General features: G+C 63.5%; 48 protein-coding genes (1 of these 48 running past the window's edge). 19 read left to right on the forward strand and 29 right to left on the reverse strand.

All coding sequences use genetic code 11. The features are described 5' to 3' along the window. Window positions 1-240 precede the first annotated feature (240 nt). Both rhtA and IAE33_RS17520 read left to right on the forward strand, forming a co-directional pair. Window positions 241-1,128, forward strand: a complete 888-nt coding sequence (gene rhtA / locus IAE33_RS17515; RefSeq protein ID WP_201164442.1) for a threonine/homoserine exporter RhtA — start codon at window positions 241-243, stop codon at window positions 1,126-1,128. 189 nt (window positions 1,129-1,317) lie between these two features. Then, entirely contained in the window at window positions 1,318-1,599 is a 282-nt protein-coding gene (locus IAE33_RS17520) for a hypothetical protein (protein ID WP_028632588.1), read from the forward strand. A 44-nt stretch (window positions 1,600-1,643) separates the two neighbouring features. On the opposite strand, the gene IAE33_RS17525 is transcribed toward IAE33_RS17520, so the two are convergent. The 3 genes from IAE33_RS17525 to IAE33_RS17535 all read right to left on the reverse strand — a co-directional run bounded on the left by IAE33_RS17525 (window position 1,644) and on the right by IAE33_RS17535 (window position 4,636). Then, window positions 1,644-3,452 (reverse strand): aminopeptidase P family protein, encoded by a 1,809-nt coding sequence (locus IAE33_RS17525; protein WP_201164443.1) that lies wholly within the window; start codon window positions 3,450-3,452, stop codon window positions 1,644-1,646. Between the two features lie 144 nt (window positions 3,453-3,596). After that, window positions 3,597-3,974 (reverse strand): antibiotic biosynthesis monooxygenase, encoded by a 378-nt coding sequence (locus IAE33_RS17530; RefSeq protein WP_201164444.1) that lies wholly within the window; start codon window positions 3,972-3,974, stop codon window positions 3,597-3,599. Window positions 3,975-4,072: 98 nt separating this feature from the next. Beyond that, window positions 4,073-4,636 carry a helix-turn-helix domain-containing protein gene (locus tag IAE33_RS17535; RefSeq protein WP_201164445.1) on the reverse strand — a complete coding sequence of 188 codons (564 nt, stop codon included), beginning with the start codon at window positions 4,634-4,636 and terminating at the stop codon, window positions 4,073-4,075. An 83-nt stretch (window positions 4,637-4,719) separates the two neighbouring features. Between IAE33_RS17535 and IAE33_RS17540 the strand changes: the two genes are divergently transcribed. The 7 genes from IAE33_RS17540 to IAE33_RS17570 all read left to right on the forward strand — a co-directional run bounded on the left by IAE33_RS17540 (window position 4,720) and on the right by IAE33_RS17570 (window position 11,856). Then, a complete protein-coding gene (locus tag IAE33_RS17540) occupies window positions 4,720-5,649 on the forward strand; it encodes a DMT family transporter (RefSeq protein WP_201164446.1) in 930 nt (309 codons plus the stop codon). Window positions 5,650-5,792: 143 nt separating this feature from the next. Further along, complete coding sequence (locus tag IAE33_RS17545; protein WP_201164447.1) at window positions 5,793-8,708, forward strand: monovalent cation/H+ antiporter subunit A; 2,916 nt, start codon at window positions 5,793-5,795, stop codon at window positions 8,706-8,708. Next, window positions 8,708-9,052, forward strand: a complete 345-nt coding sequence (locus tag IAE33_RS17550) for a Na+/H+ antiporter subunit C (protein WP_186661221.1) — start codon at window positions 8,708-8,710, stop codon at window positions 9,050-9,052. The genes IAE33_RS17545 and IAE33_RS17550 overlap by 1 nt, the downstream gene beginning before the upstream one ends. Then, window positions 9,049-10,734, forward strand: coding sequence for a monovalent cation/H+ antiporter subunit D (locus tag IAE33_RS17555; RefSeq protein ID WP_201164448.1), 1,686 nt, complete (start codon window positions 9,049-9,051; stop codon window positions 10,732-10,734). Before IAE33_RS17550 ends, IAE33_RS17555 begins: the two co-directional genes overlap by 4 nt. Then, the gene (locus tag IAE33_RS17560; RefSeq protein WP_201164449.1) at window positions 10,731-11,219 is read left to right on the forward strand and encodes a Na+/H+ antiporter subunit E; all 489 of its coding nucleotides are present in this window, start codon (window positions 10,731-10,733) and stop codon (window positions 11,217-11,219) included. The genes IAE33_RS17555 and IAE33_RS17560 overlap by 4 nt, the downstream gene beginning before the upstream one ends. Beyond that, window positions 11,216-11,494, forward strand: a complete 279-nt coding sequence (locus tag IAE33_RS17565; RefSeq protein WP_028632579.1) for a K+/H+ antiporter subunit F — start codon at window positions 11,216-11,218, stop codon at window positions 11,492-11,494. The genes IAE33_RS17560 and IAE33_RS17565 overlap by 4 nt, the downstream gene beginning before the upstream one ends. Next, window positions 11,491-11,856, forward strand: coding sequence for a Na+/H+ antiporter subunit G (locus IAE33_RS17570; RefSeq protein WP_060483500.1), 366 nt, complete (start codon window positions 11,491-11,493; stop codon window positions 11,854-11,856). Before IAE33_RS17565 ends, IAE33_RS17570 begins: the two co-directional genes overlap by 4 nt. 12 nt (window positions 11,857-11,868) lie before the next feature. Here IAE33_RS17570 and IAE33_RS17575 read toward each other — a convergent pair whose 3' ends face one another. The 12 genes from IAE33_RS17575 to IAE33_RS17630 all read right to left on the reverse strand — a co-directional run bounded on the left by IAE33_RS17575 (window position 11,869) and on the right by IAE33_RS17630 (window position 30,481). Next, on the reverse strand, window positions 11,869-12,075 hold the full coding sequence (locus tag IAE33_RS17575; RefSeq protein WP_201164450.1) for a hypothetical protein: 207 nt from the start codon (window positions 12,073-12,075) through the stop codon (window positions 11,869-11,871). Then, window positions 12,072-12,542, reverse strand: a complete 471-nt coding sequence (locus tag IAE33_RS17580; RefSeq protein WP_201164451.1) for a hypothetical protein — start codon at window positions 12,540-12,542, stop codon at window positions 12,072-12,074. Before IAE33_RS17580 ends, IAE33_RS17575 begins: the two co-directional genes overlap by 4 nt. A gap of 466 nt (window positions 12,543-13,008) precedes the next feature. After that, on the reverse strand, window positions 13,009-13,413 hold the full coding sequence (locus IAE33_RS17585) for a TraR/DksA family transcriptional regulator (protein ID WP_028632575.1): 405 nt from the start codon (window positions 13,411-13,413) through the stop codon (window positions 13,009-13,011). Window positions 13,414-13,685: 272 nt separating this feature from the next. Next, window positions 13,686-14,459, reverse strand: a complete 774-nt coding sequence (locus IAE33_RS17590; RefSeq protein WP_201164452.1) for an enoyl-CoA hydratase — start codon at window positions 14,457-14,459, stop codon at window positions 13,686-13,688. Window positions 14,460-14,472: 13 nt separating this feature from the next. Beyond that, on the reverse strand, window positions 14,473-15,600 hold the full coding sequence (locus tag IAE33_RS17595) for an acyl-CoA dehydrogenase (RefSeq protein WP_201164453.1): 1,128 nt from the start codon (window positions 15,598-15,600) through the stop codon (window positions 14,473-14,475). Window positions 15,601-15,608: 8 nt separating this feature from the next. Beyond that, window positions 15,609-16,802 (reverse strand): acetyl-CoA C-acyltransferase, encoded by a 1,194-nt coding sequence (locus IAE33_RS17600; protein WP_201164454.1) that lies wholly within the window; start codon window positions 16,800-16,802, stop codon window positions 15,609-15,611. Window positions 16,803-16,813: 11 nt separating this feature from the next. Further along, the gene (locus tag IAE33_RS17605; RefSeq protein WP_201164455.1) at window positions 16,814-17,581 is read right to left on the reverse strand and encodes an SDR family NAD(P)-dependent oxidoreductase; all 768 of its coding nucleotides are present in this window, start codon (window positions 17,579-17,581) and stop codon (window positions 16,814-16,816) included. Between the two features lie 13 nt (window positions 17,582-17,594). Continuing rightward, window positions 17,595-19,241 carry an AMP-binding protein gene (locus tag IAE33_RS17610; protein WP_201164456.1) on the reverse strand — a complete coding sequence of 549 codons (1,647 nt, stop codon included), beginning with the start codon at window positions 19,239-19,241 and terminating at the stop codon, window positions 17,595-17,597. 115 nt (window positions 19,242-19,356) lie between these two features. Then, window positions 19,357-23,838 carry an NEL-type E3 ubiquitin ligase domain-containing protein gene (locus IAE33_RS17615; protein ID WP_201164457.1) on the reverse strand — a complete coding sequence of 1,494 codons (4,482 nt, stop codon included), beginning with the start codon at window positions 23,836-23,838 and terminating at the stop codon, window positions 19,357-19,359. A gap of 49 nt (window positions 23,839-23,887) precedes the next feature. After that, the gene (locus IAE33_RS17620; protein ID WP_201164458.1) at window positions 23,888-24,937 is read right to left on the reverse strand and encodes an AraC family transcriptional regulator; all 1,050 of its coding nucleotides are present in this window, start codon (window positions 24,935-24,937) and stop codon (window positions 23,888-23,890) included. A 126-nt stretch (window positions 24,938-25,063) separates the two neighbouring features. Continuing rightward, window positions 25,064-29,536 carry an NEL-type E3 ubiquitin ligase domain-containing protein gene (locus tag IAE33_RS17625; RefSeq protein ID WP_201164459.1) on the reverse strand — a complete coding sequence of 1,491 codons (4,473 nt, stop codon included), beginning with the start codon at window positions 29,534-29,536 and terminating at the stop codon, window positions 25,064-25,066. Between the two features lie 72 nt (window positions 29,537-29,608). Next, window positions 29,609-30,481 (reverse strand): LysR substrate-binding domain-containing protein, encoded by an 873-nt coding sequence (locus IAE33_RS17630; RefSeq protein WP_201164460.1) that lies wholly within the window; start codon window positions 30,479-30,481, stop codon window positions 29,609-29,611. A 108-nt stretch (window positions 30,482-30,589) separates the two neighbouring features. Between IAE33_RS17630 and IAE33_RS17635 the strand changes: the two genes are divergently transcribed. Together IAE33_RS17635 and phnX are read left to right on the forward strand one after the other, a co-directional pair. Further along, on the forward strand, window positions 30,590-31,696 hold the full coding sequence (locus tag IAE33_RS17635) for a 2-aminoethylphosphonate--pyruvate transaminase (RefSeq protein WP_201164461.1): 1,107 nt from the start codon (window positions 30,590-30,592) through the stop codon (window positions 31,694-31,696). A 32-nt stretch (window positions 31,697-31,728) separates the two neighbouring features. Next, window positions 31,729-32,586, forward strand: coding sequence for a phosphonoacetaldehyde hydrolase (gene phnX / locus IAE33_RS17640; RefSeq protein WP_201164462.1), 858 nt, complete (start codon window positions 31,729-31,731; stop codon window positions 32,584-32,586). 3 nt (window positions 32,587-32,589) lie between these two features. Here phnX and IAE33_RS17645 read toward each other — a convergent pair whose 3' ends face one another. Then, complete coding sequence (locus tag IAE33_RS17645) at window positions 32,590-33,654, reverse strand: AI-2E family transporter (protein WP_028632564.1); 1,065 nt, start codon at window positions 33,652-33,654, stop codon at window positions 32,590-32,592. A 132-nt stretch (window positions 33,655-33,786) separates the two neighbouring features. Here IAE33_RS17645 and trhP point away from each other — a divergent pair, with 132 nt between their 5' ends. The 4 genes from trhP (at window position 33,787) to IAE33_RS17665 (ending at window position 37,200) form a co-directional block, all read left to right on the forward strand. Continuing rightward, on the forward strand, window positions 33,787-35,121 hold the full coding sequence (gene trhP, locus IAE33_RS17650) for a prephenate-dependent tRNA uridine(34) hydroxylase TrhP (RefSeq protein WP_201164463.1): 1,335 nt from the start codon (window positions 33,787-33,789) through the stop codon (window positions 35,119-35,121). 140 nt (window positions 35,122-35,261) lie between these two features. Beyond that, entirely contained in the window at window positions 35,262-35,690 is a 429-nt protein-coding gene (locus IAE33_RS17655) for a DUF411 domain-containing protein (protein WP_028632562.1), read from the forward strand. Further along, window positions 35,690-36,127 carry a YqaA family protein gene (locus IAE33_RS17660; protein ID WP_028632561.1) on the forward strand — a complete coding sequence of 146 codons (438 nt, stop codon included), beginning with the start codon at window positions 35,690-35,692 and terminating at the stop codon, window positions 36,125-36,127. The genes IAE33_RS17655 and IAE33_RS17660 overlap by 1 nt, the downstream gene beginning before the upstream one ends. 74 nt (window positions 36,128-36,201) lie before the next feature. Next, a complete protein-coding gene (locus tag IAE33_RS17665; protein WP_201164464.1) occupies window positions 36,202-37,200 on the forward strand; it encodes an alpha/beta fold hydrolase in 999 nt (332 codons plus the stop codon). Window positions 37,201-37,218: 18 nt separating this feature from the next. Here the strand turns inward: IAE33_RS17665 and zapE are convergent, their stop codons facing one another. From zapE to IAE33_RS17690, 5 genes are all read right to left on the reverse strand, one after another. Continuing rightward, complete coding sequence (gene zapE, locus IAE33_RS17670) at window positions 37,219-38,325, reverse strand: cell division protein ZapE (protein ID WP_201164465.1); 1,107 nt, start codon at window positions 38,323-38,325, stop codon at window positions 37,219-37,221. Window positions 38,326-38,373: 48 nt separating this feature from the next. Further along, on the reverse strand, window positions 38,374-39,525 hold the full coding sequence (locus IAE33_RS17675; protein ID WP_028632558.1) for a PQQ-dependent sugar dehydrogenase: 1,152 nt from the start codon (window positions 39,523-39,525) through the stop codon (window positions 38,374-38,376). A 35-nt stretch (window positions 39,526-39,560) separates the two neighbouring features. Further along, window positions 39,561-39,878, reverse strand: a complete 318-nt coding sequence (locus IAE33_RS17680; protein WP_028632557.1) for a hypothetical protein — start codon at window positions 39,876-39,878, stop codon at window positions 39,561-39,563. Between the two features lie 234 nt (window positions 39,879-40,112). Beyond that, window positions 40,113-42,533, reverse strand: a complete 2,421-nt coding sequence (locus tag IAE33_RS17685) for a TonB-dependent siderophore receptor (protein WP_201164481.1) — start codon at window positions 42,531-42,533, stop codon at window positions 40,113-40,115. Between the two features lie 139 nt (window positions 42,534-42,672). Beyond that, entirely contained in the window at window positions 42,673-43,797 is a 1,125-nt protein-coding gene (locus IAE33_RS17690; protein ID WP_060483481.1) for a sigma-70 family RNA polymerase sigma factor, read from the reverse strand. Window positions 43,798-43,931: 134 nt separating this feature from the next. Here IAE33_RS17690 and IAE33_RS17695 point away from each other — a divergent pair, with 134 nt between their 5' ends. Continuing rightward, the gene (locus IAE33_RS17695; protein WP_201164466.1) at window positions 43,932-44,414 is read left to right on the forward strand and encodes an LEA type 2 family protein; all 483 of its coding nucleotides are present in this window, start codon (window positions 43,932-43,934) and stop codon (window positions 44,412-44,414) included. Between the two features lie 16 nt (window positions 44,415-44,430). On the opposite strand, the gene IAE33_RS17700 is transcribed toward IAE33_RS17695, so the two are convergent. Continuing rightward, complete coding sequence (locus IAE33_RS17700) at window positions 44,431-44,694, reverse strand: hypothetical protein (protein ID WP_028632553.1); 264 nt, start codon at window positions 44,692-44,694, stop codon at window positions 44,431-44,433. A gap of 121 nt (window positions 44,695-44,815) precedes the next feature. On the opposite strand from IAE33_RS17700, the gene IAE33_RS17705 reads away from it, so the two are divergent. Beyond that, on the forward strand, window positions 44,816-45,136 hold the full coding sequence (locus IAE33_RS17705; RefSeq protein WP_028632552.1) for a DUF883 family protein: 321 nt from the start codon (window positions 44,816-44,818) through the stop codon (window positions 45,134-45,136). 22 nt (window positions 45,137-45,158) lie between these two features. Here the strand turns inward: IAE33_RS17705 and IAE33_RS17710 are convergent, their stop codons facing one another. Then, complete coding sequence (locus tag IAE33_RS17710; RefSeq protein ID WP_028632551.1) at window positions 45,159-45,776, reverse strand: tRNA-(ms[2]io[6]A)-hydroxylase; 618 nt, start codon at window positions 45,774-45,776, stop codon at window positions 45,159-45,161. Between the two features lie 154 nt (window positions 45,777-45,930). Here IAE33_RS17710 and IAE33_RS17715 point away from each other — a divergent pair, with 154 nt between their 5' ends. Next, window positions 45,931-46,797 (forward strand): universal stress protein, encoded by an 867-nt coding sequence (locus IAE33_RS17715; RefSeq protein WP_201164467.1) that lies wholly within the window; start codon window positions 45,931-45,933, stop codon window positions 46,795-46,797. Window positions 46,798-46,851: 54 nt separating this feature from the next. Here IAE33_RS17715 and IAE33_RS17720 read toward each other — a convergent pair whose 3' ends face one another. Genes IAE33_RS17720 through IAE33_RS17735 form a run of 4 tightly spaced genes read right to left on the reverse strand, consistent with a single transcriptional unit; the run spans window position 46,852 to window position 51,954 of the window. Continuing rightward, the gene (locus IAE33_RS17720) at window positions 46,852-47,055 is read right to left on the reverse strand and encodes a formate dehydrogenase subunit delta (protein WP_028632549.1); all 204 of its coding nucleotides are present in this window, start codon (window positions 47,053-47,055) and stop codon (window positions 46,852-46,854) included. Further along, window positions 47,052-49,922, reverse strand: a complete 2,871-nt coding sequence (gene fdhF / locus IAE33_RS17725; protein ID WP_201164468.1) for a formate dehydrogenase subunit alpha — start codon at window positions 49,920-49,922, stop codon at window positions 47,052-47,054. Before fdhF ends, IAE33_RS17720 begins: the two co-directional genes overlap by 4 nt. After that, window positions 49,919-51,478: a formate dehydrogenase beta subunit gene (locus tag IAE33_RS17730; protein WP_201164469.1), complete on the reverse strand. Its 1,560-nt coding sequence runs from the start codon at window positions 51,476-51,478 to the stop codon at window positions 49,919-49,921. Before IAE33_RS17730 ends, fdhF begins: the two co-directional genes overlap by 4 nt. After that, entirely contained in the window at window positions 51,472-51,954 is a 483-nt protein-coding gene (locus IAE33_RS17735; RefSeq protein ID WP_201164470.1) for a formate dehydrogenase subunit gamma, read from the reverse strand. Before IAE33_RS17735 ends, IAE33_RS17730 begins: the two co-directional genes overlap by 7 nt. A gap of 526 nt (window positions 51,955-52,480) precedes the next feature. Between IAE33_RS17735 and IAE33_RS17740 the strand changes: the two genes are divergently transcribed. Then, window positions 52,481-52,810 (forward strand): hypothetical protein, encoded by a 330-nt coding sequence (locus tag IAE33_RS17740; protein ID WP_201164471.1) that lies wholly within the window; start codon window positions 52,481-52,483, stop codon window positions 52,808-52,810. A gap of 81 nt (window positions 52,811-52,891) precedes the next feature. Here IAE33_RS17740 and IAE33_RS17745 read toward each other — a convergent pair whose 3' ends face one another. Both IAE33_RS17745 and IAE33_RS17750 read right to left on the reverse strand, forming a co-directional pair. Further along, window positions 52,892-54,532 carry a methyl-accepting chemotaxis protein gene (locus IAE33_RS17745; RefSeq protein ID WP_201164472.1) on the reverse strand — a complete coding sequence of 547 codons (1,641 nt, stop codon included), beginning with the start codon at window positions 54,530-54,532 and terminating at the stop codon, window positions 52,892-52,894. Between the two features lie 298 nt (window positions 54,533-54,830). Then, window positions 54,831-57,098 carry the 3' portion of a TonB-dependent siderophore receptor gene (locus IAE33_RS17750; RefSeq protein WP_201164473.1) on the reverse strand. 246 nt of this gene lie beyond the right edge of the window, so the window shows 2,268 of its 2,514 coding nt (coding positions 247-2,514); its start codon lies beyond the right edge, outside the window; its stop codon occupies window positions 54,831-54,833.

Below are 57,098 nucleotides of genomic sequence, written 5' to 3' on the forward strand. Positions count from 1 at the left end.
TTATTTTGAAGTTTTTTGCGAGAAACTCGTTTAGCTTCAAACACTTGACTCAACGGCTCAGCTTGCTTCGCTTTGCTGCATCGTTGGAGTGGTGCGCATTATAGGCTGTTATCTCAGGCGGTCAACCTTTAATTTCAACTTTTGAAAGGCCACCTTAATGCAAGGCACGCCTTGTCGAGCGCGCAGCAATTGCGCACTATACTGCGCAACCGCCCCTTCCTTATGGAACACCCCCTCGCTATGAACACCCCGCCCCGCAGCCTGGCCGCTACGCTGTTCCCCATCGGCCTGCTGTTGATCGCCATGGCATCTATCCAGTCCGGCGCCTCATTGGCCAAGAGCATGTTCCCCATCATTGGCGCCCAAGGCACCACCACCCTGCGCCTGGTGTTCGCCAGCGTCATCATGTTGCTGATATTGAGACCCTGGCGGGCCCGCCTCAATAGCCGAACCCTGCGCAACGTAGTCATCTACGGCCTGGCCCTGGGCGGTATGAACTTCCTCTTCTATATGGCATTGCAGACAGTGCCCATTGGGATCGCCGTGGCGCTCGAGTTCACCGGCCCGCTGGCGGTTGCAATTTTTTCCTCGCGCCGCGCCATCGACTTTCTATGGATTGCCCTGGCCCTGTTTGGCTTGCTGCTGCTTCTCCCCGCAGGCCACGACGGCCAGGCACTTGACCCGACAGGTGCCGCGTACGCCTTGGGCGCTGGCGTCTGCTGGGCGCTCTATATTCTGTTCGGCCAACGCGCCGGAGCCGAGCATGGCGTGCAAAGTGCAGCCCTGGGCGTGGTGGTCGCAGCCTTGTTCATTGCGCCCATCGGTATCGCCCACGCCGGCGCCACCCTGCTCACCCCAGCCGTGATCCCCATGGCGCTGGGTGTCGCGATACTGTCAACCGCCCTTCCCTACAGCCTGGAAATGGTCGCACTGACGCGCATTCCTGCACGCACCTTCGGCACGCTGATGAGCATCGAACCTGCCTTCGGCGCGCTGTCCGGCCTGCTGTTTCTCGGGGAAGTCCTGTCCATGACCCAATGGCTGGCCATCCTTGCGATCATCACTGCCTCGGTGGGCACCACGCTTTCCATGCGCAAAGCGCCCAGCCCAGCGATCGCCGCTGACTGATATGAGAAATCTTTTCATTTGAGACAACGATAGTGATTGTGGCGACCGGCATCGCTGATTAAGCTGTCAAAGCACCATCATCTTCATGCTATCTAATGCATCGAACAGGGACGCTGGGAAATTTCAGGAAGAATCGTAGCGATAACGACGGAACCAGCTTGCTGATCCGTCCTGCATTTAAGGACAGGAATGAAACGTACCTTGCTCATCCTGGCCATCTTGGCTATTGCTGGATGTGCCGCCACGGCGAAGACCGAGGTAAAAAGGGGCAAGAAAGGCCTGCATATCAATTGCTCCGGCCTTTCTTCTTCATGGGACAGCTGCTACAGCAAAGCAGCCACCGCCTGCAGCTCACGCGGATACCGCGTCATTGCACGCTCAGGCGACAGCGATGAAGAGGATGGGGATTACCTGTTCGGGATCAACCCTGCGGGCTATACCAGCCGCAGCATGATCGTCATTTGCAAGTAAATGGGGCTGCCGTTGCGCAGCCCCATTCGTATGCAACAACCGCTCTACAGCAAGGCAGTACGAGCGTGAAGCCAGGCCAGCGCTTCACCCTCCAGATACGGTGCGAGCCGTTCACGCACCGTGGTGTGGTAACCGTTCAACCATGCCAGTTCTTCGACAGTGAGCCTCTCAGGCAACAAACAGCGGGTGTCGATAGGGCAGAGTGTCAGGGTTTCAAACGCCAGAAAGTCACCAAAGGCGCTTTTGCCTGCATTGCGGTTAGCCACCAGGTTCTCGATGCGAACCCCCCATTGCCCAGGCCGATAAGTGCCTGGCTCAATCGAGCTGATCATGCCTGCCTGCATCGCTGTTTGCGGTGAGGGCGTCGCCTGGTAGGCAATTACCTGCGGCCCTTCGTGCACATTCATGAAGTAACCGACACCGTGGCCGGTGCCATGACCGTAGTCCACCTGGTCGGCCCACAGCGGTGCACGGGCGATGGCGTCGAGCAACGGCGACAACACCCCCTGGGGGAATGTAGCCCGGGACAGTGCAATCATACCTTTGAGCACGCGCGTGCAATCCTGTTTCTGCAGCTCGCTGGGCTGACCCACCGGCACCATGCGCGTGATATCAGTGGTACCGCCCAGATACTGCCCGCCCGAATCGATCAGCAGCAGACCGTCGCCTTCGATCACTGAATGGGACTGCTCGGTTGCGCGGTAATGGGGCATGGCGCCGTTGGCATTGAAAGCCGCGATAGTGGCGAAACTCAGGGACACGAAACCGGGGCGGCGAGCCCTGGCGGCGCTCAGCTGCTCATCGATCGTCAGCTCGGTGATGACCTCGCTGCCCAGCCGGGCCTCCAGCCAGGCAAAGAACTCGCAGAGTGCTGCGCCATCCTGCTCCATTACCTGGCGAACATGCCTCAGCTCTGGCTCCCCTTTGCACGCCTTGCTCAACGTGGTGGGGTTTGGGCCTTCGAGCAACTGCACCGCATCGCCCAACTGGTCCATAAGCCCACACGTGACACGGGCAGGGTCGACCAACAACCGGCTGCCACCGGGGATATCAGCCAGCGCCGCCCCTGCCTGATCGTAATCGCGTACCTCTACACCGTCTGCCGCCAGAACAGCACGCAGGTTTTCGTCCAGCTTCCCGCTGCCGACAAACAGCAACGCCTGCTGCTGACTGATCAAGGCAAATGCGAGAAAGACAGGGTTGTATGACACATCGGTGCCGCGCAGATTGAACAGCCACGCAATGTCGTCCAGCGTGGCGAGAAAGTGCCAGTGCGCACCCTTCACCTGCATGACCTCGCGCAATGCGGCCAGTTTGTCCAACCTGGACACGGTGGCATAGGGCGGCAGGTGTTGGTAGACCGGATGGCCGGGCAACGCCGCACGCCCCTCCCACACCTGGCCAAGCACGTCTTTGTCAGTGACCAGGCGCACACCGCGATGGCCCAGGCGCTCACGCAATTGGCGCGCCGAGGCCAACGCCAATACCGCGCCATCCACCCCGACGCGACCATTGGCCGGCGCATGCTCGCCAAGCCAATCCAGCACTCCGGGCTGACCAGGCGAGAGCTTCATCAATTCAATGCCAGTGCCCGCGAGCTCATGCTCGGCCTGTTGCCAGTACCGGCTGTCTACCCACAACCCGGCAAACCCGGGCATGACCACCAGCGTACCTACCGACCCATGGAAACCCGACAGCCATCGGCGACCTTGCCAATGCTTGGGCAGATACTCTGAAAGATGCGGGTCGGCCGATGGAACCAGCAAGGCATCCAGGCCTTCGGCGGCCATGGCCTGGCGCACGCGCGCCAAGCGCTCTGGCGTAGGTTGCTCATAGGTAGGCTGCGCGTTCATGGGCTCTCCTGCAGGTGCGTCTGGGTTGATTCGTGGCACCGATAATGAAACAGCTCCCAGAGGGCTGCAATCAACATCGGCTTGTGCATGCCACTAGACCGCGCACATTTCAGCATTTCAGACGGGTGCTACACCGCTCAGGCGTTACCCCCGCTGCGCGTCATGCTCACCCATCTGGCAGTAGAGGGCACCGTGTGGGCCACGCGCCAGGCTGCGAAGCGCCTGGTAAGCAGCGAAGTGGGCCCCGCGCGCCTGGTAGCGCTGCAGCAATTGCACATACGACTCGTCGACAAAGTAGGCAGCAGCACCGACCCACGCCTGCCGGGACTCCCACTGCAGGTACTGCAGCACCCGGCTGCCGTCTTCGCTCGCCTGTATGCTGATCGTCTGCAACCCGTCGCATTGAAGTGCCAGCGCCTCACTGCTGTTCATCAACGCTTGCGCCAGCTCGCGCTGAAACAGGCTGGGTACCTGGTATTCGATCATCTGGGTGAACCAGATGGCAGTAGGGTTTGCCGACATTCACTCTCTCCTGGCCATTGGCGCTTGGTGCGCGATGCCGGAGAGGGTAAAACCTCAACTAAACTCGAGGTCAAGTGCCTGGCCGAGCTATTCGGCTTTCAGATGACGACGTTGCGCACAAAAGTGACTGCTGTCTCGCCGTCGTTCCGGTAGGCATAGCGGCAGTTACTGGGGAACACATGAAACTGCCCTTGCTGCAGCCGGTGTTCGGTGGCTTCGATGATCAATGTGAGCTGCCCCTGCGTCACATACAACTGTTCACTCCAGCCCTCGGCATCGGCCTCGCTGCGATAGCACTCGCCGGGAGCCAGGGTCCATTCCCACAACTCCACCTCGCGCCGCGCCACGCTGCTGCCCAGCAGCACTGCACGGCTTTGCGGGTGTTCACCGGCCCAGGCCAGTTCCTCGATGCGGCCTGGGTCACGCAAGTTGGGCGCCTGGATCAGTGTACTGAAAGCCACACCGAGGCTCTGGGCAATCAAGTCCAGTGTGGTGAGGCTGACATTCTTTTCACCCGCCTCGATGGCCACCAGCATGCGCCGGCTCACACCAGAGCGGTCGGCGAGCGCGGCCTGACTCATGCCTGCCGCGTGGCGCAAGTTGCGTACATTGAGGCTGACGTGCTGCAAAACCGAGGCGCGGTGTGAAGGGTCTTTGTGCACTATATTGCTCACTTACAATTGTTGCGCAGTATACTGCCCAGCGTGTGGCGATTGTGCGCCGCCCCCTACGAGCATGCAAGCCCATGACCACAGCCAGCCAACAGCCCACCCCCAGCGTCACGTTTCGCCTGAGCAAAGCGGAACTGGTGCTGATATTCATCACCATGTTGTGGGGTGGCACCTTCCTGCTGGTGCACAACGTGATGACCGTCAGCGGCCCCATGTTCTTCGTCGGCCTTCGCTTTGCCGCAGCTGCGCTGTTCGTGGGCATGGTTTCTGCGCGGGCGCTGGGCGGGCTCACACTCACCGAGCTCAAGGCTGGGATGCTGATCGGCGTGACCATCATGCTGGGTTACGGTCTGCAAACCATGGGCCTGCAGACCATAAGCAGCAGCCAGTCGGCGTTCATCACCGCACTCTACGTACCCTTCGTGCCACTGCTGCAGTGGGTGGTACTGGGGCGCAGGCCCGGCCTGATGCCGAGCATTGGCATAGGCATCGCGTTCGTTGGGCTCATGCTGCTGGCAGGGCCCGACAGCGGCAGTTTGCACATGAGCGAAGGTGAAGTGGTCACCCTGGTCAGCGCCATCGCCATCGCCGCCGAAATCATCCTGATCAGCCGCTTCGCCGGCCAGGTCGATGTACGACGGGTCACCGTGGTGCAACTGGCAACGGCCTCGGTGCTGGCGTTTCTGATGGTGGTGCCGACGCAGGAACGTATTCCGGACTTCTCCTGGCTGCTGCTGGCCAGTGCAGTGGGCCTGGGGGCCATGAGCGCCGTGATCCAGGTTGCCATGAACTGGGCACAGAAATCCGTATCGCCCACCCGGGCCACCTTGATCTACGCGGGCGAGCCTGTGTGGGCAGGCCTGGTCGGGCGCATGGCGGGGGAGCGCCTGCCCGGTGTGGCCCTGTTGGGCGGGCTGTTGATCGTGATCGCGGTGGTGGTCAGCGAGCTCAAGGTACGCCGCACGCAGCCACAGAATGAACGCGAACCCCAAGCCGACCTCTAACGCTGCGGCTATGCTTTGTAAAAAACTGTTATAAAAAAACAGCTTGTCACAGCGTATTTGTAGGATTCTGCGACAGCTTGCGGGTTGGTGATCGACCCCTCCGGCACGTATGATCCTTGGCAAACCTCTCAGAATAGAACTCTATGTCATTGATAGTGCTATTGCTTCTGCCGTTCGTGGGCAGTTTGCTGGCAGCCGCGCTGCCGCACAACGCACGGAACGCCGAGTCCATTCTTGCTGGGCTCGTGGCCTTGGTCGGTACCGTCCAGGTAGCACTGCTTTACCCTCAGATCGCCCACGGGGGCGTCATTCGCGAAGAGTTCTTGTGGCTGCCAAGCCTGGGGCTGAACCTGGTATTGCGCATGGACGGCTTTGCCTGGCTGTTCTCGCTGCTGGTACTGGGCATCGGCACCCTGGTGTCGCTGTACGCCCGTTACTACATGTCTCCGCAAGACCCGGTTCCACGCTTTTTCGCGTTTTTCCTGGCCTTCATGGGGGCCATGCTCGGCCTGGTCATCTCGGGCAACCTCATACAGCTGGTGTTCTTCTGGGAACTGACCAGCCTGTTCTCGTTCCTGCTCATTGGCTACTGGCACCACCGCGCTGACGCGCGTCGCGGCGCCTACATGGCCTTGATGGTCACCGGTGCAGGGGGCCTATGCCTGCTGGTGGGGGCGCTACTGCTCGGCCATGTGGCAGGCAGCTATGACCTGGACAAGGTCCTGGCTGCAGGTGACACCATCCGCCAGCACGCACTGTACCCCGTGCTGCTGCCACTGATCCTCATCGGCGCACTCAGCAAGAGCGCGCAGTTCCCCTTCCAGTTCTGGCTGCCCCACGCCATGGCGGCCCCCACACCGGTCTCGGCCTATCTGCACTCGGCGACCATGGTCAAGGCCGGGGTCTTCTTGCTGGCGAGGCTGTGGCCAGTATTGTCCGGCAGCGAAGAATGGTTCTGGATCGTCGGCGGTGCCGGCGCCTTGACGTTGTTGCTCGGCGCCTTCGCCGCCATGTTCCAGAACGACCTCAAGGGCCTGCTGGCCTACTCCACCATCAGCCATCTTGGCCTGATCACCCTGCTGCTTGGGTTGAACAGTCCGCTGGCCGCGGTGGCTGCCGTGTTCCACATCCTCAACCACGCCACCTTCAAGGCGTCGCTGTTCATGGCCGCAGGCATCATCGACCATGAAAGCGGCACCCGTGACATACGCCGTCTCAGTGGGTTGATTCGCCTGGTGCCCTACACTGCCACACTGGCCATGGTCGCCAGCGCATCGATGGCCGGGGTACCGCTGATGAACGGTTTCCTGTCCAAAGAGATGTTCTTTGCCGAAACCGTATTCATCACCTCCAGTGCCTGGATCGAAGCCTTGCTGCCGGTCATCGCCACCCTGGCAGGCACCTTCAGCGTGGCATACGCCCTGCGTTTCACCGTGGACGTGTTCTTCGGCCCCACGGCGCAAGACCTGCCGCATACCCCGCACGAGCCACCACGCTGGATGCGTGCGCCGGTCGAGTTGTTGGTCCTGACCTGCCTGGTGGTGGGCATCTTCCCGGCCCAGTCGGTTGGCCCACTGCTGGCGGCCGCAGCCCTGCCCGTGGTCGGCGGCACGCTGCCTGAATACAGCCTGGCGATCTGGCACGGCTGGAATGCCCCGTTGATCATGAGCCTGGTGGCCATGAGCGGCGGCGTAGTGCTGTACCTGATGCTTCGCAAGCAGATGCGCCGCGGGCGCTTCACGTACCCGCCGGTGATCGAACGCTTCAACGGCAAGCGCCTGTTCGAGCATGGGCAGATACAGCTGATGCTACTGGCCCGACACGTGGAGCGCCTGCTCACCAGTCGCCGCCTCCAGGCGCAGCTGTTCATGATCGTGGTGGCAGCGTTCCTCGCCGGCCTTACGCCCATGGTCTACAGTGGCCTCACATGGGGCGACCGGCCGAAGATTCCAGGCTCCGGCGTGTTCGTCGCACTCTGGCTCATCGCGATTGCCTGCGCGATTGGCGCCGCCTACCAGGCCAAGTACCACCGCCTGGCCGCACTGATCATGGTCAGCGTCTGCGGCCTGATGACCTGCATCACCTTCGTCTGGTTCTCCGCACCTGATCTGGCGTTGACCCAGCTGGTGGTGGAAGTGGTGACCACGGTGTTGATCCTGCTGGGCCTGCGCTGGCTGCCAAGGCGTATAGAAGGTGTATCACCACTGCCAGGCAAATTTGACAGGGCCCGCGCCCGACGCCTGCGCGACCTGCTGCTGGCGGTGCTGGTGGGCGGCGGCATGGCAGTGCTGTCCTATGCCATGCTCACGCGGCCAACGCCCAACGACATTTCCTCGTTCTACCTTAGCCGCGCACTGCCCCAGGGTGGTGGGACCAACGTGGTCAATGTGATGCTGGTGGACTTCCGCGGCTTCGACACCCTCGGCGAAATCACCGTGCTGGTCGCCGTGGCGCTTACCGTATTCGCCTTGCTGCGGCGCTTCCGCCCACCCAAGGAGAGCATGCAACTGCCCACACAACAGCGCCAGCTGGCGCCTGATGTGGTGACCGACCTGGTCAACCCACGCCACGCCACAGACACCGCCATGGGCTTCATGATGGTGCCGGCCGTGCTGGTACGCTTGCTGCTGCCCATCGCCCTGCTGGTCTCGATGTACCTGTTCATGCGGGGTCACAACCAGCCTGGCGGTGGCTTCGTGGCAGGTTTGGTCATGTCGGTGGCGTTCATCCTGCAGTACATGGTTGCCGGCACCCAATGGGTCGAGGCGCAGATGAGCCTGCGCCCACTGCGCTGGATGGGTATGGGCCTGCTGTGCGCGACCCTTACCGGTGCCGGGGCCATGCTGCTCGGCTACCCGTTCCTCACCACGCACACTGCCCACCTGCACCTGCCGGTACTGGGTGATGTGCACGTGGCCAGCGCACTGTTCTTCGATGTCGGCGTGTACACGGTAGTGGTCGGGTCGACCCTGTTGATCCTTACCGCACTGGCCCACCAGTCAGTGCGCGCCTACCGCCCGGCCAACCCGGCCAAGAACCGACAGACAGGAGCCGCCTGATGGAAGAAGTTATTGCAGTCGCCATCGGCGTGCTGGCCGCATCCGGGGTGTGGCTGATTCTGCGCCCCCGTACCTACCAGGTGATCATGGGCCTGTGCCTGTTGTCGTACGGGGTCAACCTGTTCATCTTCAGCATGGGGAGCCTGTTCATCGGCAAAGAGCCGATCATCAAGGACGGTGTAACGCAAGACTTGCTGCACTACACCGACCCGTTGCCCCAGGCGCTGGTGCTCACCGCGATCGTCATCAGCTTCGCCATGACCGCGTTGTTCCTGGTGGTGTTGCTGGCCTCCCGCGGGCTGACGGGCACCGACCATGTCGATGGCCGGGAGCGTGAGGAATGAGTGGCATGAGTCAGCTGATCGTCGCCCCTATCCTGCTGCCCCTGATCACCGCAGCTATCATGCTGTTGCTTGGCGAAAAGCACCGGCAAATCAAGGCCCGCCTGAATTTGCTCTCGACCTTCGCAGGCCTGTGTGTGGCTGTCAGCCTGCTGCTATGGGTGCGCACTCAGGGCCAGGCAGAATCGATCGGCGTGTACCTGCCGGGTAACTGGCCAGCACCGTTCGGGATCGTACTGGTACTCGATCACCTTTCTGCGCTGATGCTGACGCTGACCGGCATCATCGGTTTCTGCGCCCTGCTGTTCGCCCGAGCCCGCTGGGATGGGGCCGGCGCCAGCTTCCATGCATTGTTCCAGATCCAGTTGATGGGCCTGTACGGCGCCTTTCTTACCGCCGACCTGTTCAACCTGTTCGTGTTCTTCGAAGTATTGCTGGCTGCCTCGTACGGGCTATTGCTACACGGCTCTGGCCGGGCACGGGTACGGGCGGGGCTGCACTATATCGCTGTAAACCTGTTCGCTTCGTCATTGTTCCTAATTGGCGCGGCGATGTTGTACGGCGTTACCGGCACCCTGAACATGGCAGACCTGGCCCTCAAGATTCCACTGGTGCCCGAGGCCGACCGCGGCCTGCTGCACGCAGGTGCGGCCATCCTCGCCATGGCGTTTCTGGTCAAGGCCGGTATATGGCCGCTGAACTTCTGGCTGGTACCTGCCTACGCATCGGCCAGCGCCCCGGTGGCAGCGCTGTTCGCCATCATGACCAAAGTCGGCTTGTACGCCGTGCTGCGCCTGTGGACCTTGCTGTTCTCCGGCCAGGCCGGAGCCTCGGCCTATTTTGGCGGGGAATGGCTGGTGTATGGTGGCCTGGCAACGTTGGCAGTGGCGGCGGTGTCGATCCTGGCAGCCCAGCGCCTGGAACGCATGGCAGCGCTCAGCATCCTGGTTTCAGCGGGTACCCTGCTTGGCGCTGTCGGCTTTGCCCAACTCGCCCTGACCGGTGCTGCCCTGTTCTACCTGGTCAACTCCACCCTGGCCATGTGTGCGCTGTTCTTGCTGGCCGAACTGGTCGAACGCTCGCGCTCGGCCAATGAATTGCCGCTGGACGAAGAAGAAGACGCCATGCCGTCGCCGCTGGAGTCGCTTCACCCCCCAAAAGGCATCAACCTCGATGACCAGCAAAAAGCGGTGATCGGCCAGATCATCCCCTGGACCATGGCGTTCCTCGGCCTCAGCTTCATCGCCTGCGCCCTGCTGATTATCGGCATGCCGCCGCTCTCAGGCTTTGTGGCCAAGGTGAACCTGATCAGCGCACTGTTCAACCCTAACGGCCTGGGTATGCCGGCCGAGCAGCCGCTAGGCGCGGCCGGGTGGGGCCTGGTGGCGCTGCTGGTGTTGTCGGGCATGGCTTCGCTGATTGCCTTTGGTCGCGTGGGTATCCAGCGTTTCTGGAAGCCAGACGAGCGCCCTTCACCGGTACTGCGCCGCTTCGAATGCCTGGCGGTCGTGCTGCTGCTGGCCTTGTGCATGGCACTCAGTTTCAAGGCCGAGCCATTGCTGCGCTATACCCAGGACACGGCTGCGAGCCTGCAGGCGCCGGATGCCTACATCGACGCGGTGATGGCGGCGCGGCCAATACCTGGCCCGACTTCGTTCGACGTGCAGGCAGAGGTGCAACCATGAGCCGCCTGTTCCCCGCGCCTCTGCTCTCCCTGTCCTTGTTCGGCTTGTGGCTGCTGCTGAACCTTTCGGTGAGTGCCGGCAACCTGCTGCTGGCAGCCGCACTGGGTATCCTCGCACCGCTGCTGATGGCACCCCTGCGCCCGCAGCACGCCCACGTGCGCCGCCCATGGGTGATCGTGAAACTGATCGGTCGCGTAGGCCTGGATGTAATCCTGTCCAACCTGCACGTGGCACGGGGCGTACTGCGTGCCGGCAAACGCCCGCCCCGTTCGGCCTTTGTTCACATACCGCTGGCCTTGCGTGAACCCCACGGCCTGGCGGCGCTGTCGATGATCACCACCGTGGTACCCGGCACTGTCTGGTCTGAACTGGCGCTGGACCGCAGCGTGCTGTTGCTCCATGTGTTCGATCTGGAGGACGAGGCGGCTTTCATCAAGCACTTCAAGGACACCTACGAACGCCCGCTGATGGAGATCTTCCAATGACCGGCCTGCTCGCCAATGCTGTTCTAGCCAGCCTGTTCATCTTCGCACTGGCCATGGGGCTCACGCTGGTACGGCTATTCCGCGGCCCATCGGCCCAGGACAGGGTGCTGGCGCTGGACTACCTGTACATCCTGGCCATGCTGACCATGCTGGTGCTGGGTATCCGCTATGCCAGTGACACCTATTTCGAAGGCGCGCTGCTGATTGCACTCTTCGGTTTCGTCGGGTCGTTTGCCCTGGCCAAATTCCTGCTGCGCGGTGAGGTGATCGAATGACCGAATCTCTGACATTGCCCTTCTGGCTCGAGCTGGTCACAGCCCTGCTGCTGCTGACCGGCAGCCTGTTCGCCCTGGTCGGCGCAATAGGGCTGGTGCGCTTGAAAGACTACTTCCAGCGCATGCACCCCCCGGCACTGGCCTCGACCATCGGCGCCTGGTGCGTGGCGCTCGCGTCGATCATCTACTTCTCCTGGCTCAAGGAAGCTGCCGTACTGCACGCTTGGCTGATCCCGATTCTGCTGTCCATTACAGTGCCGGTCACCACGCTGTTGCTGGCGCGCGCCGGGCTATTTCGCAAGCGCCAGGCCAAAGAGCCGGTACCCGAAGAAGTCAGCAGCGGCCTGGACAGCGGCAACTGAGCGTGGCTGCCGTCACGCTTGGCTAAGGCGCTGCAATTCGCGCCTGACCATGGCGGCATAGGGCGGCGGCCCCAGCTGATAAAGCTCGGCCGCTACCCAACTCAACCAGCGTGCTTGCAGCTCACAACGCCGGGCCAGCAACCGCTCAGCCTCGGCCACCGCCCGCGCATGCTGCTGGCGATGGAACGCTGCACGGCTGCCAGTGCCATCCCCGGTCACTCACTGGCCTTGAAAGTAGTGAGTTCACCTTTACGCCATTTGGCAACCTTGCCCGTCACTGCCTTGAGCAGCTTGCCAAGGCCTTCCTGAACCTGCTGCTGGGCTGCGAACACCAGCATGACACCCTGGCCCTCACGGAACACGATGCCCTCGCCTTCGGGCACTGACACGAATGCGTAATCGCCTACCCCGTACACATTCAACTTGATATCGCGAAAGCGTATTTCCAACTTGCCGCCCTCGCGGCTCGGTAGCACGGCAGCACGAAAGTGGTCGCCGACTTTCAGCTCCAATCGCTGTTTGTCATCCACCACCAACGCGCTTTCGGTATCGATTTCGGCCATGTAAAGGCCATCAGGGTTCTGTTCGGTAACGTAGACAAAACGGCCCTGAAACAAATGAGCCAACTTGCCGCGCAGGTCGCCCAGGGCGAACAACGCATGCGTATCAAGAGTACTGACTGCCAATGAAGTAATCCTCAACCGGTTACTACCCGCGCCCGTCAACGCTCGACGAGGCACGGCCGTTTCTAATCGATAGGCTAAAAGACTAATAAAACACGCTGTGAAATGTCTGCCCCCGCTGGCGCTGCAGCGTGCAGGAATTTTTACTGTGGCTTGCCGGCTTCGCCGTCGTTAAAAGACTTGGGGCATGCTCCCACGGCGATGAGCGTTTAGTCTGACACTCACTGCCTGTAAAAATGCGGTTCAGGAATGGGCCTGCGCGATACGAGCCCTGACATCCACTTGCGCACTGCTGGCGGGGGAATATGCCCGAAAACGGTGAAACCCGTCGAGAGCCAATCCCTATTTAGCAGGCCGCAGGGACTTTGCGCAACTGCCACTGCTGTGCCCGGCGTATGTAGCCGATCAACCCGCCAGAAAAGCAAAAAGCCCCAGGGATCGCTCCGTGGGGCTGTGCATCGCGTGCGGATCAGACCTGGCGCTGGTGGCGGTCCAGCTGCTCGTGGCGCTCCTGGGCTTCGATGCAGTACTTGGTGGTCGGGCTGATAAGCAGACGCTTCAGGCCGATGGGTTCACCGCTGTCGTCGCACCAGCCGAAGCTCTCGTCAGTGATGCGGTCCAACGCCATCTCCAACTGTGGCAGCAGGCGCTGATCACGGTCGATGGCGTTCACCAGCCAGCTGCGCTCTTCTTCAACCGACGCCACATCGGCAGGGTCCGACGGGGTGTCCAGGCCTTCGATGGTGGCGCGGCTCAGCTCGATGCGTTCATGGGTTTCGACTTTCATCGCTTGCAGCAGCTGTGTGAAGAAGGCCAGCTGATCAGCGTTCATGTAGTCATCGGCCGACATGGCCAGCAACTGTTCCTTGGTCATCGAATTCTCTATGAAAATATGTGCATTTGGGCGATTCGGTTGCCGCCGACGCCCAGGCATCGGCAGCGAAATTCTTCAAGCGCCAATCGGCACTCTTTTACAGGGGGCGGAAGTCTAAGGCGCCACGTCGCCTGGAGCAACAGCAATCGCGGGCGAATTTGCGTGAAGGGGGCAGATTCCGCTGGTCGGTGCGCACAAAGCAGGCCGCCACCGGCAAGTGCCCTTGCAGGTGGCGGCAGCATCCAGCAACTCAAGCAGGCACGCGGCAGGGCTCAACGGTCCTTGAACTGCGCCTCGCGCTTGGCGATAAAGGCCGACATGCCTTCTTTCTGGTCTTCAGTGGCGAAGGCTGCGTGGAACACCCGGCGCTCGAAGCGCACCCCCTCGCTCAGCGTCACCTCGAAGGCGCGGTTCACGCTTTCCTTGACCATCATGCTCACCGGCACCGACTTGCTGGCGATGGTCGCTGCCACCTTGAGGGCTTCTTCCAGCAGTTCGGCCTGGGGCACCACACGCGCCACCAGCCCCGCCCGCTCCGCCTCTTCAGCCCCCATCAGGCGCCCGGTGAGGCACAGCTCCATGGCCTTGGCCTTGCCCACCGCACGCGTCAGGCGCTGGGTACCGCCCATGCCGGGCAATACACCGAGGTTGATTTCCGGTTGGCCGAACCGGGCGTTATCGCCCGCCAGGATGAAATCGCACATCATGGCCAGCTCGCAGCCGCCGCCCAAGGCAAAGCCAGACACCGCGGCAATGATCGGCTTGCGGCGGTTGGCGATGCGGTCGGCGTCGGCGAACAGGTCATCCACATAGATTTGCGGGTACTCAAGGCCGGCCATCTCCTTGATATCGGCGCCTGCGGCAAACGCCTTGGCAGAGCCTGTTAGCACGATGCAACCAATTGCCGGGTCGCGCTCCAGCTGGTCCAGGGCCTGATTGATCTCGCTGACGATCAGCGCGTTCAGTGCGTTCAGTGCCTGAGGGCGATTGAGTGTAATCAGCCCGACCTTGCCGTGGATGTCCAACAGGATGGTTTCGAATGCCATGCGGTCTGCTCCTTCAAAGATTGCGCGCAATGACCATGCGCTGAATATCGCTGGTGCCTTCGTAAATCTGGCAAACCCGTACGTCGCGGTAAATGCGCTCCAGCGGGAAGTCACTCAGATAGCCATAACCCCCCAATGTCTGCAAGGCATCCGAACAGACCTTTTCGGCCATTTCCGAGGCGAACAGCTTGGCCATCGACGCCTCCACCAACGCCGGGCGCCCGGCGTCACGCAGCGCAGCGGCGTGCAGCACCATCTGCCGGGCGACGGCAATTCGGGTAGCCATGTCTGCCAGCCTGAAGGCGACGGCCTGGTGCTCTACCAACGCCTTGCCAAAGCTCTGCCGCTCGCGCGCATAGTCGCGGGCCACCTCGAACGCAGCCCGGGCCATGCCCACGGCCTGGGCCGCGATACCGATACGCCCGCCTTCGAGGTTGGCCAACGCGATGCGGTAGCCCTCGCCCTCTTCACCCAGCCGGTTGGCCACGGGTACGCACACATGGTCGAACACGATCTGGCACGTGTCGGAGGCGTGCTGGCCCAGTTTGTCTTCAACCCGCGCTACCTGATAACCCTGCGAGTCGGTGGGGACGATGAAGGCACTGATACCGCGCTTGCCAGCGCTGGGGTCGGTGACGGCGAACACGATCACCACGCCGGCATTCTGCCCGGAGGTGATGAACTGCTTGCTGCCGGTCAGCACGTAGTGGTCGCCTTCACGCCGCGCACGCGCCTTCAGGCTGCTGGCATCAGAGCCTGCCTGGGGTTCGGTGAGAGCGAACGCCCCCAACATCTCGCCTGTGGCCAACGGCGTCAGAAACTGTGCCTTCTGTTGGTCGCTGCCAAAACGCAGAATGGGCACACACCCTACCGAGTTATGGACGCTCATGATGGTCGAGCAGGCACCATCACCGGCGGCGATCTCCTCCAGGGCCATGGCATAGGCCACGTAACCCGTGTCACTGCCGCCCCACTGCTCGGGCACCAACATGCCGAACAGGCCAAGCCCGGCCATTTCCTCGATGGCCTCCTTGGGAAACCGGTGAGCCTTGTCCCATTGCTCGGCAAAGGGCTTGAGCCGCTCCTGGGCGAAACTGCGCACCGCATCGGCGATCTGTTGTTGCTCGTCGTTAACCAGCATGCTTCACCTCAGTACAGGCATTCGATAGCCATGGCCGTAGCCTCGCCACCGCCAATGCAGATGGCCGCTACACCACGGCGCAGGTTGTTCTGACGCAGCGCGTGCAGCAGCGTGACCAGAATGCGCGCGCCGGAAGCACCAATCGGGTGGCCCAGCGCACAGGCACCGCCATGGATGTTGACCTTCTCATGGGGCAGGTCCAGGTGTTTCATGGCCGCCAGGGTCACCACAGCGAAGGCTTCGTTGATCTCGAACAGGTCGACGTCGCTCAGGCTCCAGCCGGTGCGCTTCATCAGCTTGTCCATGGCACCGATAGGCGCAGTGGGGAACAGTGCAGGGGCATCAGCGAACGCGGCATGCCCATGGATCACCGCCAGCGGTTGCAACCCGCGCTGGTCGGCCTGGGAGCGACGCATCAGCACCAATGCTGCGGCGCCATCGGAAATGGAACTGGCGTTGGCTGCGGTCACTGTCCCGCCTTCGCGGAAAGCTGGTTTGAGCTGGGCGATCTTGTCCAGGCGCGCCTTGGGTGGCTGCTCGTCATCCTTGATGACCCGCTGCTGCTTGCCCTCGATCACATCCACCGGCACGATCTCCGCAGCGAAGCGGCCGGCCGTAATGGCCTGCTGGGCACGGGTGAGCGACGCCAGGGCGAACTGGTCCTGGGCCTCGCGGCTGAAGCCATTGGCCTGCGCGCAGTCCTCGGCGAAGGTGCCCATCAGCCGGCCCTTGTCGTAGGCGTCTTCCAGGCCGTCCATGAACATGTGGTCGATGATTTTGCCGTGGCCCATGCGGTAGCCCGCACGGGCCTTGTCCAGCAGGTAGGGGGCGTTGCTCATGCTCTCCATGCCGCCGGCCACCACCACATCGGCGGTGCCGGCCAGCAGCAGGTCATGGCCCATGATGGCCGCCTGCATGCCCGAGCCGCACATCTTGTTCAAGGTGGTGCAGGTGGTGTGCTTGCCCAGCCCTGCGCCCAACGCCGCCTGGCGTGCCGGCGCCTGGCCCTGGCCGGCCGGCAGCACGCAACCGAACAGCACCTGGTCGACACTGGCTGCATCCAGGCCGGCGCGCTCGACAGCCCCACGAATGGCTACGCTGCCAAGCTGCGCTGCAGTCAGGCTCTTGAAGTCGCCCTGCAGCCCGCCCATGGGGGTGCGTGCAGCGCTGACGATTACCACCGGATCATTGCCCAGGTTCATGATGCTTCTCCTTACTTGGCCGCCATGCGCAGCGCACCGTCAAGGCGGATCACCTCGCCGTTGAGCATGCTGTTCTCGATGATATGCCGCGCCAGCGCGGCGTACTCCTGCGGGCGGCCGAGCCGTGGTGGGAACGGCACGCCGGCCGCCAGCGAAGCCCGCACTTCTTCGGTCATGCCAGCCATCATGGGGGTTTCGAAAATGCCCGGGGCTATGGTCATCACCCGGATGCCATGACGCGCCAGCTCGCGGGCAGCAGGCAGCGTCAGGCTGGCAATCGCCCCCTTCGACGCCGCGTAGGCCGCTTGGCCAATCTGCCCGTCATAGGCGGCTATGGAGGCCGTATTGATGATGACCCCGCGCTCGCCCCCCTCGTCGGCAACCCCTTCAGCCATGGCCTCGGCGGCGAGCCGCAGCATGTTGAAGCTGCCGACCAGGTTGACGTTGATGACCGCGGCAAAGCTGGCCAGGCGGTGCGGGCCCTGCTTGCCGAGCACCTTTTCTGCGCCAACGATGCCTGCGCAGTTGACCAGGCCGTGCAGGCTGCCAAACGCACTGAGGGCAGCCGCCACGGCGGCCTTGGCGGCCGCTTCGTCGCTGATGTCTACCACGCTGAACCTGGCCCTCTCGCCCAACGCCTGGGCTTTGGCCTCGACCGCCTCCGCGTTGAGGTCCACCAGCATCACCGAGGCACCGGCCTCGATCAGCATCTGCGCAGTGGCAGCCCCCAGGCCGGAGGCTGCGCCGGTGACGATGAAATGTTTGTTGGCTATCTGCATGTCGGGTTTCCTTTCAGGCGCCGGCGTTATTGGCTTGTTGCGCTTGTTGTCTGGCCACTTCCTGGTTACGCAGGATGAAGCGTTGCAGCTTGCCGCTCGGGGTCTTGGGCAGCTCGCTGACGAATTCGATTTCTCTTGGGTAGGCGTGGGCGTAGAGCCGTTGGCGAACATGCTGGCGCAACTGCTCTTCCAATTCGTCACTCGCCGTGAAGCCATTGGCCAACACCACGAATGCCTTGATCAGCTCGGTACGCTCTGGGTCCGGCTTGCCAACCACTGCCGCCTCCACCACCGCCGCATGCTCGATCAGCGCACTCTCCACGTCGAACGGCCCCACCCGGTAGCCCGATGTGGTGATCACATCATCGCTACGCCCGACAAAGCTGATGCTGCCGTCCGGGTTCAATTCGACGGTGTCGCCGCTGAGGTAGTACTTGCCGGCAAATGCCTTGGTCGGCAAGCCGTGATAACCCGCAAACCAGCACATCGGCGACTGCTCGCGGTCAACGGCCAGAATACCCGGCTGGCCCGGTGGCAACTCGCAACGCTGCTCGTCCAGCACCACGATGCGGTGCCCGGGCACGGCAAAACCCGCTGCGCCCAGGTGCACGGGATGGGCAAGGCCATGGTGGTTGCACAGCACCATCCCCAGTTCGGTTTGCCCGTAATGGTCATGGATGGTCACACCCAGTTCGTCGCCAAACCAGCGGATAACCTCGGGGTTCAGCGGCTCACCGGCACTGCTGACCACCCGCAGGCACCCCTTGACCGGTGCAGAAAACTGCTCGCCCGCAGCGATGAGCAGGCGGTAGGCCGTCGGCGAGCCGGCAAGGTTGGTGATACCCCGTGTGCGGATCACCCGTGCGCAGCTCTCCACGCTGAACGGCCCGTCATAGAAGGTGGTCGCGTACCCAAGCGACAACGGCCCGGTCACAGCGTAGTAAAGGCCATACGCCCAACCGGGGTCGGCCAGGTTCCAGAACCTGTCCTCGCCGCGCAGGTCGATGGCGTCACGCATGTAGCCCTGAAACGCAACGATTGCCCTCAGGGGGACCTGCAGCGGTTTGGCAGGCCCGGTGGTGCCGGAAGTGAACATCAGCAGAAACGGGTCATCGCCCGTCAGCATCACCGGGTCGCACCCTTGTGGCGTCTGCTCCAGGCACTGCTGGAAGTCCAGCTCACCGTTACGGGCATTGACCGTGATGATCAGCGGGCAAGCCTGCACATCGTCCAGCTTGAAGCGGTTATGGCTGTCGGTGACCACCACCCGGGTGTGCGACTGATGCAGGCGGTGCTCGATGGCCGTCGGCCCGAAAGCGGTGAACAGCGGCTGGTACACGGCGCCCAGGCGCCAAGTGGCCAAAATCGTCACCAGCAATTGCGGGGTACGCGGTAGGAGGCCCGCCACCCGGTCACCGGCTGCCACACCCTGCGCCTTCAGCACGCTGGCAAACCGAGCGGCAAGCGCCTGCAGTTGCTCGAAACTCAACTGTTCGGTATTGCCATCTCGGTCTTCCCAATGCAGGGCCAGCTTGCCACTGCCGACATGGCGATCGCAGCACTCCACGCAGGCATTGAGCGCGTCTAGGCTGCCGTGCAGCGCGGCGCTGGCAGTGTCGAAATAATTGAACGAACGGGCAGCCTCGGCGTAATCACGCATCGTCGGACTCCTGGCTTGTTTTTGTTGGAGTGGTCCGACGATGTTCGCGCCGACCAGGCGCTGGGGCAATGGCCAAAGCTGTCAATGTGGCTGACCGGTTTGGCCGCTGAAGGCCTCAGCCCAAGCCCCGCTCCCGGCCGAATAGCAACTGACGCGTCAGTTCTTCTACAAGCATCTGCCGATCCCCGGCATGCTCGATTTCCAGGTCGTCCCACTCCAATTGGTATTGATCAGCTGGCAGCTCGCCTTGTCGCGCAGCCAAGGCAGCGCGGCGCGCGGCCAGGCGTGCATCGAGGGACGCGAAGGCCTGGGGGTGTAGGGTTTGCATGCAACGCTCCCAAAACGCCCTTTGGGCCAGGCTGACAGCCAGCGCGTCGGGTGGCTGCGCCGACAGCACCTCCTGGCAGGCCTGGTCGAGCTGGGCCTGGGTCACGTTGGCGGCCTCCTCGTAGCGCATCGCTTGGGGCTGGCACGGCAGGTTCAGCCGCACCCGCAAACGGACGCGGTATTGCAGGCTGAGCGCGATCTGGTCGACCCATTCGCGAGCGGCCAACCGCTGCATGATATCGCGCCTGACCACCTGCTCCAGCCGTTCCAGGCGAAACAACTGCTGGCCGAGCATCAGCAGGTCATTGCTTCGATCCGGCAGCGTATAATGCTCGGCCGCCTCGGCCAGCACCCTCAGTTGCAGCTCACAGAAACGGTCAGCGACCGTGTTGGCACAGGTCAAAGGCAATTCGGCCAAGCTGAAGACACGCTGTCGCAATTGAGCGTTGCCATCAATCGCTTCAAGTACCGACCAGACTCGCTCGGCAAGGTAGAACGAGGCTTGCTGGTAGTCGCCAGTGTCCTGCAGGCGGCTGAGCACCCTGAGCAGGCCGCCACTGCGCGGCATTGCCATGATCCGGTCCCACAGCGCTTGCCGGCCGGGCGTCTGCTGCACATCGATGGCATCCAGCCACAGCCGACGGGTTGCGGTCGGCTCGACGGCCCGCCGGGCCTCAGGCAAGTGGAAGTGCTCAGCGATGGTGTCGAGTGCGAAGAGCTGCTGGATGTCCGCCATGCTCAAGCGGTTACGGTCTACCATCAGGCCGAGCCGTTGCACGTGGGGCATTGAAAGGATTGCCTGCGGCACCAGACCCAGCTGGTTGTCCCGCAAGTCTGCCCGTTCCAGGCCTGCACACAGCTCCAGCCCCGAAGGCCATTCACCCAGTTGGCAATGGCGCAGGTTCAGCTCAACCAGGTGTGTCAACTGGTTGTAACGCACATGGAAGGCCCCAAGCGGGTTGTAGCTCAAGTCCAGCGAGCGCAGGTGGGGCAGGCCATTCATTACATCCAGGGCATTGCGGTTCAGACGAATGCGGTTGTGCCCCAGACGCAACGTGCGTAGCTCTACAAGGTAAGCGAGGCCGACCGGTACCTGCAGCAGACGGTTGTTGGAGAGGGTCAGCTCACGCAGGCCACTGAATGCACGAAGAAAGTCTGTAGGCACCTGTGTGATGGGTACGTCGCGGACCACCAGCGCCCTGATCTGGGGAAAATCGATGTGCCCGGGCAGCTCCGGCAGGCTGGCCAGGTTCAGGTTGATCAGGCTCAGCCGCTGGCCCTGCCCGTCGCTGCCCCAGGGTTCCCCTTGCAGCCGCCATGCCCGGCGCAGCCGCGCCGCCACCTGCTGGCGCACAGCCTGGCGTCCAGGGTCGAACTCGAAGCTGGCCCATCGGCTCAGATGCCGCTCAAGGTCGGCGAAGTCTTCCTCCAGCTCGAGCAATGCGTCGTAGGCAGACCGCGGCCCGTCCACCAAGCGGGCCAGTTGCTCATCGATCTGCGCATCGTTCAACCCTGGGTACAGATTACGTAAACGATCGCGCAGCACGCGCTGAGGGCTTGGGTACCGAGGCAGGCGCCCGCTCAAGGGGTAGCCGACACGGCCATCGGGCATGCGCCGGCCAGGGTTGAACCAGCGGGCCTGGGGCGCCCAGCCGAGCACTCGGCTGATCGCGTCATGGCTGGGCGGAAGGTGCTTGAGCAATTGCTCGCGCAGCGCGGTGATCGGTTCAGCGCCCGCAAGCCCCAATGCCTCGGACTGCGCAGGGGTCAACACCCCCAGCAAGCACTCGAACAGGCTGCCCGACTCATGGACCAACGCGCCGTAGCCGGGCGCCACCTCTTCGCGCACCTGGAAAAGCCCATCCTTGTGCACTACTTTCAGCACGGAAGCGTTCTCCACCCGCGCGCCCAAAACAGCGATACGGCGCCCCGGATCACTCATACTCCAGAGTTCCAGGTACCGGGGCGGCCACCCTTCGAGCTGGCGCAACAGCGCGAACGCAAGCTCACCGGTTTCATCGCTATAGGCGTGGTCCAGATACAGGCCACAAACCGCACGGCTCAGCCGGGCGACCCGCATCAGCGCTGCGCCCTGCTGCAGGCTACGCAGCGGCAACTTGCCTTCAGCCAACGCAAGCTGTCGCTCAACGGCGCCCATTTCATGGGCCAACGTTTGGGCATAGGTGACAGGCAGCCCTGGCAAGTCACGCGCCATTACCGCCAGCAGGGGGTCGTCGTCGGCTTCCTGGCGGCACAGATGCTCGAACAGGCGCCTGCGTAGCCGAGGGGCCGCAGCCAGCAGCTCGTCACGCGCCCCGGCCTCCAGCGATATGCCACACGCGTCAAGGCACCATTGCAGAACCTGGGCATCATCACGGGGTATCGAGCCTGCCTGCAAGCCGGCAAAGAACTTGCCGATTCGCCTGTCTGCGCTGAACCGCAGCAGGGTATCGTGCAGGTTGGCCGGTGTATCCCGGCACTCCACCTGCAGCCCACGCAGCTCATCCATGTCGACACCTGCGGCAAGCAGCACGCGAGATGCTTCTGTTTCGTCCAGCGGGGTGTGCAAGGGCCACACGCTGTTCAGCAACGCCTGGGGGTGCTGTTGCTCAAGCGGTCGTGCATCAGTCAATCGCCAACTGCGGCTGCCAAATGCCTCGATACGCGGCCCATAGCCGCCTGGGCGCCGAGGGTGACAAATACGCCAAGGGCCATCGCCTTGCGGGCGGTGCACGGGATAGTAGTGTTGGCCGACCCGAAGCAATCTATGGCCCTGATCGCGATGCAGCCCATCCGCAGACAGTTGAGGGTACTCGGGCGTCAACGCATAAGGCTTCAGGTCATTGGCCCACAGCCGCTTGCGGCCGTCACCGAGCACAACCGGTTCCAACCCTTCGACAAATTCACTGGCGGCAAAACCGCGGGCCGTCAGGTTGACGCCTGCTGCAACCGCAGCCGTCACCGCCAAGGTTTCCGCTACGCCCAACATGTGTTCCAGCGCCTCATGCTGGTGCCCGTGGTACCAGTCGGCTGCGCCCTCGAAAACCTCAGCAAGCGTCTGAACCACCAGTTGCCCCAGCAACATGGCCCCGACCAGCGGGATGAACAAGCCTGCGAGGTTGGCCAGGCCCAGGCCGACAGACAACCATTGCTCACGCAGCGTTGCCGATGCCTGTTGATCCACCAGCGCGGTGGGCACCAGTAATAGCCGGGCATCGTCCTTGACCCGTTGTACCTGCTGCGTGACCAGCATGCTGAAAATGTCCCCGACCTGGGGCACGCCCTCCAGCGCCAGGTCTGGCACGGGGTCAGCCAGCCGCTTACCCAGCAACTGCAAAAATGCGGCGCGGTCCTGCACTGCCACCAACTGGCTGAGGTAGCTGCGGTACCCCGGCTCGCGCAAGGCATCGGCCAACACGGCGTTCATCCGTGCGGCAGAGGTGAAGTAACGCAAGGCCTGCGTGGGATCGCTGGGCAGGTACAAGACCAGACCCTGGTCGTTACCGCGTGCGTCGCGCAGCTGGATCAGCAAGGCATCGGCCAAGGTATGCCCCAGCACACTGAACAGGCCTGGATACCCATGAAGGTCCTGGCTCCCTGCATCACTGCTGGCGATGCGCGCCAGTGCCAATTGCTGAGGCGCGGCAAGGTCACCGCGCAGTGCGGCAATTTCGGTCGCCAGGCTCAGTGCTGTGCGTTTGTCCTGGGCCAATGCCTCACAGGTCTGCTCGGTAAACACCTGCGTCAGCAGCCGTTGATAACGCTCACCAGCATCCAGCCCGCGGCAGGCCAGGACCAAGGCGTCGGTGTCCCCGGAAAGCGGGGTGCTCTCGCCTTCCATCACCAAGCCACTGCCCTGATAGAAACTGGCCTTGTCTTCGAAATTCTGCATCAGCCGCAATACCGCAGGTTCTCGCCACTCGATGACGGCTTGCACCGGCAGGGCGACACCCGGTGGCACCGAGAACCTGCGACGAATTTCGAGCCACTGCAGCTTTTCCAGGCCCGGGCTGCCAGGCAGGCCCTCGACCAGGCGTTGCATGTGCAGCTGGGCAAAGCTGTGCAATGGCACCAGGCGTCGCGTGGCGGAACGTACCTGCGCCTGGCTGGCGTGATGCGCCTTGAAACGGTCGCGCAGGCGATTGATCTGGGCGGGGGACGCCCGCTTCAACCACTGGGGCAGCCGGGCGCCGATGAAGTCATGGGTGGCACGCGCCATCTTGGCGTCGCGCTGTGCAGTGGATGTTGCGGGCGTTGCGCTGTCAGTCATTGGGGTTGGTCCAGAGAGAGGGCTAACCGCTCGACTCTGTCGCCCTCACCTACTGACCGGCAGCAGGAAACACCCCCTCACTCACCCCTTCATTGCCCAACACCAGGCTGCGATAGTGCCCTGGGTTGCAACCGAACCACTTGCGGAAGGCCTTGTAGAACGAGCTGGCATCCGCGAAGCCCAGCCGTGCTGCAATTTCGAACATGTCCAACTGCCCTTCAGCCAGCCAGGCGATCGCCAGTTGCCGCCGTACGCTGTCCTTCAGCCCCTGGTAGCTGTGGCCCTCGTCCGCCAACCGGCGACGTAGCGTGGAGGCAGACAGGCACAGCTGCCGCGCCAGCTCATCGGCATCTGGCCATGAAGACGGGTGCTTGGCCAGCAAGCCCTGGCGGACCCGTTGAGCCAGGCTGGCAGGGTCCCGGTATTTGACCAGAATGTTGCCAGGGGCCTGCGCAAGAAACCGCTGCAGCTCGCTTTCGCTTCGCCGTATGGGCCCGGCCAGACAGTCTGCGGCAATGATCATGCGGGTTCGCGGGCGCCCGAACTGCAGGTTTTCAGAAAACATGACCCGGTAATCGTCGCAGAACGGGGGCTCGGCACAGCGCAGTTCAATGGCCAGAATAGGGATGCGTCGCCCCGCCAACCAGCAAGCCACACCGTGCACGATCATCCAGAAGGTAAAGTAGGTGAAGGCCCGGCGCGGCTCATCACGGGGCTCGTTGATGACGATTTCGGCCAGGCTGTGCTGGCGAACCAGGCTTGGCTGCAGGTCCTCAAGCATCAGCGTGAGAAAGGCCAGGGCTGTGTCCAGCCCTGCCTCGACGGTGGGCTGGGCCATACTCGCCCGGCATAAAAACGCCAGGCTGCCGCTGCGCAGGCCGCGCGGGTCCATCGCAAAGAACTCGTCATTGCAGCGTCGTGCCAACAGACGCCACAGGCGCGCATAGGCCGTCGACGGCACCCGTGCGTTCGCTTCATGCAGCAACTGCGGGTCAATCCCGGCTTTGGCCAACAGCTCCGCAACCGGGCAACCTTGCGGGCAGGCCTGCAGCAGCGCCTCACGCACCAGGTGCATGGAAATGGTGTCCTTGTTACTCATCGCCGGCCCAGATTGCTCGATGCCAGCCATCTTAAAGCTACGAAGAAAAAACACCACCCTGGCGCTTGAACGGGCGAACCGGCAGTAGGCTGCAACAGGCTCGCCAACTACATCGCGCACATCACATCAGCCAAGCGGTGCCTCGGCCTGCCTGGCCATGGCCTGGCGGGTAAGCTCCAGCATCTTGGCTTTGACGGCACTGTCGCAGGCCTTGGCAATGGCTTTGGCGCGGCGGTCGTACACGGCATCAATCATGCTTTGCCGGTCGGCGTACAAGCGTTCCATCTGCTCGGCGAAGGGCTCGCGGATTGCTTCGAACACAGCGCCATGGCGCGCCTGCAGGTGATCGCTCCAGAAGCCTCGCTCGCTGATGTCCTTCACCAACTGCTCACCGGCTTCGGCCTTGCGCACGTGGGCTTCGGCAGCATCGAGATCCTGCTGGCTAACACCCGCACTGGATTCGAACTCCATGGTCCGCGCCTGCCCCGGCAAGTCCAGCTTGCTGGCCAACCCTACCCGGTAGGCCAGGCTGACCTCGATCTGGTCCACATTCTCCCCCCCGGTTTCGCGCCGGCTCATGTCCTGCCGTGCATACGCTTCAACCTGGTCGAGCCGGAAAAAACGCCGGGCAAGGCTCAGCAACTCTCCCTCGGCATCACCGCCAGCGGCCCCTTCTACTGCCGCGCTCAGCAACCTTACCTCCAGCAGCCCAAAGCTGGAAATCACGCTGTCCACGCACGTCCGTGGCTCGCTGGCCAGGGCAAACATCTGCTCACGCAGGCCGGTGTGCTGCTCGATCGTGTCAAACATCGCCCACAGCCGCCCTTCGAGGTCCCCACGTGCCAGGCGGAAGTCGCTGGTGTCTGTCAGTTCACCCACCAACGTGAAGAAGTCACCACTGCCGGGTTCTGCCAGCAGGCGGTTCCACTGGGCAGTGCGCAGGGCCCGGGCTTCGGCGTCAAGGTGCTCCATCCATCGGCTGATATGAAACGCATCGCCCTCGCTGCTGAGTTCGCTGTCCGATGTGTGGCTCGCATCGACCCACAGGTCTCGGTAGATGTCCGGCAAGGGGTTGCCAACCAGGGCGATGCGTTGCCGCCACTGGGCGCGCTGAGCGCTCAGCGTAGCGGGCAGCTCGCTGATGTGGTTGTCACGCAGGTCGACGTATTCGAGCGAAACGGCACGCTCCAGGTGGGCCGGCACCTGCGTCAGGCCCACGCCCCGCAGCCCCAGCTGGCGCAGACGCGGCAAGCGGTCAAGCGCCAGGCCGAAGTTGCCCAGCCTGTTCTCGCTCAGATCGAGCACGCTGAGCCTGGACATGCCTGCCAGCGTATCGAAACTTGCAGCATCCAGCCGTAAAACGTTGCGCGACAAGGTCAGTTCCTGCAAGTGCAGCAACCGGCTGAGCGTCTGGGGCAAGCTGGTCAGGGCGTTGTTGTCCAGGTTCAGGGCGCGGACGCTGCGAAACGGCTGCAAAAACCCGGCAGGGACCTCGCTGAGCTGCATGTTCGCCAAGGCAAGCTCACTGACATGGGTGAACCCGCCTTGCCCGCTCAGGTCTGGCAAATCCCCGGCGCCTAGCCCGGAAAGCACCAGGACCATCCCCGGGTCGCCATTGGGCTGGCGCCTGCCTGCCAGGCCCTGAAAGCGCCAGCACCGGCGCAGCTCATCAGCAACCATGCGCCGCTGTGGGCGGCGGGCCGCACCCGCTGTGTCGACCGTCCACCGATCCAGCGCCTGGTCGAGTTGTAGGTATTCACGCTCCAGGTCCAGCAGCACCGTGAAGGGCGAGCCTGGCTGCTCATCAAGCACATTCAGAAACAGCTCCAGCTGCCGCTCGCTGAAGCCTGGGTAAAGGCTGCGCACACGGTCCTGCAGAGTGCGCTCGGCGAGGTGGTTGCCCGTGCCCCGGCCACTTAGCAGGTACCCGAAGCGCCGGTCGGGCAGGCGGTCGGGGGAGCGGAAGGTGGGCTTGATCGCCTCGATACCCAGCAGACGACGCAATGCCGCACGGTCCGCCGGCAGGCGCTGCTGCAGGCTGTCACGCAGCGCAGCCACACCGCCCTCGCCCGCCCAGCCCAGGCGTGTCTTGTCCGCTGCAGGCAGGCAGTCCAAAAGCGTCTCGAGCAAGCCCACACCGCCGGACTGGCCAAGGTCCAGTGGCTGGCCGTTCTCATGCACCGTCATCTTGCCTTCACCCCATACTAGCACCTTGGGCGGGTGGGCCGTACCAGACGGGTACAGCTCGGCGATCAAGCGCCCACCAGCGCTACCCTCGCGCACCTGAACATTGATCTGCCGCGGCCAGCCCGGGCTCTTTCTCAGCAACGCGAACACCAGCGACGCCGTGTCTGGATGGTAGGCATTGTTCAGATAAAGCCCCTGCAATGCTCGACATACTCTGGCGTTCTGCAAGGCCAGGCGGGCGGCTTCCGCCATGGCCAGGTCCAGCCGACCAGTCCCGCTCAGGCGGGCCTGTTGGTCGGCACTGGCATTGAGCAGCAGATCGGCAGCATAGGCACTTGGCAAGCCAGGGAAATCCCGCTGGATGATGTTCATGCCCGCCTTGTCCTGGCCTTTGTCGGTCAGGTGCAGCATCAGTTTTTCACGCAGCGTCGGCGCCTGCTGGAGAATCGCCTGCACCTTGGCATCCTGGGTCGACGGGAGGGTGGGCAGTTGCTCGGAGCACCATTGCAGCAGCTGTGTGTCGGGCACCTCCTGGCCAACCTGCAGGGAACGGAAGAACTCGTCGATGCGCCGGTCAGCAGCAAAACGCTCCAAGGTGTCGCGCAAAGGAACAGGCAGCACACGCTGCTCACTGACCAGCCGACGCAATGCGGTCTCGTCGACGTCAGCAATGCTCAGCACCTGGGTGATACGCTCAGCATCGAAATCGTGGGAGATCGGCCACAAGCGCCCCAACAGCGCTGCCTGACCATGCCACTCCTGCGGGTGTTGCCACGACAGGCGCCAGCCGTACTCCCCATTCCATTGCAGGGTGGGCGCAAAACCTTTCTGCCGGTCGGAGCGCAAGAGCCGCCACTGGCGCGAGAGCGGGTCCCGGTGTACTTCGTGGTAGTGGCCCTCGTTCAACCACCAGCGCCGGTCACCGTAGTGGAACAGCCCGTCACGCCCGCGCAGTGCCCGGCTGGGCACCTGCGCCGCCCTGAACGGCTTGATGTCTTGCGACCACAGGTTCGCCGTTTCAGCATTGGGTTCGACCGGTACCAGTTCATCGACGAACGCACTGCGTTTGAACGAGCGAGCGACCGCGTGCCCGCCCGCAGCGCCCAACGCGTTGACCGCCACCACCTCGGCCACGCCCAGCATATGCTCCAAGGCTTCATGCTGGTGGCCCCGAGACCAGTCGTTCACCCCCTGGTACACCTCCTCGATCACCTGCCCAACCGTCGCCGCGAGCATCAGAGTGCCCAGTTGCGGCACGAACATCGAGGCCATCTGCAGCAGGTTCAGCCCAACCCCCTCCAGGGTTTGCAGGCGGTGAAGCCGTTGCTGCGCATCCACTTCGGCAACCGGTACCAGGATGAACCGGGCGTCATCCTTGATGCGCTGCACGTGCAGGCCAGCCAGCTCACTGAACAACGGCGTGCCCGCTGGCTTGCCGGTGACTTCCAGGTCTGGCACGGGATCACTCAGGCGCTTTTTCAGCAGCGCCTCGAATGCAACCCGCTCGCTCAACGCAACCTGGGCGAGCAGCACCGGATAGTTGTGGGGGTTACGCAGCAGGGTGGCCATGTGCGCGTTCAAGGCGCCCAGGTCTGCAAACCGTTGCAGCGGCAGATGCGGCAGGTAGAGCAGCAAGCCTGCCGTGGGGCGGGCATGCTCGGGGGCACCCGCGTCCGACAGCTCGATCAGCAGGCCATTAAGCATGGCATGGCCAAGGACATACAGGTGCTTGACCAAGACTGCGGGGTGTTTGGCGTTGGCGGCGGGCAGTTCGCCCAGCGTGTGTTCGAGGTTGGCGACATCCGCTTCGTCGATGCCTTGCTGCAACCCTGCCAGCTCCACTGCCAGGGCCAGCCGCTTGCGCTGGTCCTGCGCCATGAACGTGGTAACCGAGTTATCCAGAAAGCCGTCGAGGTACTGCTGGTAGCGCTTGCCCACATCAGCCTTGCGACACGCCACGACCAGCTGCGCGGTGTCTACAAGCACCTCCGGCGGGTTGGCGGCAGTGCGGTGGGCAACCGAGACCAGGCCGGTTTTGGAATTGAAGCTGGCGCCTGACGGGAAGTTCTGCATCAAGTGGCTCATGGCCGGGTCGTAGGTATCATGGTTGCGCAGCGACTCGCCTCCCATGAAGCTGTAGTTTTCCCAGCGTTCGCGCCACACGGTGTGGGCAAGGTCGAGCTTGAGCTTGAATGTCTGCTCGAGCATTTCGGTCAGTGCTGCCCGGGCGAAGTGTTCCGGTGAGACCAGGCGGTTGAAGACCGTCTGCAGGCGCTGCTCGATGACACGGTGCTCTTCGAAACGTGTACGCAGGGCGACGATCTGCTCGACCGAGGCAGCGTGCAACCAGTCGGGCAGGTGTTCGGCAATGAAGCCGTCGATGTGATCGGTCGTGGCGGCAGGGTTGGCCATGGTGGGCTCCAGATGGTTGATAGCCCGGCACCTTTGCCCATCCGCCACAACCTGGGCAGGCGGAACCGCCTCCTAGCCTGCCCGCTGTGCCTGCGACACGTCCATGAACGCCTGGATCAAGCGCAGCCCCCGCCGCCGCTCCAGGCAGCCTACCCAATGCTGGTTGACCAGCGCTGCACCGCTCAACGGGCGCACCACCACGCGCGGGTCGTGGGGGGCCTCTGTGGACGAGACGATACCGATGCCCAGCTCGGCGGCCACTGCCTCGACCACGGCTTCCCGGCTGCCCAATTCCAGCAGCACACGCGGTTGTAGGCGCGCCGCAGTGCATGCGTGGTCGAAGGTGCGGCGGGTAGTGGAACCCTGCTCGCGCAGCACCATGGCCTGCTGATCGAGCCTGTTGAGCGGCAGGTCGCCAGCGCTTGCAGCCCAGGTGTGGCCGACCGGCAGCAGGGCGCAGATACGGGATTGGCACAGGGGTTGGAGGTAGAGGGCCTTGTGCGGCTCGGTGTCTGTCAGCACTGCCACATCAACGTGCTCGCTGAGCAAGGCTGCCAGGGTTTCACGCGCATTGCCCAGGCGCAGGCTGACGGTGACACCCGGGTGGGCCTGGCGCAGTTGCGCCAGAATCGGCATGACGCGGTGCGGGCTGTCGGCAGCCACCTCCAGGCGCCCACTCAGCAGTTGCTGGTTGGCTTCGAGCATGGCCTTCGCCTCCTCGGCCAGGCCGAACATCGCCCGTGTCACGGCTGCCAACCGCACGCCCGCTTCGGTCAGTTCCACCCGCCTGGCAGTGCGGCGCAACAAGGTGACCTGGTAGTGCTCTTCCAGTGCCTTCACATGCCCGGTAACGGCCGGCTGGCTGATGAACAGGCGCGCAGCGGCGCGGGTAAAGCTGCCCTCCCGGGCCACCGCGTCGAACGCGCGGAGCTGAAACAGATTCATGGGTATCGGCCTGGCTTATGACTGGCATCGGAACAAGCAATTTGATTGATGCCAGCATCGATTGCAACCTCATCCCAGACCCACGGCCATTGCTGACGAGGCATCCCCATGAGCACCGCCCCCACCCTGTTGACACCCGGCCCCCTCACCACTTCCCTGCGCACCCGCCAGGCCATGCTGGTGGACTGGGGCTCCTGGGACGAGGATTTCAACCGCATTACCCACCGCGTTTGCGAACAACTGTTGGCCATCGCCAGCGCCAACGCCACCCATCACTGCGTACCGCTGCAAGGCAGCGGCACGTTCGCGGTAGAAGCGGCCATCGGTACCCTGGTACCCCGCGCAGGCAAGGTGCTGGTGCTGATCAATGGCGCCTACGGCCGCCGCATCGCCAACATCTGCCGGGTACTCGGGCGCACCTGCCTGCCGTTCGAAACCGCCGAAGACCAGGCTGTGAGCGCCGCGCAGGTCGATCGGCTGCTCACTGAGCACGCCGATGTCACCCATGTGGTTCTGGTTCACTGCGAAACCAGCACCGGCATCCGCAACCCGCTGGAGCTGATCGCACAGGTGGTGAGCAGGCATGGCAAGCGCCTGATCATCGATGCCATGAGCTCGTTCGGCGCCATCCCGATAGACGCCAGCAGCACACCCTTCGAAGCGCTGATCGCCGCCTCGGGAAAATGCCTGGAGGGGGTGCCGGGCATGGCGTTCGTGCTCGCCCAGAAGCACGCCCTGGCGGCGGCGGCAGGCAATGCCCACTCGCTGGCGCTGGACCTCTGCGACCAGCAGGCCTACATGGCCAGCACCGGCCAATGGCGCTTCACACCGCCCACCCACGTGGTAGCTGCCCTGCACGAAGCCCTCCAGCAATATGCCGAGCAAGGCGGCCTGCCCGCACGGGCGCGCCGCTACGCCGAAAACTGCGAATGCCTGCTGCAAGGCATGGCTGAGCTGGGGCTGCGCCGCTTTTTGCCCGCCGAAGTCCAGGCACCGATCATCGTCACCTTCCATGCGCCGCGCGATGCCCGCTATCGCTTCAAGGACTTCTACGAAGGGGTCAAGGCCAAGGGCTTCATTCTCTACCCAGGCAAGCTGACCGAGGTGGACACCTTCCGCGTCGGCTGCATCGGCGCGGTAGCGCGGGACCGCATGCAGGCAGCAGTGAATGCCGTGGCAGAGGTGCTTCGCGACCTGCACATCCGGCACATCTGACCCCCCCCATCGACTATCTGGAAACAGCACCCATGAACTACAGCAACCCTGCGCAATTACAAGCCGCCATCCTCGACTGGGCTGGTACCGTAGTCGACTTCGGTTCTTTTGCACCTACCCAGATTTTTGTCGAGGCCTTCGCCGAATTCGGCGTCAGCCTTACCCTCGAAGAAGCCCGCGGCCCGATGGGCATGGGCAAATGGGACCACATCCGCACGTTGTGCAATGTGCCAACCATCGCCTCACGGTATCACCAGGCCTTTGGCCGGCTGCCTACTGATGAAGACGTCACGGCCATCTACCAACGCTTCATGCCCCTGCAGATCGACAAGATCGCACTGCACTCGGCGTTGGTTCCCGGCGCACTGCACACGCTAAAGCGCCTGCGCGCGAACGGCCTCAAGATCGGCTCATGCTCTGGCTACCCCAAGCGCGTGATGGACAGGGTGGTCGCGCTGGCTGCCAACAGCGGTTACGTGGCCGACCACGTGGTAGCCACGGATGAAACACCCAACGGCCGCCCCTGGCCGGCCCAGGCGCTGGCCAACGTGATCGCGCTGGGCATCGAGGACGTTGCAGCGTGCGTCAAGGTCGACGACACGCTGCCGGGTATTCTGGAGGGGCGGCGTGCCGGCATGTGGACCGTCGCCCTGATGTGCTCAGGCAACGCCCTGGGCCTGACCTGGGAGGGCTACCAGGCACTGACCGGCGAACAACTGCAGCACCAGCGCATGCGCATCGCGGCCCTGTTCGAAGGGGCGCAACCCCACTACCTGGTCGATACGCTCAACGGGCTGCCGGCCGTGGTGAATGACATCAACCGCCGCCTGGCAGCCGGCGAAATGCCCCAGACGGCGCAGGCCAATGCCCTGCTCGGCAGCCTGGGGTGAAGGCTACTGGGGCAACTGCACCTGCGGCTTGTTGGACACGAAAATCGCCCAGCTGGAGATGAACAGCGCGGCGATCAAAGGCCCGATCACAAAGCCGTTGAGCCCGAACACAGACAGCCCACCCAAGGTAGATACGAGGATCAGGTAGTCTGGCATGCGCGTGTCCTTGCCCACCAGAATCGGCCGCAACAGGTTGTCCACCAGGCCGATCACCAATACGCCGAAGGCGGTCAATATCACCCCCTGAAGGATCGCACCGGTCATCAGGAAGTAGATCGCCACCGGGCCCCAGACGATGCCCGCGCCCACGGCAGGCAGCAACGACAGGAACGCCATCATCACCGCCCACACCAGCGCACTGGGAATACCCAGTACCCAGAAAATGAAGCCCCCCAGCGCGCCCTGAGTGATCGCTACCAGTACGTTGCCCTTGACCGTGGCACGCACCACACGCTTGAACTTCAGTTGCAGGCGGCGCTTCTGGTGCTCAGGCAGCGGCACCGCCATGCGTACGCGCCGGGCCACCTCGGCGCCTTCGCGCAGGAAGAAGAACAGCAGGTACATCATGATGCCAAAGCCGACCACGAAATCGAACGTGCCCTGGCCAAAGCTGAACGCCTGGCTGGCGAGAATCTGGCTGCCCTCCGAGGCCCAGGTGGTGATCTTGTCGCGCAGGGCCCCCAGGTTGCCCATGCCCATGTTGTCCAGGCCCGTCTGGGCGAAGGCCGGCAGCATCTCCTTGCCCCGCGCCACGTACCCGGCAATGTCCAGCTGCCCGCTCTGGATACGCTGGTACAGCGACGCGCCTTCCTGCACCAGCAGGCCGCTCGTGACGATAACCGGCAGTACCGCCACCAGCAGGCAGATCAGCGTGGTCACGCCTGCGGCCACGTTGCGCCGTCGCCCAAAGCGGATCAACAGGTTGCGCTGCAAAGGCGCAAACAGGATGCCGAGAATCACCGCCCAGAAGATGGCGCCGTAGTAGGGCAGCAAGATCCACACGAAGGCGATGGTCACCAGCGCCAGGAGCACTGCCAGGGCTTTGTTCTGCAAAGCGGTTTCGTTCATTTCCGGTCCTCGGAGAGTTACTGGCATATTAGTGCGCGCGGCACCGCCAAAAGTGCCGTTGTTCACTTGATTCAGATCAATAACCTACCCCGTGCCAGGCGCTAGCATCCGCGCCCTTTACCCGGTGCGCCCATGACCCCCACTGCCAAGCCCGAACTGCTGGCCCCAGCCGGTACCCTCAAGACCATGCGCTATGCGTTCGCCTACGGCGCCGACGCGGTCTACGCGGGCCAGCCACGCTACAGCTTGCGGGTGCGCAACAACGAATTCGACCACGCCAACCTCGCCCTGGGCATCCAGGAGGCCCATGCCTTGGGCAAGCGCTTCTACGTCGTGGTCAACATCGCCCCGCACAACGCCAACCTCAAGACCTTCCTCAAGGACCTGGCGCCGGTGATTGCCATGGCCCCCGATGCACTGATCATGTCCGACCCCGGCTTGATCATGCTGGTGCGCCAGCATTTCCCGCACATGCCGGTGCACCTGTCGGTGCAGGCCAACACCGTCAACTGGGCCAGCGTGCAGTTCTGGCAGTCGCTGGGGCTTACCCGGGTGATCCTCTCGCGGGAGCTCTCGCTCGAAGAAATCGCCGAGATCCGCCAGCAGGTGCCCGACATGGAGCTGGAGGTGTTCGTGCATGGCGCCCTGTGCATGGCCTATTCCGGCCGGTGCCTGCTGTCTGGCTACCTGAACAAGCGCGATGCCAACCAGGGCACCTGCACCAACGCCTGCCGCTGGCAGTACGACGTGAAACCCGCCAGCGAAAACGCGACCGGCGACATCGTGCGCGAGGTGCAGCCCACGCTGGGCCTGGGCGCGCCCACCGACCAGGTGTTCCTGCTGCAGGAGAGCAACCGCCCGGGCACCGAAATGCCAGCGTTCGAAGACGAGCATGGCACCTACATCATGAACGCCAAGGACCTGCGTGCCATCCAGCATGTCGAGCGCCTGGCCGGCATGGGCGTGCACTCGCTGAAGATCGAGGGCCGCACCAAGTCGCACTTCTACTGCGCCCGTGCGGTGCAGTCCTACCGCAAGGCCATTGATGACGCCGTGAACGGGCGCCCCTTCGACCGCGCGTTGATGGGCAACCTTGAATCGCTGGCGCAGCGCGGTTACACCGAGGGCTTCCTGCGCCGCCACGTGCACCATGAATACCAGAACTACCAGCGCGGCAACTCGGTGTCCGACCGCCAGCAGTTCGTGGGCGAGCTGACCGGGCAGCGCATCGACGGCCTGGCCGAAGTCAAGGTCAAGAACCGCTTTGCCGTGGGTGATCATCTGGAGCTGATGACGCCGCGCGGCAACTATCACTTCGACCTGCACCAGCTGTGCAATCGCCAGCAGCAGGCCATTGCAGTGGCGCCGGGTGACGGCCACGTGGTGTACCTGCCGATTCCGGAACAGGTTGCGCTCGAGCACGGCCTGCTGATGCGGGACCTTGCCGATGACGAAGCTGCCAGCTGACAAAGCTGTAATGAATGCGTCAGCAGGCTGACAGGCGCTGCGGGCGAACATGCATCGCAAGCTGCCCCGCCACCGCGCCTGCGCTATGCTGCCGGCCCGGTCGGCGGTATTTCGCCCGCATCACTCAAGGAGCTTTGATCATGCTGCGCAAACACCTGCTCACGCTGGGCCTGCTGGCCGCCTCCGGCATCGCCCAGGCCGCCGACACCGTCGATGTCTACCGCGACCCGAACTGTGGCTGCTGCAAGGCCTGGATCAGCCACCTGCAGGAAAACGGCTTCACCGTGAATGACCACGTTGAACCGAACATGAGCGCAGTGAAACAGCGCCTCGGTGTGGCGCCACGCCTGGCCTCGTGCCACACCGGCGTGATCAACGGCAAGTTCGTCGAAGGCCATGTGCCCGCCGAGCAGGTGCGACTGCTGGCCGGGCGCAGTGACCTCAAGGGGGTTGCAGTGCCGGGCATGCCTGTCGGGTCACCCGGCATGGAAATGGGTGAGCGCAAGGACGCCTATGAGGTGATCGGGGTCACCCAGCAAGGCGAGGACACCGTGGTCGCCCGCTACTGATGTTCAGCCTGTGGGCGCTGTTTCTCAGCGCCTTTGGCGCCGCCACCCTGCTGCCGCTGCAGTCGGAGGCCGTGCTGGTCGGCTTGCTGCTGCGCCAGCCCGAAGCCTGGGTAACCCTGCTGCTGGTCGCCACCTTGGGCAATGTGTTGGGTTCGGTGGTGAACTGGCTGCTGGGGCGCGCCATCGAGCGCCTGCGCGACAAGCGCTGGTTCCCCTTCAGCCCCGCGCAATTGGCGCGTGCGCAGCGCCGCTACCAGCGTTGGGGGCCCTGGTCGTTGCTGCTCAGCTGGGTGCCGGTGATCGGCGACCCGCTCACATTGATTGCCGGGATCATGGGTGAACCGCTGTGGCGCTTCCTGCTGCTGGTCACACTGGCCAAGGCCGGCCGCTACGCCGTGCTGGTCATGCTCACCCTGGGCTGGTTTCACGCTTGGTAACACCTTCTCGACTACGCCGTGTCCAACGGCTGGTACAGTCGCCGTTTCCTACGTGATCTGACATGGAGTGCCACATGCTGCGCGCAACCGCCCTGGCCCTGACCTGCCTGGCCGGCAGTTCGGCCATTGCCGCTGAATCGCCCACCTACGGTGCCCAGCTCGAAGGGTTCACCTACCCTCACCCGCTCAAGCACTTTGAATTCGAATCCCAGCGCCAGGTGCTGCAGATGGGGTACATGGACGTACCCGCGCAAGGCCAGGCCAATGGCCTCAGCGTGGTGCTGATGCACGGCAAGAACTTCTGCGCCGCCACCTGGGAAACCACCATCGATGCCCTGAGCAAGGCAGGCTACCGGGTGATCGCGCCCGACCAGGTCGGCTTCTGTACCTCCAGCAAGCCCGCGCACTACCAGTACAGCTTCCAGCAACTGGCCGACAACACCCATGCATTGCTGCAGCACCTCGGCATCCAGCAGAGCGCCGTGCTTGGCCACTCCACCGGCGGCATGCTCGCCACCCGCTACGCGCTGATGTACCCACAGCAGGTCACGCGCCTGGCCATGGTCAACCCCATCGGCCTCGAAGACTGGAAAGCCATGGGTGTGCCTTATCGCACGGTGGACCAGTGGTATGCCCGCGAACTCAAGCTGGACGCAGCAGGCGTACGCGACTATGAGCGCAAGACCTACTATGCCGGGCGCTGGAAGCCGCAGTACGAGCGCTGGGTGCAGATGCTGGTGGGGCTCAACCAGGGGCCCGGGCATGAAGCGGTGGCATGGAACTCGGCGCTGATCTACGACATGATCTTCACCCAGCCGGTGTATCACGAGTTCAAGCACCTGCAGATGCCGACGCTGCTGCTGATCGGTGACAAGGACACCACGGCCATTGGCAGCGATATCGCACCAGCGGACGTGAAGGCGAAGCTGGGCAGGTACGACGTGCTTGGCCCACAGGTCGCCAAGCTGATTCCCCAAGGGGAGCTGATCACCTTCGAAGGCATGGGGCATGCACCCCAGATCGAGGAACCTGTCCGCTTCAACCGCACCCTGATCGACTGGCTGGGGCGCTGAACACCCCGCCTGGCGTCGTCAGGCGAAACGTTGCAACTGCATTTCCTTCAGCCGGCTGAGGGTACGCTGGTACGGGAACGCCAGGTAGCCCTCGGTGTACAACTGGTCGAGCGGCACCTGTGCCTCCAGGTACAGGGCCACTCGGCGGTCGTAGCACTCGTCGACCAGGGCGATGAAGCGGCGCACCGCATCGTCCTTGGGCGACAGCGCCGGCAACTCCCGGTCACCCGCCGCTACCCGCGCAGCACCGTCTTCGGTACCGCGGGCGATACGGCCGGCCTGCTGCTGCCCACCCAGGGCGGGAATACCCGAGAGCAAAATGGCCGTGAACCCATCGCACAGGGCCATGAACTCGCCGGTCGCGAACGGCTGCTCGCACAGGTTGACGAATGGGCACCAGATCACCTGCTGGCTGCGACGCAGCACCTGCAACTGTCTGCTGCCCATGGCCAAAGGCTGATCGGTACCGGGGTCCCCCGGGCTGAGCTGGCTGAACAGGACCGCAAACTGGCTGACCTGCCCGGCAGGCACCACCCAATAGCGCTGCCGCTGTGCCCCCGGATGCAAGCGGTGATCCTGCTCGCCCGACACCGGCAACACGTGCATGTGCCGCTCGATTGCCTTGATGGCCGGCAAGAACCGCTCACGGTTGAAACCGTCTCGGTAGAGCTGGTCGGGCGGCTGGTTGGAGGTAGCGACGATCACCACGCCGCGGTCGAACAACACCTGGAACAAACGCCCCAGGATGATCGCATCGGCAATGTCATTGACGAACAATTCATCGAAGCACAGCACGCGGATATCGCCGGCCAGCTCGGCCGCCAGCGCGAGCAGAGGGTCTGGGGTGCCGTTGAGCTGGAACAGGCGCTGGTGCACCCAGGCCATGAAGTGGTGAAAGTGCTGGCGCCGGCTGGGCACCTGCAGGCAGCGGTGAAACTGGTCCATCAGCCAGGTCTTGCCACGCCCCACCGGCCCCCACAGGTACAGCCCATCGGGAACGCGGCCGCGTTCGATCATCTCAAAGCAGGCCTGCAGGGCCTGGACGGCGCGGGCCTGGGCGGGGTCGGCAACAAAGCCCTGGGTGCTCAGGGCTTGCTGGTAAAGGGTTTGAGGGTCGTTGGCCATGGCGCATTGTACACGCCCGCGTGCCCGATGCCGGCCAACGCCAACGGGTCAATTGTCGCGGGCCAGCCCCACTTTCAACAGCGCACCGTCCTTGGCGTCGGTCAGCACATACAGGTAGCCGTCCGGGCCAACGCGCACGTCACGGATGCGCGCCTTCAGGTCGCCCAGCAAACGCTCTTCGTGTACCACCTTGTCCCCGTCCAGCTGGAGGCGGATCAGCTCCTCGGTGGCCAGGGCGCCAATGAACAGGTTGTGGTCCCAGGCGGTGAACACGGGGCTGTCGTAGAACGCCATGCCACTCACGCCCGGGGATTTCTCCCACACATGGTGGGGGTCGACCATGCCGTCCACATGTTTGCCCTTGGCTTCCGGAATCGGCAGCATCGAATAGTTGATGCCGTGGGTCGCGATCGGCCAGCCGTAGTTCTTGCCCGCCGCAGGAATATTGATTTCATCTCCCCCACGCGGGCCGTGTTCGTTGGTCCACAGCTTGCCCGTCCACGGGTTCAGGGCTGCGCCCTGCTGGTTGCGGTGGCCATAGGACCAGATCTCGGGGCGCACGTTTTTCTGGCCAACAAAGGGGTTGTCCTTCGGCACCTCGCCGTCCGGCAAAATGCGCACAATCTTGCCTTGCAGCTTGTCCAGGTCCTGGGCGGTGGGGCGCTGGTTGTTTTCGCCCAGGGCAATGAACAGATAACCGTCGCGGTCGAACACCAGGCGCGAGCCAAAGTGGTTGCCCTCGGACAGCTTCGGCTGCTGGCGGAAGATAACAGTGAAATTTTCCAGGCGGGCGCGGTCCTCGGACAGTTGCCCACGGCCCACCGCCGTACCCCCCTTGCCGTCATCGCCTTGTTCGGCGTACGACAGGTACAGGGTGCGGTCCTTGGCGAACGTGGGTGACAGCACCACATCCAGCAGGCCACCCTGGCCCTCGGTCCAGACCTTCGGTACCCCGCTGATCGCCGGCCCCACCTTGCCTTCGGCGCTGATGACCCGCAGGTTGCCCATGCGCTCGGTCACCAACAGGTCCTTGCCGCCCGGCAAAAATGCCAGCGCCCACGGGTTGCGCAGGCCATCGGCGACGGTGTCTACGGTCAGCGTGCCTTCTTCACTTTTGAACGTCTGCTGCGCGGCGGCGTGGGCCAGCAGCGGAGACAGTGCAGCGGCGGTGAGGGTGACTAGCCAGGTTGCTCGGGACATGCGGGGTTCCTTAGGGCAAGTGCTTGGTATAGGGCTCAAGGCGCGCGCGGGTTGTCGCGCGGGGGCCGCGTAGGTTCGAGGTTGGGGGCTTGCTGCTGGCGGCGCAGGTTGTCGCCGTTACCGATCCCGCGGTTGTCCAGTGTGGGCGGGCGTGGTGTGGGCTGCGTGGAAGGGCCACGTACCGCAGGCGTTGCCGGAACGCTGCCCTGGCGGCTGTTGGGGTTGGCGCGCTGGATGGGGCTGTTGTAGGGGTTGTTGCTGCCTGCGACAGGCTGCAGCCCGGGTTGTGGGGCTGCCTGCACCGGCAGGCAAAGGGCTGCACCCAGCAATAGCATGGCAAATTGGGGTTTCATGCTCCACCTCCTGTACGAAAACGCTGCGCCTGGGGGTTTGATAGCCTACGGCGCAAAGGGTTCGGGCCAAAAGGCGGAATGCGGGCGGAGATGATTCCTGATGTTTCTGGGGGGCGGTTCTGGAGGGCGCCGCTTTTGCGGCGCATCGCGAGCTGGCGCTCGCTCCTACGAAAGCAGGAACGGGCGCCGGCTCGGAGCGGGCGCCAGGTTGCAAGGCACCGCGAAGGTGGGTGCTTAGTACGCCAGGCTCCAGGTCAAGGTGTACGTCCGCCCGCGCCCCTGGTAGTCATACAGGTATGCCGGCCCGTAGGTAGGCGAATAGAACAACGCAGCCCGCTGCCCCCACACCGTGCTGTACTGTTTGTTCAGCAGGTTCTGAATACCGGCGCTGAATGTGCCAAAGCCTGTGTCCTGGCTGCCCAGCAGGTCGAAGGTGGTGTAGCCGTCGATCGTGTGCCCGGCATCGTCCTTCAGGCTGAACGCCCGGTTGGCCTGCAGCCGTGCGCTGCGGCCATCGTCTTTCCAGCCGACGAACGCCGTGGCCTTGGACAGCGAGGCATAGCGGGCATCACGCTTGATCCAGCCGCCACCGGCCGACTCTTCTTCGGAACGGGTCAGGTGCAAGGTGCCACCCGCCTCCCAGCCGCTCTGGAAATGACGGGTAAGCGCGCCCTCGAAACCAAAATCACGACTCTTCTGGGCCTCCACTTCAATGGTCAGCGTTTGCGAATCGACGTTGATGATCTTGTCCGACCAGATGTAGTACAGCGCCGCCTGCGCATCCCATTGCAGGTCCGCGTAGCGCCAGCCCAGCTCCACCTGGCGGCTCTTGATACCTGCCAGGGGGTTGTCACCCACGCTCAGGCCAGGCTTGCCGTAATACTTGGCCGGGTCCGGCAGGTCGAAACCCTCGCCGTAGTTGGTCCACAGCTGGTGGCCGTTCTTGAAGTCGTAGATGGCCCCGAGGTTGTACAGGTTGACCTGGTAATCGTTACTGCCCCCCGGCACCCCCTTGAAGTCGCCTACATCCACGTCCATCTGCTGACGCCGCGCGCCGCCGGAGAACGTGAGATTGTCTGTGGCATGCCAGTCCAGCTGCCCGTAGAACGACACGCCGTCCACCCGGTAGCTGGGGTAGCGTGCCGCCTTGCCGGCCTTGTCCAGGTCCAGGCCACCGGTGGCGGACGAGGTGCGGGCGTCAAATGTGGTCTGGTCGGCGTTGAACCGCTCGCGGTCAACGTCCACGCCATAGGTGAGTTTCAACGTGTCCCACTGTTTGGCGAACAGCCCCTTCAGGCTGGTGACCTCGAAGTTCTGCTGGGACCCGGCAAAATACACCCCACGTGAACCGGTCGGCGCACCGCGGTTGTAGTAAGGGAACGGGTAGAAATTGTCGGCTTCCTTGCGGTAGGACGCTTGCAGGTAGAAGTCCTGGCCCAGCACGTCGCTGTGGTGGTAGTTGGCGTTGAGCAACAGGCGCCGGGTGCGCGGGTTGAGCTCTGACGAATAGCCGCTGCGCAGTTCGGCGTCCTCCAGGTCCGACGGTGCGTTGTACTTGAGGTTGGGGAACCAGATGCCGGTGCTGCCGTGGTTGCCCGAATCGTAGTACTGCGCCAGCAGGTCCAGGCTTTGCTGGTCGTTGAACTGCATACCCACGGTACCCAGCAGGTCCAGGGTGCGGTTGTACTGCAGGTCGGTCTGGGTGTTGTCGATGAAAATCTGGTCGCCCGCACCGTCGTAGAACGCTTCGTTCTGCTCCCCGGACACACCCAGCCGTGCGTTGTAGCGGTCGTTGCCGCCGCTGACCGACTGGGCGAAGCGGGTGGCGAGGTCGTCGCTGTTGTTGAAACCGCTGCTGGCGCCAAGCTGGGTTTCGAAGCGCACCGGCCCGGGCTCGCCCTTCTTGGTCACGATGTTGATGATGCCGCCGGTGGCGCCGCCCCCGTAGATGGCGCTGGCGCCGGACAGCACTTCCACACGCTGGACGTTGAAGGGCGAAATGCTGTCGAACTGGCGCGACAGCCCACGGGAGCTGTTCTGGCTGACCCCATCGATCATCACCAGCACGTTGCGCCCGCGCATGTTCTGGCCGTAGTTGGTCCGCCCTTCCGGGGCCAGGTCCAGGCCGGGGACCAGCTTGCCGATGGCCTCCTTGAGGCTTACGCCACTGTCGAGCTGCTCGCGCAACTGCTGCTGGTCAACCACCCAGACGGTACCTGGGATTTCGGCGATGGCGGTGCTGGTGCGCGACGCCACGCTGACCTCGATGGGCTTGAGGCTCACAGCCTGCGGCGGGGCATCAGCCTTGCGCAAGGTGATGGTGCCGGCATCGGTGAACTGCCAGCGCAGGCCACTGCCTGCCAGCAGCACTTGCAGCGCCTGCTCCACACCGTACTGCCCCTGCAGGGCGGTACTGGCACGGCCGGCGACGTCGGCCGTGGTGTACAGCAGGTGCACACCCGCCTGGTCGGCAAAGGCCGTCAGGGCCTGGTCCAGGGGCTGGGCGGGTACGTTCAGCTGCACCTGCGTGGCCTGCAGCGGCGCAGGCTGCGCAGCGCTGGCGGCCTGTAACTGCAGCGGGCCGACCAGCAAAGCCACAGCGCTGCAGGACATCAAGGCATGATGGAGGTAACCGCCACGGCGGTTGATGGGCATGGGCTTCAAATGCACGATTGAGCTTCCAGGCAAGTCGTCAATGGGAAGAGGTTGCTGATCAGTCCCACTACGACGATCTGGCCTGGAAGAACTTGCAGTCCCCATTGAAAGTATTTTTCAGTTAGCCCGCACAGGCGGCTTAACGCACTACCGCCAACCATGGCAGGTAGGTGACTGTCAGGCCGTAGCGCTGTTCCAGGGTGCGCAGCAACGCCTGAGGGTCATCGAGGTCGAACACCCCGCTGACCTCCATGGCCGCCAACTGGCTGTTGGAAAGCACGATGCGGCCATGGCGGTAACGCTCCAGCTCTTCCAGCACCTGGCCCAGCGGCCTGCCATTGAAGATCAGCTTGCCCCGTTGCCAAGCCATTTGCGTGCTGGCATCACTGGCGACTGCCACAGGCTGCCCCCCGACCTGCGCAGTGCCTTGTGCCAGGACCACACCGCCATCGCGGCGCACACTGAAGCGTGCGGCGTCGCCGCGCACCGGCTGCGTCGCCGTTTCGACCACGAAAGGCCGCGACCCGGGCGCAGTCTCGAACAGCGCCTCGCCTGCCACCAGCACCACGCGCCGCTCGTGCTCGTCAAAGGCCACGTCAAGGGCGCTGGCGCTGTTCAATGTCACCCGCGTGCCATCGGCCAAGGTGATGACCCGGCGCTCACCTACGCCCGTGTGGTAGTCGGCCAGCAGCGCGGGCGCCTGCTGCCAAACCACCAGCGCTGTCACCAGCGCGGCCACGGATGCAGCCACGCCGGCCTGCTTCAACCAGCCCCGACAGTGGCGCAGGGCATGCCCGATGTACTTGGCCACCATGCTTTCGGACACCCCCAGACGCTGGGCTACCTGCCTTTGCGTCAGCCCTTCCACCCGGTTCAACAGCAATGCCTGACGCGCGTTGGCCGGCAGTTGCAACAGCGCCTGGTCAAGAATCTGCAAGCGTTCATGGGCCAGCAACGCCGCTTCCGGCGGGGGTGCCTGGCAGGCCACGTCCACAACGCCCTCACCTTCATCGTGGCACGCTGCGATCCGCCGCTCCCGCCGCAAGGCATCGATCGCCAGGTTGCCCGCCACCCGAAAGATGAAGCTGCGCGCATGCAACACCGGAACCGCCTGGGCGTCGATTTTAACCAGTTTCAGATAGGTTTCCTGAGCCACATCCGCTGCACGCTGGCGGTCGCTCATGCGCCGGGTCAGAAACCGCAGCAGGTCGTCATAGTGCTCCTGGAAACTCGCCAGCAAGCCCGGCGCGGGGGAAGTCAGCATGGGTTCGGCCACTGCACGTTAGGAGGAATTATCGGGTGTTAATGAGAAACAGTATCTTTCATCTACGCTGTCACTTTCAACGCCGACGCGCATTTGCCACACTGCCTGCACTCCCCAGGCAAGGTTTGCACCTCATGACAGAACGCTTCTACCGTACAACCCGCTCGTTCATGGCACTGGTAATGGTCACCGCCCTTGGCGCGTGCGCCCTGCTGCAGCCGCGCGAGCCGGTAAATGTCAGCGTGATCGGCATAGACCCTTTGCCCGGGCAAGACCTGGAGCTGCGCATGGCCGTGAAAATGCGGGTGCAAAACCCCAACGAAACACCCATCGACTACAACGGCGTTGCCCTCAACCTGGAAGTGAACGGCCAACCGCTGGCCGCAGGTGTCAGCGACCAGCACGGGCAGATCGGGCGTTATGGCGAAGCCGTGATCGAGGTACCGGTGAGCATTACTGCGTTTTCATTCCTGCGCCAGGCCTATGGCCTGGGCAAGCTCGACGGGCTGCAAGGGCTGCCGTACAAGCTGCGCGGCAAGCTGGCCGGCGGGCCGCTGGGCACCGTACGCTTCACCGATGAAGGCAAGCTGGACCTGCCCAAGGGCACCGACTGGTAGGTACCCGTATGCCGGCTTAGCGGCCGGCGTTGGCTGCGGCCATCAGCTTGTTGACTTCGCTGCGGACCATGTTGCCGTACTCGGGCGGGGTCATGTTGTCGAGCTCGTTGCGCACCCACTCTGCCCACTTGCCCTTGCGCCTGGGCTTCTCGGCGATCAGGCGCGCCGCTTCACCCTTGGCCTTGCCCAGGTTGGCCTGCCACATTTCGAACAGCCGCGCCTTCTCGGCCTCGATCTGGGCCCGTTCCTCGAAGCTCATGTTGGCGAGGTTGAAACTCATGGATCACCTGCTAGCTGTAAATGGCGGCTATCTTACACCAACGCGCCAATAGCGATTGGAAGCAACTTTTACGGCGCACGAGTATCCATTGTTCTAACAACCCATAGACGAGGAGCATGGCATGGCCCGTAAAAATGCCGCTGCAGCCGACAGCGATCAGATCAAGGACCAGGTATTCAGCGAGTTGCAGGCGCTGATCGAAGAATCGGAAAAACTGCTCAACGACAGCGCTGCCCTGGTAGGCGAGGAAGCGGAAACCCTGCGCGCCCAGGTGAGCCTGAAACTGCGCCAGGCCCGCGAAGCGGCCGGCAACGTGCGTGACAAGGCCCAGCCAATGGTGGACGCCACCCAGGACTACATCGGTGGGCACCCGTGGCAGACCGTTGCCATTTCGGCAGGCGTTGGCCTGGTGGTTGGCCTGTTGTTGGGCCGCCGCGACTGACCCCCTGGCCGCCTGGCAATCGTCAGGCGGCTTGCGCCATGGGGATACCGCTGTGGAAGCGCAGCTCCTGGTCGGGTGACTGGATAAGTTCCACTTCTGCGGCGCGTACCAACTCCACCCGGCGAGCAATATCCGCCTCATCACCATAAAGGTGCGCCAGCTTCAGGTAGCCCTGGTAATGGCGTGCCTCACTCTTGAGCAGGCCGTGGTAAAAGCGGCCCAGCTCGTCATCCAGGTGCGGCACCAGGGCCGCGAAGCGCTCACAACTGCGCGCTTCGATAAATGCCCCCACCACCAGCGTATCCACCAGCTTGACCGGTTCGTGGGCCCGCACCATGCGCCGCAGGCCAGACGCGTAGCGCCCTGCCGACACCGGCCGCAAGGGCACCCCACGGCGTTTCATCAAGCGCAGCACCTGTTCGTGATGCACCAGTTCTTCTCGCGCCAGGCGCGACATCATGTTGATCAGGTCCAGGTGGGTGTTGTACTTGGCGATCAGGCTGAGGGCCGTGCTGGCAGCCTTGAATTCGCAGTTCTTGTGGTCGATCAACAGCGTGTCCTGATCGGCCAGCGCCGCCTGGATCCAGGCGTCTGGCGTGGGGCAGCCGAGAAAGGCGTCGATTTCAGGGATCAGGGACATGAGCGGGCAACCACACAGAACAGGCAGGGCCGGCGATTATAGCGGCGGCGGCAGCCTGCGTCAGTGGCTATGCTTGATATGCGTCAAGCGCCCGCGGGGCAAGCGCCGACTATAGTCAGGCACCGGTTGCCAATCTCGAAGGGAGTCTACGCCCATGCAAGCCGTCCGCAGCATTCTCGTCGTGCTCGACCCTGAGCACGCCCACAGCCGGGCTTTGACCCGGGCCAAACTGATCGCCAGCGTCACGGGCGCGCGCCTGCACCTGCTGATGTGCGACAAGCGTCACGAACACAGCGCGGTGCTGAGCCTGCTGAGCAGCCAACTGCACGATGACGGGTACGACAACGTTACCCACGAGGAGGCCTGGCGCGGCACGCTGCATGACACCATCATCCACGTGCAGCAAGCGGAGGGCTGCGAGCTGGTGATCAAGGAGCACCGGCCCGACAACCCGCTCAAGCGCGCCCTGCTCACCCCCACCGACTGGAAGCTGTTGCGCCATTGCCCCTGCGCGGTGCTGATGGTGAAAAGCGAGCGGCCCTGGACCGAGGGCACGATCCTGGCAGCGGTGGACGTCGGCAACCAGGATGACCACCACCGGCGGCTGCATGCCGCCATTGTCGACCACGGCTATGACATTGCGGCGCTGGCAAAGGGTGAGCTGCATGTCATCAGTGCCCATCCGTCGCCGATGCTCTCCGCCGCCGACCCGGCCTTCCAGCTGAGCGAAACCATCGAGCAGCGCTACCGGGATGCGTGCAAGGCCTTCCAGGCCGAATATGACATCAGCGAAGACCGTCTGCATGTGGCCGAAGGGCCAGCGGACGTGCTGATACCCCACGTGCAGAAAAAGCTCGACGCCGTGGTGACGGTGATCGGTACGGTGTGCCGAACGGGCATCAATGGCGCTTTGATCGGCAATACATCGGAGGTGGTGCTGGATACGCTCGAAAGCGATGTACTGGTGCTCAAGAGCGAGGAAGCCAGCGCGCACCTGGCGCAACTGGCACGCTCAGCATAACTGGACGGCGTGGGCTGCCTCCGCGCCTTACTGGAGGCAGCCCACTGACCGGTTTCAGCCCAACGCCTCCTTCACCTTCGGGTCCAGCCCCTCCCCGGCATGTTCGTCGATCCACGCCAGCAATTGCCTGCGCATCGACGGTGTCCAGAAGCTGTGAAGGTGCTGGCGTACCCCTTGCACGGCCAGCGCCCGGTTAGGTTCGCTGTCGAAATAATGGGCAATCTGGTTGGCCATCTTCACCAGGCTGTCATTGCTCATTGGCGCACCTCGGCTTTCTCCGCTTTGCGGCGCTCCTGCAGCAGGCGCCGCTGTTCGTCACTGAAGTCCTGATAACGCTTCTGCCACTGGGACGGTTGGAACACCTTCACCACTTCCACCGCCGTGACCTTGTATTCAGGGCAGTTGGTGGCCCAGTCGGAGTTGTCGGTGGTGATTACGTTGGCCCCGGACTCGGGGAAATGGAACGTGGTGTACACCACCCCCGGCGCCACCCGCCCGCTCACACGGGCGCGCAGCACCGTTTGCCCGGCCCGGCTGCCAATGCCCACCCAGTCACCGTCCTGGATACCCCGGCTCTCGGCATCGGTGGGGTGGATTTCCAGGCGGTCGGCGTCGTGCCAGGCCACGTTGCCAGTGCGCCGCGTCTGCGCGCCCACGTTGTACTGGCTGAGGATGCGCCCAGTGGTCAGCAGCAACGGGTAGCGACCGTTGACCTTCTCGTCGGTAGGCACGTACCCGGTGAGCATGAAGCGGCCCTTGCCGCGCACAAACTGGTCGATGTGCATGGTCGGCGTGCCATCGGGCGCGGCATCGTTGCAGGGCCACTGCAAGCTGCCGTGGCGTTCGATCTCGGCGTAGCTCACACGGTGGAACGACGGCGTCAGGCGGGCGATCTCGTCCATGATCTCGGACGGGTGGCGGTAGTTCATCGGGTAGCCCAGGGCGTTGGCCAAGGCCACGGTGGCCTCCCAGTCAGCCTTGCCGGCCAACGGCTCCATCACCTTGCGCACCCGCGAAATACGCCGTTCGGCATTGGTAAAGGTACCGTCCTTCTCAAGGAACGAGCTGCCGGGCAAGAACACGTGGGCGAACTTGGCGGTTTCGTTGAGGAAGATGTCCTGTACCACCACGCATTCCATGGCCAGCAAGGCTGCGGTCACGTGCTGGGTATTCGGGTCACTCTGGGCAATGTCTTCGCCCTGGCAGTACAGCGCTTTGAAACTACCGTCCAATGCGGCTTCGAACATGTTCGGGATACGCAGGCCCGGGTCGGGCTGCAGGGTCACGCCCCAGGCCTGTTCGAACTCGGCGCGCACGCTCTCGTTGGAAATATGCCGGTACCCGGGCAACTCATGGGGGAACGAGCCCATGTCGCACGAACCCTGCACGTTGTTCTGCCCGCGCAGCGGGTTCACCCCTACCCCTTCGCGGCCGATGTTGCCGGTGGCCATGGCCAGGTTGGCGATCCCCATCACCGCCGTGCTGCCCTGGCTGTGCTCGGTCACCCCCAGGCCATAGTAGATGGCCGCGTTGCCACCGGTGGCGTACAACCGGGCGGCCGCACGGATCTCTGCAGCGGGTACGCCACAGACCGGGCCCAGTACCTCAGGGGCGTTTTCCGGCAGGCTGACGAAGTCGCGCCAGCGGGCGAAGTCCTCGGTTTCGCAACGGGCGTCGATAAAGCGCTGGGCCAGCAGGCCTTCGGTGACCACCACATGGGCCAGGGCGTTGAGCATGGCCACGTTGGTGCCTGGGCGCAGTTGCAAGTGCAACTCGGCGCGGGCATGGGGCGAGTCCACCAGGTCGATGCGCCGTGGGTCGATCACGATCAGCCGGGCACCCTGGCGCAAGCGGCGCTTGAGCTGCGAGCCGAACACCGGGTGCGCATCGGTCGGGTTGGCACCGATCACCAGCACCACGTCGGCCTTCATCACCGAGTCGAAGCTCTGTGTACCCGCCGATTCCCCCAGCGTCTGCTTGAGGCCATAGCCGGTGGGGGAATGGCACACCCGCGCGCAGGTGTCGACGTTGTTGTTGCCGAACGCGGTACGCACCAGTTTCTGTACCAGGTACGCCTCTTCGTTGGTACAGCGGCTGGAGGTGATGCCACCGATTGAATCACGCCCGTATTTGAGCTGGATGCGGCGCAGTTCGCTGGCGGCGTAGGTAACCGCTTCTTCCCAGCTCACTTCCTGCCACGGGTCTTCCAGGCGCTTGCGGATCATGGGCTTGGTGATGCGGTCCGGGTGGGTGGCGTAACCCCAGGCAAAACGCCCTTTGACGCAGGCGTGGCCATGGTTGGCCCCGCCGTTCTTGTCCGGCACCATGCGCACCAGCTGGTCGCCTTTCATCTCGGCGCGGAACGAGCAGCCCACGCCGCAGTAGGCGCAGGTGGTGATCACCGCGCGTTCCGGCTGGCCCAGCTGCACCAGGCTCTTTTCAGTCAGGGTTGCCGTCGGGCAGGCCTGCACGCAGGCACCGCACGAAACGCACTCGGAACTGAGGAAATCATCGCCACCGGCGGCCGCCACCCGGGACTCGAACCCACGGCCGGTGATGGTCAGAGCAAAGGTGCCCTGGATGTCCTCGCAGGCCCGCACGCAGCGGCTGCACACGATGCATTTGCTGGGCTCGTAGTTGAAATACGGGTTGGAAAGGTCCTTCTTTTCGGCCAGGTGGTTGGCGCCGTCGTAGCCATAGCGCACCTCGCGCAAGCCGACCTGCCCGGCCACGGTCTGCAGCTCGCAGTTGCCATTGGCCGAACAGGTCAGGCAGTCCAGCGGGTGGTCGGAAATGTACAGCTCCATCACATTGCGCCGCAGGCCCGCCAGGCGCGGCGTCTCGGTGCGCACCACCATGCCTTCGCTGACCGGGGTGGTGCAGGAGGCCGGGTAGCCGCGCATGCCTTCGATTTCCACCATGCACATGCGGCACGAACCGAACGCCTCCAGGCTGTCGGTGGCGCACAATTTGGGAATGCTGGTGCCCAGCATGGCCGCAGCGCGCATCACCGAGGTACCGGCCGGCACGCTGATGGCGCGGCCATCGATGTTCAGGCTGACCTGCACGTCGCTGTCACGGGCTGGGGTGCCCAGGTCGGTTTCCGGGTCGAAGTAGTTGATCATTGCGCGGCCTCCGTTTGGGTCAGCCCGAAATCGGCAGGGAAGTACTTGAGGGCGCTGGCCACCGGGTAGGCAGTCATGCCGCCCATGGCGCACAGCGAACCGTACTGCATGGTGTCGCACAGGTCGCGCAGCAGCAGCGCGTTGTCGTGGCGGTCGGTGATGCTCTGGCTGGCGATCAGCCGGTCCACCACCTCCATGCCGCGGGTGGAACCGATGCGACACGGGGTGCACTTGCCACAGGACTCTTCTGCGCAGAACTGCAGGGCAAACCGCGCCATGCTGGCCATGTTCAGGGTATCGTCGGCCACCACCACCCCGCCATGGCCGAGCATGGCGCCCATGGCGGCAAACGCTTCGTAGTCCAGCGGCGTGTCAAAGTGGCTGGGCGGCACCCAGGCGCCGAGCGGGCCACCCACCTGCGCGGCCTTCAGCGGCCGGCCGCTGGCAGTGCCGCCGCCGTAACCCTCCACCAGCTCACGCAGGGTCAGGCCGAAGGCCCGCTCCACCAACCCGCCGTGGCGAATATTGCCGGCCAGCTGGAACGGCATGGTCCCCAACGAGCGGCCCATGCCGAAGTCGCGGTAGAACGCCGCGCCCTTGGCCAGGATGATCGGCACCGAGGCCAGGGTGAGCACGTTGTGCACCAGCGTCGGCAGGCCGAACAACCCCTCGAGCGCCGGCAGCGGCGGCTTGGCACGCACAATGCCGCGCTTGCCTTCTATAGATTCGAGCAGCGCGGTTTCTTCCCCGCAGATGTAGGCACCGGCGCCTACCCGCACCTCCAGCTCGAAGGCCTTGCCACTGCTGGCGACGTTGGCACCCAGGTAGCCCGCCTGCCGCGCGACCACGAACGCCTGGTTCAGGGTGCGGATGGCATCGGGGTATTCGGAACGCACATAGATGTAGCCCATGTCGGCGCCCACGGCCAGGCCTGCGATGATCATGCCTTCGATCAGCAGGAAGGGGTCGCCTTCCATCAGCATGCGGTCGGCAAAGGTGCCGGAGTCGCCCTCGTCGGCATTGCACACCACATACTTCTGCCCACCGGCAGCGCCCCGCACGGTACGCCACTTGATGCCTGCCGGGAACGCAGCGCCACCGCGGCCGCGCAGGCCCGAGTCGAGCACGCTGGCGACCACGTCATCGCCCTTCATCGCTACCGCCGTTTCCAGGCCGGCAAAGCCGCCATGGGCGCGGTAATCCTCCAGTGACAGTGGCCGGGTAATGCCAGCGCGGGCGAACAACAGGCGTTGCTGGGTTTTCAGGTAGGGGATGGCTTCCACCGGGCCGAGTGCCAGCGCATGGCCAACCGCCTCGCCAAGCAGGGCGTCGAACAACGACGGCACATCCTGCGGGGTCACCGGGCCATAGCCCACGCGGCCCTGCACACTGTCACACTCAACCAGGGGCTCCAGCCAGTACAGGCCGCGGGCGCTGGTGCGTTGCACATCGAGCGGCAACTGCCGCTGCAGGGCCTCGCGCTGCAATGCGTCGACCACTTGGTCGGCCCCCACAGCACGGGCTACCGAATCACAAGGTACGTACACCGTCAGCATGCTGCGTCCTCCCGGCAACCGTTCACCAGCTCACGCAGGCGCTCCGGGGTGAGCCGCGCGTGCACCTGCCCGTCCAGCTCCAGGGCCGGCGAACAGGCGCATGCGCCCAGGCAGTACACAGGCCGCAGGCTGATGGCACCGTCTGCGCTGGTGCCATGGTCGTCCAGGGCCAACTGCTGGCGCAGTTGTGCGGCCAAGGCCTCGGCACCGCGGCTCTGGCACGACTCGGCGCGGCAAAGGCGCAGGGTGTGGCGGGCTGGCGGTGTGGTGTGGAAGTCGTGGTAGAAGGTGATCACCCCGCGCACCTCGGCCTGGCTGAGGTTCAGCGCATGGGCGATTTCGGCGACGGCGGCGTCGGGGACAAAACCGATGTCCTGCTGGATGGCATGCAGGATCGGCAGCAACGCGCCAGGGGTGCCCTGGTGGCGTGCCAGAATACGTTCAACGGCGGGCAGGTGAAGCAGTTCATCAGGCATACAGCGGACCTCGGCATCACGGCCCCGCCCCTGTTGTTATGTTGGCGGGTACCGGCGTGTTCTGCTGCGGCGCGCCGGCCACGTCACGGTTGCGTGGTACTGGCGGCCTCCGTGCCCCTGTTCGCGCATCTACGCACACTGATACGGGGGCATCCTCGAAGCATGGCACTTGTGGGCGCAAGCGGATGCGTACGAGCGACCAGGCGCGTCCTGAAACCGACGGATGGGGCAGCCGATCACGGTGCAGCGCCCAGGGGGCCAAGCCCTACGCCTCCAGACCCTCGACGCCACCCACAACTGCGTTTAAGCTGGCGCATTTCCTACGCACGGAACAGCGTATGCCAGGCACATTCCAGGGAAGCTGCCTTTGTGCTGCGGTTGGCTACCAACTGCTCTCCCCGCCCCACTGCCATTGCAGCCTGCGCATCCTTCGCAGCGCTGATCGTATCCATACCGATACCGCAGCCCCGTGGCACCTGCCATCAGGTTCCTCCACCCCCGATTCACCACCCGAAAAGGAAATCCCATGCGTACCCTGAAACTCGCCCTTGCCGCCCTGCCGTTTTTCGTCCTGGCCGGCTGCGGCAATGACGCCCTCGAAGGCACCTATGAACAGACCACCACCGTGATGGGCTTCGAAACCCCCAAGCAAACCTGGGAGTTCTCCAAGGACTACATCATCGCCAATGGCAACAAGCTGAAAGTGGATGAGTGGGAGCGCAAGGATGACGTGGTCACCGCCCGCAACAAGGACGGCATGGCCCTGCTGAACGTTCGTGTACTGGAGGGCGGCAAGCGCCTGGAAGCCATTGGCGGCAGCGAAATGGCCAAGAACGTGTTCGTGCGGGTCGACTGACCCGTTGCGGGCCCAGGCAAGGCCCATCAGGTGCGCCTTGCCTGCCCTGCCCCGCCGCAGGTCAACCCGCACGATCACGCATCACAGCTTGAAGGTGTTGACCAGGGTATTGAACGAAATGGCCAGACGCGACAGTTCCTGGCTGGAAGCGTTGGTCTGGTTGGCCCCTGCCGAGGTCTGGGTCGACAGGTCCTGAATGTTGATCAGGTTGCGGTCCACCTCCCGCGCCACATTGGCCTGCTCTTCCGACGCCGTGGCGATCAACAGGTTGCGGTCGTTGATCTGGGCGATGTTCTGGGCGATCCGCTCAAGCGACTCACCCGTGGCCTTGGCCAACGCCTCGGTGCTGTCTGCCAGGCTGCGGCTGTTGCCCATGGCCTTCACCGCATCGTCGGCACGCGACTGCACACTGGTGATCATGGCTTCGATCTCACCGGTAGACGCCTGGGTACGCGCCGCCAGTGCTCGCACTTCGTCGGCGACCACGGCAAAGCCACGCCCTTGTTCACCGGCACGCGCGGCCTCGATCGCCGCATTGAGCGCCAACAGGTTGGTCTGCTCGGCGATGCCACGGATCACGTCCACCACCTTGGCGATATCACGCACGCTGCCTGCCAGTTCGTCGACAATCACGGTCGACTGGCCGATTTCGCTGTTGACGCTGGTAATGGCCTGCACCGCTTCGCGGGCCTGGTCACGACCACTGGCCGCTTCCTGGCTGGTTTGGCGTGAGGCCTCGGAGGTGGACGTTGCATTACGCGCCACTTCGTCCACCGCTGCGCTCATCTCGGTCACCGCAGTGGCCGCCAGCTGAATCTCGTCGTTCTGCCGCACCAGCCCGCGGGTGCTTTCTTCCGTGACTGCATTCAGTTCTTCGGCGGCGGAGGCCAACTGGTCTGCCGCACTGGCGATCTGCTGAATCGTGGTTTTCAGGTTGTTCTGCATGCCACCCAGCGCGGTCAGCAGTTGGCCGGTTTCATCAGCATGGCCGGTTTCAACCGCTTTGGTGAGGTCGCCGCCCGCAATGCGTTCGGCGTTACGAACAGCCACCGCAATCGGATTGCTGATCACCCGGCTGATAAACATGCCCAGCAGCAGTGCAGCCACGAATGCGACACCAATGCCGATGTACAGGTTGAGCTTGGCAGCCGCCTCACTGTCCTTGGCATCCTGTGCGCCCTCACCGATCTGGCGGTTGTTGGATTCGACCATGATGGTCAGTTCGTCGATCACGGTACGGAAGGCCTGGTGCAAATCGCCGGCCATCAGCAGCCTGGCAGCTGCAAGGTCGCCGCTCTGAATGGTCGCCACGGTCCGGTCGACGACCGCCTGGTAGGCGGGCCAGTCCTTTTCCATCTTGTCGCCGGCCGCACGCTCGTCATCAGCCAAGGGCGTTGCACGATAAACAGCGAAGGCTTTTTCGCTCGTCAGGCGATTCTCTTTCATGGAGGCGAGAATGGCACTGCGTTCCTCTTGCGGCGCATTGGTGGTGGTTGCCGCCAGGAAGCGATAAAGATCACGACTCTGGGCAATTGCACTGGAGCGGGTTTCGGCGGTTTTGGCCACCGACACCAGGTTATTGGAGAACACGAGTTGCAAACTCGAAGACAACGAGCCGATTCCTTGGCTACCGACAACTCCTACAATCAAGGTGATCAATGCGCAAAGCGCGAAGGCGAGGTACAGCTTGATTGCTAGTCTGGCGTCGTAGAACCAATTCATTAGGGAGGCCTGCAATAAAAGGGATGGGCTGCAATTGCACTCAGGCGCTGGCATCAATGCTGTATCGGCGGCACCCCAGTGCCCTGAAGTGCCGTGCGATGTTTTTCATCAACTCAAAAGCCAGGACGATCAGTACGCCCTTGAACGTGACTAATGGCCAATTGCCAAGACACTGACCCCACCCCTGCGCCAAGCGTTCCACTGGTCGATGACATTAATGAAAAAAATGGCGCCACATCGTTGACGCGTATAAAAAACGCCTGCGGTTCAGGCAGGCGTCCGGGCGCAGCAATGCTGCTTACCAGAAGGTGCCACGCAGCGTCAGCACAACGTTGCGCGGCTCGCCATAGTAATTTCCATACTCAGAAGTGCCGACACTCGCGTAATAACGGCGATCGAGCAAATTGTTGCCGTTTAGCGCAACAGTCCAATGATTATCAATATCGTATTCAACCATGGCATCGTAGACCGCATAACCGCTCTGGCTGAAATCATAATCATTGCTGTCTGTCACATTGCCGTTGCCATCAAATCGGTAGGCTTTACCGGTGACGTAAGTGAGGCTCATGGCCGTTACCCCACCCCCCACGCGCCAGCCCTCCAGCGCCCCCTTCAAGTTGTAGACGCTCCACAGTTTCAACAGATGACGGGGCGTTACCGTGCTCGACAGCGTCTCTTCGCTGCTGTTGCGGATCATGTTGTAGGTATATCCCGCCATGATGTCCCACCCCGGCATGATCTCGCCGGTCGCCTCCAGGTCGATGCCTTTGCTGATGACCTTGTCCTGCGCCAGGAAGCAACATGAGCTGCTGTAGCTGAAGGGTGGGTTAGGGTATGCCGGGTCGGTGGCCGCCTGGTGCTCACGGGTGGTGTAGAACAGCGCTGCACTGACATTGAGCGCACCCTGGAACAGCTCTCCTTTGAGGCCGATTTCATAGGTTTTACCGGTCATTGGCTCAAGGGGTGATGGGGAGGCCTCGGGGCCTTGCATTTTCTGCGACTGCGGCTTGAAGACTTCCGAGTAACTGGCATAAGCAGACCACTGTTCGTCCAACGCATAGATCAGCCCACCATAGGGCACCAGCGTGGTCGCTTCGCGGTCGGTGACCCGGTCCTGCTCTTGCCACGGCCCGGTGCCGTCATTGTTGCGCAGGCTATAGGCCTGCTCGAACCTGTAACGCTGGGCGCGGGCGCCGGCCACGAGTTTCAGCGGGTCGGTCAACTGCAGGCGCAGCGTGGTATAGGCGCCGTACTGCTCTCGCGTATTGGGGTTGTAGTCCCGCCAGAAACTCCGGTTGGAGCCCAACTCCGGCAAGGGCGTGGCACCAGGGTTCCACAGGTCGATCAACCCGCCTTTACCGTTGACACCCATGGCAGCGCGCCAGCGACTGGTCACCTTCTGGTAGTCGGCGCCCAGCAGCAATTCGTGCTGGCGGCCAAAGGCGTCGAAGGTGCCCGAGAGGTTGATGTCGAATACGGACTGGTTGCTCCAGCTTGAAACGTAGCTGCCCCACCAGTACGTGCCGGTGTTAGTGGTTTCGTCTACTGAGCCGTAAGGGTTTATACCCTCGACGTTGGCGCTGTTATACGAGTGGGTATAGGAAGCGTTGAGCTTCCAGTCCGGGTTGAAGCTGTGGTCGATCTTGGCAAACCACTCCCGGGTGTAGCTGTCCGACCATGCCCGGTTGGAGGTGAACCAGGTGCTGCGCGGCAGTTTAAGGTCGCCACCCGTGCTGTAGCGCGGCAGGCCGTCCCCGGTACCGTTGTCCTTGACCTTGTCGTAGCTGCCACCCACCGTCAGCATCGTGTCATCGGTAACGTCCGCTTCCAGAATGCCGTACAAGAACGGCTTTTCGGTGCTGCGCTTGTCCATGAAGTATTGGCGGTCGGTGTAGGCCGCCACTACCCGGCCGCGCAGCTTGCCGTCCAGGCCCAGAGGGCCGGTGAGGTCCACTTCGCTGCGGTAGTTGTCCCAGGAGCCTGCAGAAGTGTTCAGTTTCAGCTGGTAGCTGGCCATTGGCCGCTTGCGCACCAGGTTGACGATGCCACCCGGGTCCCCGGTGCCGCCCAACAGCCCACTTGCACCGCGCAATACCTCAACGTGGTCATAGGGCGCCATGTCGTACAGCCGCTCACTGTAGAAGGTGCCCAGCCCGGTGCCGATGTCCATCGGTGACGTGCCGTCGATCTGCACGTTGTCGATACCGAAACCCCGGGAATAGAACTGCTGCGAACTGTAACTGTTGTTGCGCACGGTGATGCCCGGGGTACGCTTCATGGCTTCGGGCAGCGTGGTGATGCGCTGGTCCTCGATCATCTGCTGGCTGATGATGGAAACAGTCTGGGGGGTGTCCTTCAGGCTGGTGGGCGTCTTCGAACCCACGCTGACCAGGCCTGCCGTGTATGACTTGCTGTTTTCGGTCGCCTTACCCATCCCCTGCCCCTGAATGGTGATGGCCCCGAGGGTCAGCGCATTGTCGGCAGTGACCTGTTCGGCGATCACGTAGCTGCCCTCCGCCGTCTTCTCCACACTCAGGCTCGAACCCTGCAACAGCCGTTGCAGCGC

Source organism: Pseudomonas sp. S60 (assembly GCF_016647865.1).
In the GTDB taxonomy this organism is placed as follows: domain Bacteria; phylum Pseudomonadota; class Gammaproteobacteria; order Pseudomonadales; family Pseudomonadaceae; genus Aquipseudomonas; species Aquipseudomonas parafulva.

What these genes read in the sequence shown, in the direction of transcription:
- rhtA (WP_201164442.1), top strand. Translation starts at nt 241, where the DNA reads ATGAACACCCCGCCCCGCAGCCTGGCCGCTACGCTGTTCCCCATCGGC.
- IAE33_RS17520 (WP_028632588.1), top strand. Translation starts at nt 1,318, where the DNA reads ATGAAACGTACCTTGCTCATCCTGGCCATCTTGGCTATTGCTGGATGT.
- IAE33_RS17525 (WP_201164443.1), bottom strand. Translation starts at nt 3,452, where the DNA reads ATGAACGCGCAGCCTACCTATGAGCAACCTACGCCAGAGCGCTTGGCG.
- IAE33_RS17530 (WP_201164444.1), bottom strand. Translation starts at nt 3,974, where the DNA reads ATGTCGGCAAACCCTACTGCCATCTGGTTCACCCAGATGATCGAATAC.
- IAE33_RS17540 (WP_201164446.1), top strand. Translation starts at nt 4,720, where the DNA reads ATGACCACAGCCAGCCAACAGCCCACCCCCAGCGTCACGTTTCGCCTG.
- IAE33_RS17545 (WP_201164447.1), top strand. Translation starts at nt 5,793, where the DNA reads ATGTCATTGATAGTGCTATTGCTTCTGCCGTTCGTGGGCAGTTTGCTG.
- IAE33_RS17550 (WP_186661221.1), top strand. Translation starts at nt 8,708, where the DNA reads ATGGAAGAAGTTATTGCAGTCGCCATCGGCGTGCTGGCCGCATCCGGG.
- IAE33_RS17555 (WP_201164448.1), top strand. Translation starts at nt 9,049, where the DNA reads ATGAGTGGCATGAGTCAGCTGATCGTCGCCCCTATCCTGCTGCCCCTG.
- IAE33_RS17560 (WP_201164449.1), top strand. Translation starts at nt 10,731, where the DNA reads ATGAGCCGCCTGTTCCCCGCGCCTCTGCTCTCCCTGTCCTTGTTCGGC.
- IAE33_RS17565 (WP_028632579.1), top strand. Translation starts at nt 11,216, where the DNA reads ATGACCGGCCTGCTCGCCAATGCTGTTCTAGCCAGCCTGTTCATCTTC.
- IAE33_RS17570 (WP_060483500.1), top strand. Translation starts at nt 11,491, where the DNA reads ATGACCGAATCTCTGACATTGCCCTTCTGGCTCGAGCTGGTCACAGCC.
- IAE33_RS17585 (WP_028632575.1), bottom strand. Translation starts at nt 13,413, where the DNA reads ATGACCAAGGAACAGTTGCTGGCCATGTCGGCCGATGACTACATGAAC.
- IAE33_RS17590 (WP_201164452.1), bottom strand. Translation starts at nt 14,459, where the DNA reads ATGGCATTCGAAACCATCCTGTTGGACATCCACGGCAAGGTCGGGCTG.
- IAE33_RS17595 (WP_201164453.1), bottom strand. Translation starts at nt 15,600, where the DNA reads ATGCTGGTTAACGACGAGCAACAACAGATCGCCGATGCGGTGCGCAGT.
- IAE33_RS17600 (WP_201164454.1), bottom strand. Translation starts at nt 16,802, where the DNA reads ATGAACCTGGGCAATGATCCGGTGGTAATCGTCAGCGCTGCACGCACC.
- IAE33_RS17605 (WP_201164455.1), bottom strand. Translation starts at nt 17,581, where the DNA reads ATGCAGATAGCCAACAAACATTTCATCGTCACCGGCGCAGCCTCCGGC.
- IAE33_RS17610 (WP_201164456.1), bottom strand. Translation starts at nt 19,241, where the DNA reads ATGCGTGATTACGCCGAGGCTGCCCGTTCGTTCAATTATTTCGACACT.
- IAE33_RS17615 (WP_201164457.1), bottom strand. Translation starts at nt 23,838, where the DNA reads ATGACTGACAGCGCAACGCCCGCAACATCCACTGCACAGCGCGACGCC.
- IAE33_RS17620 (WP_201164458.1), bottom strand. Translation starts at nt 24,937, where the DNA reads ATGAGTAACAAGGACACCATTTCCATGCACCTGGTGCGTGAGGCGCTG.
- IAE33_RS17625 (WP_201164459.1), bottom strand. Translation starts at nt 29,536, where the DNA reads ATGGCCAACCCTGCCGCCACGACCGATCACATCGACGGCTTCATTGCC.
- IAE33_RS17630 (WP_201164460.1), bottom strand. Translation starts at nt 30,481, where the DNA reads ATGAATCTGTTTCAGCTCCGCGCGTTCGACGCGGTGGCCCGGGAGGGC.
- IAE33_RS17635 (WP_201164461.1), top strand. Translation starts at nt 30,590, where the DNA reads ATGAGCACCGCCCCCACCCTGTTGACACCCGGCCCCCTCACCACTTCC.
- phnX (WP_201164462.1), top strand. Translation starts at nt 31,729, where the DNA reads ATGAACTACAGCAACCCTGCGCAATTACAAGCCGCCATCCTCGACTGG.
- IAE33_RS17645 (WP_028632564.1), bottom strand. Translation starts at nt 33,654, where the DNA reads ATGAACGAAACCGCTTTGCAGAACAAAGCCCTGGCAGTGCTCCTGGCG.
- trhP (WP_201164463.1), top strand. Translation starts at nt 33,787, where the DNA reads ATGACCCCCACTGCCAAGCCCGAACTGCTGGCCCCAGCCGGTACCCTC.
- IAE33_RS17655 (WP_028632562.1), top strand. Translation starts at nt 35,262, where the DNA reads ATGCTGCGCAAACACCTGCTCACGCTGGGCCTGCTGGCCGCCTCCGGC.
- IAE33_RS17660 (WP_028632561.1), top strand. Translation starts at nt 35,690, where the DNA reads ATGTTCAGCCTGTGGGCGCTGTTTCTCAGCGCCTTTGGCGCCGCCACC.
- IAE33_RS17665 (WP_201164464.1), top strand. Translation starts at nt 36,202, where the DNA reads ATGCTGCGCGCAACCGCCCTGGCCCTGACCTGCCTGGCCGGCAGTTCG.
- zapE (WP_201164465.1), bottom strand. Translation starts at nt 38,325, where the DNA reads ATGGCCAACGACCCTCAAACCCTTTACCAGCAAGCCCTGAGCACCCAG.
- IAE33_RS17675 (WP_028632558.1), bottom strand. Translation starts at nt 39,525, where the DNA reads ATGTCCCGAGCAACCTGGCTAGTCACCCTCACCGCCGCTGCACTGTCT.
- IAE33_RS17680 (WP_028632557.1), bottom strand. Translation starts at nt 39,878, where the DNA reads ATGAAACCCCAATTTGCCATGCTATTGCTGGGTGCAGCCCTTTGCCTG.
- IAE33_RS17685 (WP_201164481.1), bottom strand. Translation starts at nt 42,533, where the DNA reads ATGCCCATCAACCGCCGTGGCGGTTACCTCCATCATGCCTTGATGTCC.
- IAE33_RS17690 (WP_060483481.1), bottom strand. Translation starts at nt 43,797, where the DNA reads ATGCTGACTTCCCCCGCGCCGGGCTTGCTGGCGAGTTTCCAGGAGCAC.
- IAE33_RS17695 (WP_201164466.1), top strand. Translation starts at nt 43,932, where the DNA reads ATGACAGAACGCTTCTACCGTACAACCCGCTCGTTCATGGCACTGGTA.
- IAE33_RS17700 (WP_028632553.1), bottom strand. Translation starts at nt 44,694, where the DNA reads ATGAGTTTCAACCTCGCCAACATGAGCTTCGAGGAACGGGCCCAGATC.
- IAE33_RS17705 (WP_028632552.1), top strand. Translation starts at nt 44,816, where the DNA reads ATGGCCCGTAAAAATGCCGCTGCAGCCGACAGCGATCAGATCAAGGAC.
- IAE33_RS17710 (WP_028632551.1), bottom strand. Translation starts at nt 45,776, where the DNA reads ATGTCCCTGATCCCTGAAATCGACGCCTTTCTCGGCTGCCCCACGCCA.
- IAE33_RS17715 (WP_201164467.1), top strand. Translation starts at nt 45,931, where the DNA reads ATGCAAGCCGTCCGCAGCATTCTCGTCGTGCTCGACCCTGAGCACGCC.
- IAE33_RS17720 (WP_028632549.1), bottom strand. Translation starts at nt 47,055, where the DNA reads ATGAGCAATGACAGCCTGGTGAAGATGGCCAACCAGATTGCCCATTAT.
- fdhF (WP_201164468.1), bottom strand. Translation starts at nt 49,922, where the DNA reads ATGATCAACTACTTCGACCCGGAAACCGACCTGGGCACCCCAGCCCGT.
- IAE33_RS17730 (WP_201164469.1), bottom strand. Translation starts at nt 51,478, where the DNA reads ATGCTGACGGTGTACGTACCTTGTGATTCGGTAGCCCGTGCTGTGGGG.
- IAE33_RS17735 (WP_201164470.1), bottom strand. Translation starts at nt 51,954, where the DNA reads ATGCCTGATGAACTGCTTCACCTGCCCGCCGTTGAACGTATTCTGGCA.
- IAE33_RS17740 (WP_201164471.1), top strand. Translation starts at nt 52,481, where the DNA reads ATGCGTACCCTGAAACTCGCCCTTGCCGCCCTGCCGTTTTTCGTCCTG.
- IAE33_RS17745 (WP_201164472.1), bottom strand. Translation starts at nt 54,532, where the DNA reads ATGAATTGGTTCTACGACGCCAGACTAGCAATCAAGCTGTACCTCGCC.